The sequence below is a fragment of the Kitasatospora sp. NBC_01287 genome (assembly GCF_026340565.1).
Taxonomy (GTDB): domain Bacteria; phylum Actinomycetota; class Actinomycetes; order Streptomycetales; family Streptomycetaceae; genus Kitasatospora.
The window spans coordinates 56,563-114,233 of the sequence record NZ_JAPEPB010000001.1 but is presented as its reverse complement, the minus strand read 5'-3'; the positions used below and the strand labels follow the sequence as shown (position 1 = coordinate 114,233).

17 protein-coding genes (2 of these 17 only partly in view) are annotated in these 57,671 nt (G+C 75.6%); 14 read left to right on the top strand and 3 right to left on the bottom strand.

Going from position 1 to position 57,671, the window contains the following annotated elements; translation table 11 throughout:
- The 7 genes from OG455_RS00345 to OG455_RS00315 form a co-directional block, all read left to right on the top strand.
- Positions 1 to 2,233, top strand: partial view of a helix-turn-helix transcriptional regulator gene (locus OG455_RS00345; RefSeq protein WP_266288894.1) — the 3' portion only. 779 nt of this gene lie to the left of the window's left edge; only the last 2,233 of its 3,012 coding nucleotides appear in the window; the start codon falls outside the window, past its left edge; it ends in the stop codon at positions 2,231 to 2,233.
- A gap of 340 nt (positions 2,234 to 2,573) precedes the next feature.
- Positions 2,574 to 2,789 (top strand): hypothetical protein, encoded by a 216-nt coding sequence (locus tag OG455_RS00340; RefSeq protein WP_266288892.1) that lies wholly within the window; start codon positions 2,574 to 2,576, stop codon positions 2,787 to 2,789.
- 200 nt (positions 2,790 to 2,989) lie between these two features.
- On the top strand, positions 2,990 to 5,686 hold the full coding sequence (locus OG455_RS00335; RefSeq protein WP_266288890.1) for a lantibiotic dehydratase: 2,697 nt from the start codon (positions 2,990 to 2,992) through the stop codon (positions 5,684 to 5,686).
- Positions 5,683 to 7,548, top strand: coding sequence for a hypothetical protein (locus tag OG455_RS00330; RefSeq protein ID WP_266288888.1), 1,866 nt, complete (start codon positions 5,683 to 5,685; stop codon positions 7,546 to 7,548). The genes OG455_RS00335 and OG455_RS00330 overlap by 4 nt, the downstream gene beginning before the upstream one ends.
- Positions 7,545 to 9,560: a YcaO-like family protein gene (locus OG455_RS00325; protein WP_266288886.1), complete on the top strand. Its 2,016-nt coding sequence runs from the start codon at positions 7,545 to 7,547 to the stop codon at positions 9,558 to 9,560. The genes OG455_RS00330 and OG455_RS00325 overlap by 4 nt, the downstream gene beginning before the upstream one ends.
- 56 nt (positions 9,561 to 9,616) lie before the next feature.
- Positions 9,617 to 11,185 carry a hypothetical protein gene (locus tag OG455_RS00320; protein ID WP_266288884.1) on the top strand — a complete coding sequence of 523 codons (1,569 nt, stop codon included), beginning with the start codon at positions 9,617 to 9,619 and terminating at the stop codon, positions 11,183 to 11,185.
- Complete coding sequence (locus OG455_RS00315) at positions 11,182 to 12,246, top strand: thiopeptide-type bacteriocin biosynthesis protein (protein WP_266288882.1); 1,065 nt, start codon at positions 11,182 to 11,184, stop codon at positions 12,244 to 12,246. Before OG455_RS00320 ends, OG455_RS00315 begins: the two co-directional genes overlap by 4 nt.
- Positions 12,247 to 12,336: 90 nt before the next feature.
- Here the strand turns inward: OG455_RS00315 and OG455_RS00310 are convergent, their stop codons facing one another.
- Together OG455_RS00310 and OG455_RS00305 are read right to left on the bottom strand one after the other, a co-directional pair.
- Positions 12,337 to 13,221 (bottom strand): helix-turn-helix transcriptional regulator, encoded by an 885-nt coding sequence (locus tag OG455_RS00310; RefSeq protein ID WP_266288880.1) that lies wholly within the window; start codon positions 13,219 to 13,221, stop codon positions 12,337 to 12,339.
- 266 nt (positions 13,222 to 13,487) lie between these two features.
- Complete coding sequence (locus tag OG455_RS00305) at positions 13,488 to 15,278, bottom strand: ABC transporter ATP-binding protein (RefSeq protein ID WP_266288878.1); 1,791 nt, start codon at positions 15,276 to 15,278, stop codon at positions 13,488 to 13,490.
- A 582-nt stretch (positions 15,279 to 15,860) separates the two neighbouring features.
- Here OG455_RS00305 and OG455_RS00300 point away from each other — a divergent pair.
- The 3 genes from OG455_RS00300 (at position 15,861) to OG455_RS00290 (ending at position 19,466) form a co-directional block, all read left to right on the top strand.
- On the top strand, positions 15,861 to 17,594 hold the full coding sequence (locus OG455_RS00300; RefSeq protein ID WP_266288876.1) for a chitinase: 1,734 nt from the start codon (positions 15,861 to 15,863) through the stop codon (positions 17,592 to 17,594).
- 248 nt (positions 17,595 to 17,842) lie between these two features.
- Positions 17,843 to 18,859 (top strand): LysR family transcriptional regulator, encoded by a 1,017-nt coding sequence (locus OG455_RS00295; protein ID WP_266288874.1) that lies wholly within the window; start codon positions 17,843 to 17,845, stop codon positions 18,857 to 18,859.
- 166 nt (positions 18,860 to 19,025) lie between these two features.
- Entirely contained in the window at positions 19,026 to 19,466 is a 441-nt protein-coding gene (locus OG455_RS00290; protein WP_266288872.1) for a hypothetical protein, read from the top strand.
- A gap of 345 nt (positions 19,467 to 19,811) precedes the next feature.
- Here the strand turns inward: OG455_RS00290 and OG455_RS00285 are convergent, their stop codons facing one another.
- Positions 19,812 to 20,243, bottom strand: coding sequence for a hypothetical protein (locus tag OG455_RS00285; protein ID WP_266288870.1), 432 nt, complete (start codon positions 20,241 to 20,243; stop codon positions 19,812 to 19,814).
- 632 nt (positions 20,244 to 20,875) lie between these two features.
- On the opposite strand from OG455_RS00285, the gene OG455_RS00280 reads away from it, so the two are divergent.
- The 4 genes from OG455_RS00280 to OG455_RS00265 form a co-directional block, all read left to right on the top strand.
- Entirely contained in the window at positions 20,876 to 22,048 is a 1,173-nt protein-coding gene (locus OG455_RS00280) for a cytochrome P450 (protein WP_266288868.1), read from the top strand.
- A gap of 95 nt (positions 22,049 to 22,143) precedes the next feature.
- Positions 22,144 to 23,490: a serine hydrolase gene (locus OG455_RS00275; protein ID WP_266288866.1), complete on the top strand. Its 1,347-nt coding sequence runs from the start codon at positions 22,144 to 22,146 to the stop codon at positions 23,488 to 23,490.
- 209 nt (positions 23,491 to 23,699) lie between these two features.
- Positions 23,700 to 41,015, top strand: a complete 17,316-nt coding sequence (locus OG455_RS00270) for a non-ribosomal peptide synthetase (RefSeq protein ID WP_266288864.1) — start codon at positions 23,700 to 23,702, stop codon at positions 41,013 to 41,015.
- Positions 41,016 to 41,078: 63 nt separating this feature from the next.
- Positions 41,079 to 57,671 carry the 5' portion of a non-ribosomal peptide synthase/polyketide synthase gene (locus tag OG455_RS00265; protein WP_266288862.1) on the top strand. 3,552 nt of this gene lie beyond the right edge of the window, so the window shows 16,593 of its 20,145 coding nt (coding positions 1-16,593); its start codon is at positions 41,079 to 41,081; its stop codon lies off the right edge, out of view.

Genomic DNA, 57,671 nt, shown 5'->3' with positions numbered 1-57,671 from the left:
CGCCGCCGGCGTGCTGCGCCGCGGGCCGGCGGGCGGCTGGCAGGTCTGCGGCGACCTCGGCATCGACGTGCCGACCACCGTGGTGCACAGCGTGGCTCAGCGCGCCGCCCGACTCAGCCCCGCGGGGCAGACCATGCTGGACACCGCCGCCGTGCTCGGCCGACGGTTCTCGCTGCCGGTGCTCAAGCTGGTCACCGCACTGGACGACCGCGACCTGCTGGTGCACCTGCGGGCCGGCATCGACGCGCAACTGATCTCGCCCGGCGGCCCGGTCGGCGACTGGTACGAGTTCCGGCACGCGCTGACCGCCGAGGCGCTGCTCGCCCAGCTGCTCCCCTCCGAGCGGGCGGCCATCGCCTCCCAGGCCGCCGACGCCGTCGAACGCGCCTACCCGGGCCTGCCCGGCGAGTGGTGCTCCCAGGTCGCGGCGCTGCGGCTGACGGCCGGCGACACCCGGCAGGCCGCCCTGCGCTACGCCGAGGCCGGGCGGGTGGCGCTGGCCGGCGGCGCCGTCAACTCCGCCGTCTCGCTCCTGGAGCGGGCCCGCGAGCTGCTCGCCGACCCCGCCGCGGTCGCGGACCGGACACCGGTGGCCGAGCAGTTGGTCTACACGCTGATCGAGACCGGTCAACTGGACCGGGCGCTCGCACTGATGGAGACACTGCCGCAGGCCGGACCGGGGGTGCTCGACGCGGCCCGCAGCGCGGCGCTGCACGCCCGGTTCGCCTGGGCCGCCGTCACCGCCTCGCGGTTCGACGACGCCGCCGTCCAAGTGCGCTACGTGCGCAGCCTGCTCGGTGGCTCCGACGGTGCCGCGCACGCGCCGGCGGTCGACGTGGTCGAGGCCCACCTGGTGCTCGCCGGTGTGCAGCGGGTCGACACCGACCGGGCGGCCGAGGCGGAACGGCTGGCGCGCCGTGCCGTGGCCGGCGCCGAACCCGCCGGGCTCGCCGAGGTGGCCTGCCAGGCCTGGCAGTTGCTCGCCATCCTGGAGCGCCGGCACGGGTTCGACCGGGCCGACGCCTGCCTGGAGCGCGCCCTCACCCTGGCCACCGAACACGGGCTGACCACCTGGCAGGTGAACATCCTGCTCGGGCTGGGCGCCAATGAGTTCCTGCGCAGCGGCGCCTCCGCCCGGTTGCAGCGCGCCCACGGCGAGGCGCTGCGCCACGGCGCCCTGGTGCTGATGCACACCGCCGAGGCCACCCTGGCCATCCAGGCGGTCCTGCGCGGCGAGTACGGCACCGCCCGCGAACTGACGGACCGCTGCGTCGAGGCCACCGCCCGGCTGCGCAACGCCGACAACCACCAACTCGTCCTGCTCACCCGGGCGGCGCTGGCCGGGCACCAGGGACGGCGGCGCGAGATGGAGCAGGAACTCGCCGAGTTCTACCGGTGGGACGGCGAGCGGTCGCTGCAGATGCCGCTCGTCTTCGGCAGCCGGGCGATCTGCGCGCTGCTGGAGGAGAACCACGAGCAGGCACTCGGTGAGATGGACCGTGCGCTGAGCTGGGAGGAGCGCAACCCCTCGGTCTTCTACCTCAGCGGCCGCTACGGCCTGCGGCCGCTGCTGCGCGCCATGTCGGGGCAGGCGGACGCGGCGGAACACGCGGCGGTGGCAGCCCATTCGGCCACCATGCTGCCGTGGAACCGCCAGTTCGAACGGCTGGCGCACGCGGTGCACGAGGGCCGGGCCGGGCGAACCGCCGCCGCGCTGGAGGCCGTGGCCGAGGCCCGCCGAGCGGGCACCCCGTTCCTGATGGCACGCCACCTCGGGCTGCGGCTGGTGGCCGAGGCGGCCCTGGCGGACGGCTGGGGCGAGCCGGTGGACTGGCTGCGCACGGCCGAGGAGTACTTCCACACCGCCGCCGTCCCCTCGGTCGCCAGCGCCTGCCGCGAGTTGCTGCGGCGGGCAGGCGCCTCCGTCGCGCAGCGCCGCAGCGGAACGGAGGCGATGTCGGCCGAACTGCGGCGCCAGGGACTGACGGTCCGCGAGTACGAGGTCTTCCTCCTGCTGGTGCACCGCCTGGGCAACCAGGAGATCGCCGAGCGGCTGTTCATCTCGCCCCGCACCGTCGAGAAGCACGTGGCCAGCCTGCTCGCCAAGACCGGCCGCCCGAACCGGACCGCGCTGTGCGACCACGCGGCGGAGGTGTTCAGGCTGCTGGAGCGTGCCCCGGGGCCGGAGCACGCCTCAGGCCCGGTCACCGGGAGCGGTTCGGACAGGGCCTGACCGCCCCGGCCGCCCCGCCCGCTTTGGCAACCCGCCTGGCAACCGGCCGCCACCTGCCCACTCACCGTCGCTGCAGCAAGCTGCCAAGGCCCGAGCGCCGGTCGCCCGGCCGGCCGGCGCAGTTTGCTGCCACCCGGGCTCCCTTGCTCCGAGGGGAGCCACGGTCGGAGGATGGCGATCGCCCAGGCTCCTGGCTCACCGTCAACTCGCGGCGATCCCCGGTGTGTTCCACCCACCGAATCGGCCGGGCCGGACCGGCGGACCTCGCGTCAGGTGACGAGCCGGCGGCCTGGAGCACCCCGTATGTCCCGACCGACACCCAAGAAAGGACCGGTGTGCCATGAGCGTGGACTTCGCCGCGTTCGACCTGACCGAACTGGCCGTGCTGGACGCCGCTGACCTGGACGACATGTCCGCGACGCGCTCCCCCTACCCGGCGCGCTTCGCCGGCGCCGACACCGCCGACGACATGGACGACCTGCTCAGCAAGTCGGCCGTGGTCGAGCCCGCCTGCTGTTCCTGCTCCTCGTCCGTGTCCTGCTGCTGCACGGGCTGACCTCTCCGAACCCCGACGCTCACAGGCCTTGAGGCCGGCGTCGCCCCTTGCCCGGCCCAGTGCCGGGCCGGCCCTGCGTGCCCCTGCTCCGGCTCACCGGAGGCGGGGCACCGCGTTCCACCTGGAGTCACCATGAATCGACTTGGACCAGGTCAGGCCAGGCACCCGCACGACACCCCGAGGCCCGGGTGGCGGGCCCGATGACACCCGTCTCGCACCCGCCGGCCGCCGCGCCCGCGTCCGCGCCGCGGCCGGGCTCCGCGGGCGACTCCCCGGGCCCGGCCGGCCTCGCGGACACGGTCATGCTGCGGATCAACCCGCTGGCCGGCCGCCGCCTGGGCAGCCCGGAGCTGACCGCGGCGGTGGGCGCCCTGGTGACGGCCGAGCGGCTGTGCGCCGCGCTCGGCGACGCCGCCCGGGCCGAGCTGTTCGACCTCGCCGCGACGGCCGCCGGCCGGGACCTCCAGCGCATCCTGGAACTGAAGCGGGCGGTCTACAACCAGCGCGCCCCCAGGGCCTCGGCCACCGGCCGCGCCTGGCCGGCCGCGACCGGCGCGTGGCTGGCGGCCCGGCAGCGCGGCGACCTCGCGCGGAGCGTGCTGACCACCGGCTACGAGACCTGCCTGGCCCAGGAGCGGGCCGTCCTGGCCGAGATCATCGGCGCCGAGCCCTTCCAACTGTCACTGGCACTGGGCTCGCCCCAGGTCCTCGCGGCGGTGCGCCGCTACGCGCGCTCCGCCGGCCACCCCTCCAAGCAGGACCGCAAGTCCGAGCGGGGCATCCTGCAGCACCTGGCCCGGGCCATGGTGCGCACCTCGCCGCTCGCCCGGTTCACCGCGGTCGGCTTCGCCTCCTGGGCCGAGCGGGGCACCGCGCTCGACCGCGTCGTCTTCCAGCGCCGCCGGGCGCACTCGTTCGCCTCGGTGGACCGGGCGCTGTTCTCCCCCCTGGCCGAAGGTCTCCTGCCGGCGGGCGGCACGCCGGGAGAAGCCGCCGCAGGCGGCTCCGGGACGGCGGCCACCGTGATGCGGAACCCCTCGATCCGCACCACGCCGGACGCCGTGCGCTTCCGCCACCGCGACGGCGCGCAGATCCGGGTGCTCTCCACTCCGCTCACCGCTCAGCTGCGGATCCTGCTGGACCTCACCGCGCTGGGACCGGTGGCGACCGGGGAGCTGGAGCAGGCGCTGGCCGCTCGTCTCGGGGGCACCCCGCAGGAGGCCGGCCGGATGGTCCGGGCCGCCCGCGACGCCCAGATCCTGCTCCCCGGACCGGTCCTGGACGAGCAGGCGGCCGACCCGCCGGCGCTCGCCCGGGAACTGCTGCGCGAGTGCGCCCCGGACGCGGCCGGGGAACTGGCGCGGGTGTCGTCCTCGCTCGGTCGCCTCCCGACGGCCACGGTGCCGGAGCGGGTGGCCCTGCTGAACCGGCTGGAGTCGGCGCAGCGGCGGTTGAACGCGCTCGGCACCCGACCGGGCCGGCTGCGGGTCAACGAGGACTACGTCCTCGACCCGTTCGAGGTCTCGGCCGCCGGCTACCGGCAGGCTCTCGACGACCTCGCCGGGGCCGTCGAGTTCGCCGCGCTCTTCGACCGCCATCACGAGCTGCGGGCGCTGGCGTGCACCCTGTTCGTGGACCGCTTCGGTTCCGGCGCCGCGGTCCCGCTGGTCGACCACGCCGCCGGCCTGGTGGACGAAGTCCTCCGCCGCGAGGCCCGGTTCGACCGTGAGGCCCGGATCGATCGTGAGGCCCGGACCGACGACCCGGTTGCGGAGTTCGGCCCGGTTGCGGACTTCGGCCCGCGCGACGGTTCGCTGGCGCGGCTGTTCGGGCTGCGCGCGAGGGCCCTGCGCACGGTCGCCGAGCGGATCGCCCGCCACCGGGCCGAGCACCCGGGGGCCGAGGAGCTGGCGCTGGAGCCCGGCCTGCTGGCCGAGTTGGCGTCCGCGCTGCCCGAGCGCTTCCGGCGCTCACCCGCCTCGTACGGGCTGCTGGTCCAGCCGGTCGCCGGCCGACTGGTGCTGAACGGCTGCTACCCCGGCCACGGCGGCCTCGGCACGCGCTTCCTCGGCGCGGACCGCGAGCTGGGCGGCCGGGCGGCCGAGTCGACGGCCCGGCGCGCCGCCGCCTTCTTCTCGGCGGACGGTGCCGAGCCGCGCGAGGACCGCGGCCTGCACGGAGTCAACATCAACCACCGGATCCCGCTGCTGGAACGGACCGTCACCCCTGAGGAGTGGCTCGGGATCCGGCTGGCGCACGACCCGGGGGAGGACGAACTGGTGCTGCTGGACGCGGACGGCGTCCGGGTGCGCCCGGTCTCGCTGGGGATGCGCTGGCCGGACCTGCACCCGGCCCCGCTGCGGCTGGCCACCTGGCTGGCCGACACGAGCCGGGTGATGGTCGAGTCCTTCGGCTGGGAGGCGGCCCCCGCCGCCCCCGCCGCCCCCGCGCTCGCACCGGAGCGCACCGCGGCCACACCCCGCCTGACCACGGGTCAGGTGGTCCTGCAGCGCCGCCGCTGGTACCCCGGGGCCGACTTCCCGGCCGCCCCCGGGCCCGGGGGCCCGGCCGGCCACCTGGTCGACCTCACCGCCTGGCGGGCAGTGCACGGGGTCCCGGAGGAGGTCGTGATCAAGACCGGCTTCGACCCCGTCTCGATCTCCCGCGCCATGGCGGCCGGCGCCCAACCGGCGAACCGGCGCCCGGAGAAGCCGCAGTACGCCGACCTGGCCAGCGCGCTGGCGGTCCGGGTGCTGCCCCGGCTGCTGGAGCGCCGGCCCCCCGGCGGCTACCTGGAAGAGGCCCTGCCCGGGGTCCGCCGGGGGCGCCACGCCGCCGAGTGGGTCATCGAGCTCGACCGCCCCGCCGGGGCCCGATTCCAGCTGAGGACGCCATGAGAGTGAAGCTCCGCCCGGACGCGCACTACGCCCCGGTGCCGCAGGGCGTCTACTGGGCCCGGGGGGACAGGTCGTTCGTCCTGTCCGGCCCGCCCGCGCTCTTCACCGTCGTCGACGACCAGCTCGACGCCCTGCTCGACGGTACGAGCGTGGACGAGATGGTGGCGGCGACCGGGGACGAGCGGGCCCGGCCGGTCCTGGAGCACGTCGTGCGCACGCTGGTCACCCAGGACGTGCTGATCGACCTGGACGCGGTCCAGGGCCCGCTGCCGGACCGGGAGACCGCCAGGGAGCACGCCGGGCTGCTCTCCTACCTGGAGGCGAACTGCGCCGAGCCGTACCGGGCCTTCGCCGCGGTGCGCGCCGCCCGGGTGGCGGTCGCCGGCGGCGGACCCGGGGCCGACGCGGTGCGGCGCGGGCTGGTCGCCAACGGCACGGGTGAGACGACGGAGCTCCACCTTCCCCCCTCCTCGGGCGGCCCCTCCTCGGGCAGCCCCTCCTCGGGCAGCTTGGCACCGGACAGCCTGGTACCGGACAGCCTGGTACCGGACAGCCCGGCACCGTCGTCGGTGGTGGTGCTGATCGACGACTGCGACGCGCCGCTGGACCTGCTCGCCGCCGCCGCGCTCCTCGCGCCGGGCACCGCGGTGCTGCCGGTGGCCGCCGAGCCGGCCCTTGCCCTGGTCGGGCCGGTGTGCACGACTCCCCGGCAGCTCCGGGCCTTCGAGGCCGTCCGGGCGCGCGCCGCCGACTGGCAGCGGACCGGGGCGGAGCCCGCGGCACCCCGTCCGGTCAGCGCGGTCCTGGCGGGTTCCCTCGCCGCCCATGCCGTGCTGGCCCACCTGGCCCACCTGGCCGGCGCCGGGGAGGGCCGGCGCACCGCGTGGGTGGTGCACGGCTCCACGGCGCAGACCAGGGTCGTACCGGTGCCGGACGCCGAACCCGGACCGGCCTGGCGCCCGGTGGACCTCACCGAGGCCCTCGCCACCGCCGAGCGCCGGCGCCCCGAGGAGGCGCGGCCGTTCGAGCTCGACGCCGCACTCACCACCCGGTGGACCGGTCTCCTGCGCTGGGGCCGCGACCTCGACCTCCCGCAACTGCCCGTCAGCCTGGTCACCGCCGAGCCGGTGGCCGGCCCGGGACCGTCGCCCGCCCGCACCGCCGACCGGACCACCGGCACCCCCGCCGCGGCCCCGGGCCCGTCCGTCCTGGGGTGGGGCCGGGACCGCGCCGCCGCGGGCCTGACGGCCGCGCTCGCGGCGCTGCGCCACCACGCCGGCCAGGAGTGGAGGGGGGAGAGCGTCGCCGGCCTGATCCCCGCGGCGGGGCTCACCCAGGCCCACTGGCTGGTGGACGGCCTGCTGCGGCAGGCCGGAGCGAGCGAACTCGCGCGGTCCGCCGGCACCGCGCTGCCCTGGGACGAGGTCGGAAGCATCGCGGTCCGTTCGCAGTGGGGCTTACTGCGGGACTTCTTCGACGTCCCCGCCGAGTTGCGGCTGCGCACGGTGGCGGGGCTGGACTGGCAGCTGGTCAGCGTGACGGACGAGACCACCGGGGAGGTGCTGGCCACCCAGTGGGGGCCGAGCCCGGCCTCGGCCGCGTACGCGGCCCTGCTCGCCGCCACCGCCCGCGCCCAGTTCCGGGCCGCCGGGCGGAGCTCACCGCAAGCCCGCGTCCTGCCACCGGACCCGGTGGGGACCTGGTCGCTGGAGATCGCCGCGGAGCACGAGATCCTCGACTGCCTGCGCCGGCTCCTCGCCCGGGCCCAGGCGCTGGGGCTGCGCCCCCGAGCGCGGCGGCTGGCCCACGACGCGGTCCTCGGCGAGCTGTCGCCGGCCTGCGGTTGGGTGGCGCTCGGATGAGCGCGCACCACCCCGACCGGCGCCGACCGGCGCCGCGGGTGCCGACCGTCCGTTCCGCGCCCCGGATCCTGGCCGGGCCGGGCGCCCCGGCGGACCTGCTGGCCCTGCCGTGGCAGGAGCAGCGGGACGCGCACCTGGTGGCCGTCGCCGCCGGTTGTGACATCCCCTGGGAGCGGCAGGTGCTGGGCATCGCCCGCGCGCGGGGCACGTCCCTGCTGTCCGTGCGCGCGACCCTCACGGAGGTCCTGGTCGGCCCGCTCTGGACGCCTGACGGCGCGTCGGGCTGCGCGGGCTGCGCCCGGATCCGCGATGCCGACCGCCACCTGCCGCGGCTCGCCCACCGCTCGGCCCACCACCCCGCCGCCCCGGCGGCGGACGGCCTCGCAACGGGCGGCCTCGCAACGGGCGGCCTCGCGGCGCCGCGGGCCGGCACCCCGGTCCTGCCGCCCGCCCTCGGGCAACTCCTGGCCGAGCTGCTCCGACATGACCGTCCCCTGCTCGCCCCGGGCGAGCTGCTCTCGCACGCCCCCGACGGCGTCCTACGCCGGCACCGGGTAGCGCCCAGCTTCCGCTGTGCCGTCTGCGGGGGCGGCACCGACCCGCGGGTCGGCCACCCGGGTGAGCCGCCCCGGCCGCGCCGACTCGTCCCCCGCCCCACCGCCCGCGCACTGCCCGACCGGGGTGAGCCTCCGTTCGGGCTGGACCCCGACCGGATGCGCGGCGCGCTCGCCGACCCCCGGTTCGGACCGGTGCTCGGGACGCGGCGGTCGGGCCTGGTCGGCATGGCGATGACCGAGACCCACCTGCTCGGAGCGATGTTCGCGGGCCACGGCCGCGGCTCGACGTACCGGCACGCCGAGGCCGTGGGCTGCCTGGAGGCGTTCGAGCGCAGCGGCGGCCACCCGCACGTCGCGCCGCTCGTCCTCGGCGCCAGCGCCCGCGAGCTGGGCGAGGGCGCGCTGGACCTCGCGGGGCTCGGGCACTACACCGCGCGGCAGTTGGCCTCGCCGCTGAGCCACCTGCGGCCGGTCGACGACGACACCCCGATGGACTGGGTGTGGGGCCATCAGCTGGACGGCGGCCGACCGCTGCTCGTCCCGGCCGAACTCGGCTTCTACCAGTACCGGTACCCGGCCCTCTCCAGCGCGCCCGAGCACGTCAGGAGGACGCACTACTTCCACGAGTCCTCCAGCGGCTGCGCGCTCGGCGGCAGTTACGAGGAGGCCACCCTGCACTCCCTGCTGGAGCTGGCCGAGCGGGACGCCTTCCTGCTCTCCTGGCACCGCCGCCGGCCCCTGCCCCGGATCGCGCCCGGGGAGATCACCGACCGGGAGTGCCTGCTGCTGATCCGGCAGATCGAGGACCAGGGCTACCAGGTGCACCTGCTGGTCGCCACCTCGGATCTCGCGGTCCCGGTGGTCTGGGTCCTGGCGCGGCGCGAGGACGGCCGGATGCCGGCCGCCCTCAGCGCCGCCGGTTCCGGCGCCGACCCGGTCCGGGCCGTCAGAGCCGGTCTGTGGGAGCTGTCCCAGCTGGTCAGCGCGGGAGTGAACTGGGACATCGAGGCGGCCCGCCCGGCCGTGGCCGATCCCTGGCTGGTCGACGACATGTCCGACCACCACAAACGGTACGCGTACCCCGAACTGCTGCCCCGGATCGAGGCCGTGCTGGGCGGGCCGGTGGTGAGCCTGGCCGAGGCGTTCCCCGGCTGGCCCGAGGTCTTCACCAGCGCCGCTCGCGGAGACGTCACGCGCGCACTGCGCTTCGTCGCGGGGCTGTTCCGGCGGGCCGGACTGGAGCGTGTCGTGGTGGTCGACCAGTCCACGCCCGAGCACACCGCGGCCGGGCTGTCCGTCGTCAAGGCCGTGGTTCCAGGCATCCTGCCGATGTGCTTCGGGCAGGCGCAGCAGCGCCTGGCCGGACTTCCCCGGCTGGTCGAGGCGATCGCGGACGCGCGGGGCACGGCGCCGTGCGACGAGGACTTCCCGTTCGACCCCCACCCCTTCCCCTGAGCACCCGCTGAGCACCCGTCAGGCCCATTGAGTACCCGGAGAGGGCAGCGCCACCGATGACGACGACGACCGAGGTCCGGCTCTTCGCCTACCGGCAGGGCCCGTTGCGGGCCGGACTGGCCGAGCAGCCCCAGGTGGACGGCACCGCGCCCACCACAGCCACCCTGCCCCCGACCGCGGCTCGCGGCGCCGGGGGACGGCCGCTCCCGGCCGGCACCCATCGGCTGCTGGCCGGCGCACGGTACCCGCGGCCGCTCACGCCCGGTGCCGTCCAGGCGGTGCCGCCCGGGGACCTGGTGGGCCACCTGCTCCTCGCCGCCGTCGGCCTGCAGCGGCGGGAGCCGTCCAACCGCTTCAACGACCACCGCTCGATCGCCTCGGTGCGCAGCAAGTTCCCCGTGCACGTCTTCGTGCTGGCGCCGGACGGAGCGTGCGCCTACCTGGACCTCTACCGGCACGCGCTGGTCGACCTCCCGGACACCCTCCCGGACGCCCTCCCGGACGCTGTGGCCGCCGACGGCGGGTTCGCGCACCTGCTGCCCGCCGCCGGCGACCTCACCGTGCTCCTCGCCGCCCGCTACACCGACCTGCCCGCCTTGTACGGCCGCCTGCGCTGCGCCCTGAGCCTGCTGGAACTGGGCATCAACCTGCGCGCCCTGCACATCGCCGCGGACCTGCTGGGCGTGCGGGTCCGGCTGCGGTCGGACGGCAGGGACACCGCCGCGGCCGCCCGGCTGCTGGCGGGCAGCGGCCCGGGTGCCTGGTCCCCGCCCCTGGTCGTGACCCTGCAAGGCGTCGGTCCGCTCGCCCCGAGCCGTCCCCTGCCGAGCGCGGCCGCCTCGGACCTGCCGCAGCACGAGGAGGACCGCGCGCTGCTGCGTCAGCAGGCCGGCCACGCCACGGTCCTGGAGGCGGCCGAGGTGACCGCACCGCTCGCCGGGCTGTCCTGTGCCGCGGCCGAACCGGTGCGCGGCGTGCCGGACCTCGCCGCCGCCGACCCCGGCACGGTGCGGCCCACCTGGGCCGAGACCCTATGGAACCGGTCCGCCGGGCGGGCCCCCGCGGTGGTCTCGGGATTCTCCGCCAGGCCCACCGTGCTCGGCGGGGACTGCCTGGCGGACATGCTCGCCTGGATCGGCCGGAGCGCGCCGGGGCCGCTGCTCGCCGAGGTGGGCCGCAAGGTCCGGACCACCGTCGCGCTCCAGCGCCTGGCCGGGCTGCCCACCGGCCGCTACGCGCTGGTGGAGGGGCGGCTCGAATGCGAGCAGGAGGACCCCGGACTGCCGCAGCGGCTCCAGGACGCCTTCGGCTACCCGCTCACGCCCACCACCGACTGCGGGCTGCGCCATGCGACCGCGATGTGGGTGTTCTCCGCCGACCTCGACGCGATCCTGGACGCGTTCGGGCCGGCCGGCTGGTCGCTGCTCCAACTGTGGTGCGGCTGGGCCTCGCACGGGCTGGCCACCGCCGCCGCCGCGCACGGCCTGTTCGCCCGCCCGGCCCGCTCCTTCGACGAGTTCTGGCTGCAGCGGGCCATGGGGCTGCCCCGGGAGGTCTTCCCGGTGTTCACCGTCATCTGCGGCCGCTCCCGGTTCGCCGAGCCGATGCTGGACCTGAGGGCATGACGACGCCCGACGGGCCGAAGCCGCACGGCGCCGGTCGGCGGAGCCCGCGGAGCCCGCAGAGCCCGCAGAGCCCGCAGAGCCCGCAGAGCCCGCAGAGCCCGCAGAGCTGGCGGAGCTGGCACCTGCACCTCGCCACCTTCGCCCCGGTAGCGCTGGACGCCGTGGTCACCGAGGCAGTGGGCCCGCTGGCCGACCGCCTGGGGCTGCTGGAGCCCGATGGGCCGCCGTGGTTCTTCGTGCGCTACTGGCAGGGCGGCCCGCACCTGCGGCTGCGGATGGCCGGGCTGACGCAGGCCGAGAGCGACCGGGTCGAGGCTGTCCTGACCGACCGTCTGCACGCTCTCGACGCCGCCCTGGCGCCCTCGCAGCGGCTGGACCAGCACACTTACGCCCGCGCGGTGCACCGGCTCGCGGCCGCGGGCGAGCGGGGGGTTCCGATGGCGGCCGGAGAGCTGCTCCCGCCGGGCGTCCGAGCGGCCGCCTACGAACCGGAGCACCAGCGCTACGGCGGCCGCCACCTCATCGCGCGCTCCGAGCACCTCTTCCACTGCTCCAGCCGGGTGGCCCTGCGCGCCTGCCTGGCCAGGGCGGGCACCGCTCACGCACTCGCCTCGGGCCTGGAGGCGACCGCCGCCGCCTGCTCGGTCCTCGGCGGTGCCGGGCCGTCCGGCAGCCTGATCCGCTTCCTGAAGGCGCAGCGGGACAGCTGGCTGGAGTGGGCCCGACCCGAGGGCGCCCGGGCCGACAGCTCCGTGGACACCAGCCGGCAGCGTGCCGCCACCGCCCGGGCCCAGGTCGCCGCCCTCGACACGCTCGCCCCCCGACTGCGCGAGGCGATGCGCGGCGGCGACCCGCGCTGGGCGCAGTGGACGGACCCGCTGGGAACCGCGCTGCGCACCTGGACGGCGGAGTTCGGCTTCGCGCGCGCTGCCGGGATCTTCGGTTCGCACGTCCACATGACGGCCAACCGGCTGGGCGTGGGCGCCGGAGGGGATGCCCGGATCGCCGCGCTGCTGCTGGCCCTGCTCGACCCGGCCGCCGCCGAGCCCGGGTCCGACTGACGGGTGCTCGCGGGCCCGGCGCGGCAGGCGTGCCACCCGCGTGCCACCCGCGTGCCACCCGCGCGGTCACGGGCGCGGTCACGGGTGCGGTCACGGGCCTCCCAGGGCCGGGACCGTGCCCAGCACCGCTGCCCTGACCCCGGCCTGGAACCGGCTCGACGCGCCCAACTGGTCGAGGATCTCGGCTATGTGGCGTCGGCAGGTGCGCAGCGAGATACCCAGCCGGCGGGCCACGGCCTCGTCCTTGGCCCCCTCGGCGAGCAACTGGACGATCCGGTGCTTGAGCTCGATCTCCGTTCCGTCCGCTGCTCCGTCCGCTGCTCCGTCCGGGGGTGCCACCGACTCCTGCGATTGCGCCGTCCGGGTCCAAGCGGCCCTGAAGAACTGCGCCAGCTGCCGCACCACGACCGGCTGCGTGACCACGGTGACCTCGACGGCCCCGGGGGAGGGGATCAGTGCCACGGCGTCGTCGATGATGAGGATCTCGTGCAGCTCGACCCAGGTCGTCCTGACGGACCGCCGGCTCTGTCCAGGTGCCGCGCGCTGCCCCCTCGTCGGACGGCTGATCAGTTCCTGCACCGACAGCCGCGGATCCGGCCAGGCCGCCTCCTGTGCCTTCAGGCGGTCCAGGAACGGCGAGTCGGACGAGCGGACGTGCGATATCCGCCGAGCACCGTCGGCCAGTGCATCCAGCACGAGCCGGACCGCCTCGTCGCAGGGCAGCACGGCCGGAGCCGTTGCCGGGCCGTGCTGCTCCTGGCTGTGCTGCTCCTGGCTGTGCTGCTCCGGGCCGTGCTGCTCCAGGCAGTGCGGGCCCCCTCGATCGGTCAGGGATCTCACCTGCGCCTGAGCCTGCGCCAGTTCGGCCTGCCACCTCTCCAACTGCGCGGACAGCTCCGCCAGCAGGTCGGCCGTCTTCGTCAGGGGACATCCGGTCTCGGCGGTGGAACCGCCGTGGTCGATCAGCTGCGGCATGTCGGTCAGATCCACTCGCGAACCGGCCGCGGAGCCGGGGACCCGTCGGCCCCTGTCACGTCCCCGTGCCGAGGTCGACCGCACCGCGGGGATCCGGTGCGGTGAGGGACGACATCCTCGCCAGGCTGGAGAGCAGGAGGAACGGCTGGCACGAGAACTCCTTGACGGTACACCGGCACATGTCTGCGCACGTCGGGAGCGGTGGGTCCGCTGCCTGTGGCCGGTGCGCTGACCCTAGCGCCATGATCCGACGACCCTGCCGCGCGCTACCGGCCCCGGGCCCCGGGCAGCGGCGGGTGGTCCTCCAGGAAGCCGCCCGACTGGTGCTGCCACAGCTTGGCGTAGGCGCCGTCCACGGCGAGCAGCTCCTGGTGGGTGCCCTGTTCGAGGATCCGGCCGCGGTCGAGGACGACCAGCCGGTCCATCCTGGCGACGGTGCTCAGCCGGTGCGCCACCACCAGGGCCGTGCGTCCCTCCATGAGTTGCCAGAGTGCTTCCTGGACCAGGATCTCGCTCTCGGAGTCCAGGGCGCTGGTCGCCTCGTCCAGCAGCAGGATGGGCGCGTCGCGCAGGATCGCGCGGGCGAGGGCGACCCGCTGGCGCTGCCCGCCGGAGAGCTTCACGCCGCGCTCGCCCACCATGGTGTCGAAGCCCTCGGGCAGCGCGTCGGCGAACTCGGTGACGTGGGCCGCCTCGGCCGCGCGGCGGATCTCGGCCTCGGTGGCCTCGGGCCGGGCGAACGCGATGTTCTCGCGCAGGGTGCGGTGGAACATCGCCGGGTCCTGCGGCACGTAGGCGATCTGGCCGCGCAGGTCGACCTGGCGCAGCCTGGTGATGTCCTGACCCCCGATCAGGATCCGTCCGGCGTCGATGTCGGTCATCCGCAGCAGCAGCCGGGTGAGCGTGGTCTTGCCACCGCCGGACCGGCCGACCAGGCCGATCTTCGCCCCGCTGGGCACCACCAGATCGAGGCCCTCGAAGATCGGTTGGGCACCGGCGTGGGCGAAGGTCACCCGCTCGAAGCGGAGGCCGGAGCCCCGCGAGCGCAGCGGTTCCGGCACGACCGGGTCGAGTACGGTCGGCGGCGTCCGCAGCAGCTCGGTGAACTGCGCGGCCTCCGTCATCGAGCTCTCCAGGCGGCGGTAGATCTGGTTGAACTCGAACATGACCCGCGTTGCGCTGCTGTAGTACGTGAAGGCGACGATCACCTCCTCCACGCTGCCTCCGCCGCCGCCGAGCGTGACCGCGAGCAGCAGGCCGAGCGCGTTCGTCAGCACGGACATCGGAGCGACCAGCGTGTCGATGCGCAGGTTGCTGTAGTCCCAGGAGCGAAGTGCCAGCCGGCGTGAGTGCGCGACGCGGGAGCGGTGCTCGGTGGCCTCGCGCTCCTCGGCGGCGAACGCCCGGACGGTGTCCATGTTCATCAGGCTGTCGGCCACGTGGCCCGACACCCGGGCGAACGCCTCCTCGCGCTGGTCGACCAGTTCCTGGCGGCGCCGGATGAGTGGCGTCACGCACGTCGCGGTCACCGCGATCATCGCCAGCAGCCCGACGACGAGCAGCGGTTGGTACTGCCACAGCACCACGGAGCCGAACAGCAGCGGCACCAGGTTGGCCACCACCGAGAACGTCAGCGTGTCCACGAACTCCTCGAAGCGCGAGGCGAAGCTCAGCACCCGCTTGGTCAGCGACCCGGCGAAGTTGTCGTGGAAGAACGCGGAGTCCTTGGCGAACAGCTCGTCCATCCCGATCACGTACAGGCGCTCGATGCCGCGCGCTTCGAGGCGGTTGATGCAGTGCAGGCCGATGCGCCACAGCGTCTCCGCGACCAGCAGGGCACCGGTGAAGGCCAGCACGTAGGGCAGCGTGCTGCCGATGCCCAGCCCTCGGCCGGGGGCGCCCGCATCGGCGGCGATGCGACCGACGAGCTTCGCGACGACCAGCGGCGCGATGTAGGCGATGCCGATGTTGCCCAGCGCGGGCAGCAGCATGGCCGGCAGCGCCACCCGTGGCGACCGGGCGAGCTCGCGCGCGTAGTAGCGAAGTGCGAGGAGCATCGAGGCCCGGCCCGGCGAGCCTTGGTGTGATTCGGACGATTCCATCCCAACCCCGGTTGGTCGTAACGGCGGTGAGCGAGGAGGCCAGGAGCCGTAGTTTCCCGCGAGCGCGGCCGGGGTGTCCAAGCGTTTTCCGCCCGGCCGTCGACCACCCGGAGTGTTCCCCGGCGGTCCGCCGCCGCGCCGCGCCGCGTCGCGTCGGGTGCGAGCCCCGGGGCGCCCCTTGTCCGGGCGGGCCGCTCCCCTTGTAATTGGTCCAGACCTATTGACGAGTATTGCCGCCGCTCCTACGATCCGGTCCGGCACAGCCCCACATGTCCCCACCTCACCCAGAGCCGGGCGCCGCGCCCCCACGCGCAGGTCATGGCCACACCCATGGCTGTCCCATGTCCATGTTCATCTCCATGTCCATGGCGCTCGGCGGGAAGGGAGAACCGCATGTTCCGTCGGAGGTCGCGCTCCACGCGCCCGTCAGGCGATCCGCGCCCGTACCCGGATCCAACCCGCCCCTGCCCGGATCCCGGTCGCCTCGGGAGCGACCAAGCCGGTAGCGAACCACCGCGCGCCCTGCACCGGCAAGGAGTGAGCGCGCGGCACACCGCGTCACCGGACCGGGCGGCCGGCGCCGAGCACGCGTCGCCGCTCCTCAAGCGCTCGCTGGCCGCACTGAGCGCGGCCGCTCTCGTCGCCGCGGCCATCGCCGTGGTCGGATCCGCCGCGGCCGTGGCCGCGACCACCAACCTGGTGGCGAACCCCGGCTTCGAGAACGGGCTATCGAGCTGGACCTGCTCCGCCGGCTCGGGCGCGACGGTCACCGGCCCGGTCCACTCCGGAACCTCCGCACTGATCGCGACGCCGACCGGCCAGGACACCGCGCAGTGCAGCCAGACCGTCAGCGTGCAGCCCAACTCGCAGTACACGCTGAGCGCCTACGTGCAGGGCAGCTACGTCTACCTGGGCGCGACCGGCACCGGGGCCGGCAGCGACCCCTCCACCTGGACACCGGGCAACGCCTCCTACGGCCAGCTCAGCACCGGCTTCACCACCGGAGCGAGCACCACCTCGGTGACCGTCTACCTCCACGGCTGGTACGGGCAGCCCGCGTACTACGCGGACGACGTCTCACTCACCGGCCCCGCCGGCAGCAGCCCCACACCCACCAGCGCGCCGCCCTCGACCGCGCCGCCGAGCAGCGCGCCGCCCACGTCCGCGCCGCCGAGCAGCGCTCCGCCGACCAGCACGCCGCCCACGTCCGCTCCGCCGAGCAGCGCGCCGCCCACGTCCGCGCCGCCGAGCAGCGCTCCGCCGACCAGCACGCCGCCCACGTCCGCGCCGCCGAGCAGCGCGCCGCCCACCGGCACCACCTGCCCCACCAAGCCCAGGCCGTCCGGCAAGGTCCTACAGGGCTACTGGGAGAACTGGGACGGCGCGGCCAACGGCGTCCACCCCGGCATGGGCTGGATCCCCATCACCGACAGCCGGATCGCCGCCAACGGCTACAACGTCATCAACGCCGCCTTCCCGGTGATCCTCTCCGACGGCACCGTCGAATGGCAGGACGGCATGGACACCAACGTCAAGGTCGCCACCCCCGCCCAGATGTGCCAGGCCAAGGCGGCCGGAGCGACGATCCTGATGTCGATCGGCGGGGCCTCCGCAGGCATCGACCTGAGCTCCAGCACCGTCGCCGACCGCTTCGTGGCAACCGTCGTCCCCATCCTCAAGCAGTACAACTTCGACGGCATCGACATCGACATCGAGACCGGCCTGTCCGGAAGCGGCGACATCAACACGCTCTCCGCCTCCCAGGCCAACCTCGAACGCATCATCGACGGCGTGCTCTCCCAGATGCCCGCCGGCTTCGGCCTCACCATGGCCCCCGAGACCGCCTACGTCACCGGCGGAAGCATCACCTACGGCTCGATCTGGGGCGCCTACCTGCCCATCATCAAGAAGTACGCCGACAACGGCCAACTGTGGTGGCTCAACATGCAGTACTACAACGGCAGCATGTACGGCTGCTCCGGCGACTCCTACCAGGCCGGCACCGTCCAGGGCTTCACCACGCAGACCACCTGCCTGAACAACGGCCTGACCATCCAGGGCACCACCATCAAGGTCCCCTACGACAAGCAGGTCCCCGGCCTGCCGGCCCAGCCCGGCGCCGGCGGCGGCTACATGACGCCCAGCCTGGTCAGCCAGTCATGGAACGCCCTCGGCGGTTCGCTCAAGGGGCTCATGACATGGTCGCTCAACTGGGACGGCTCACTGGGCTGGACCTTCGGCGACAACGTCAAGTCCCTCCAGGGCCGCTGACCTCCCGCTGACCCCCGCACACCGCCCGGCCCGGCCTGGAGCCCCCACCCACCGCCCCAGGCCGGGACCCGAACTACACGCCCCGCCCGCACGCCCCGCCCGCACAGACCGCCCGCACACCCCGCCTGCGCACCCCGCCGACCCGGGCCGGTCCGCAGGTCGACCCGTTCGGGCGGTGGCAGCGCCCGCGGTGGGCTCTGCGAGGATGGGCGTTCTGGCCTCGGGCGGCGCGGAAGGGCGGCGGTGCGGTGGAACTCGATCCGAGGAGACTGCTGATCCTCTGCCAGATCGCCGACGCGGGCGGCGTGGCGGGCGCCGCGCGGGCGCTCGGCCACACCCCCTCCGCGGTCTCCCAGCAGCTGAGCAGGCTGGAGCGCGAGGTCGGCGTCCCACTGGTGGACCGCAGCGGCGGGCGGGCCGAACTGACCGCCACCGGGCGCCTGCTGGCAGGTCACGGCGAGCGGATCGGCCGGGCACTGCAGGACGCGGCCCGCGACCTGCGCGCGCTGGGCGGTGTCACCGCGGGCCCGGTCACCATCGGTGTGCCGCCGCCCGCGATCACGTTCTTCGCCACCACGGCCGTGCACCTCCTGGCGCGCACCCATCCCGACCTGACTCCGCGTCTGGTGGAGACCGGCAGGCAGCAGGGGCTGCGGGCGCTGCGCCTGGGTGAACTGGACGTGCTGGTCATCGAGGACGACCGGCAGGAACCCACCGCGCTGCCGACCGGAGTCGAGGCGAGCGTCATGTTCGAGGACGCCTACCGCCTGGTCCTCCCGCACGACTGGCCGGTGCCCCCCGACGCGGGCCGGCTGTCCGCGCGCCCCTGGATCGGTGCTCCGGTCGGATCGCCGCGGCACCTGGCCTTCCAGCGCCTGGCCGCCCAGCACGACATCGTGCCCTCGTCGGAGCACCTGGCCGGCTACCGCTTCGCCGTCTACACCATGCTCGCCGCGCGCCTGGGCGCCGCGATCCTGCCCGCCAACGCCGCCGCCCTGATCGGACCGGGCGCCGGCACCGTCACCAGGCTTCCGGTTCCCGGCAGCTACCTGGTACGCCTGCTGCGTCGCACCGGACCCTGGGGGGCGGCGCCGGCGGTGCGGGCGGCGGCCGAGGCGCTGCAGAGCGCGCTCCTGATGGCGAGCGAGCGGCTGGCGGCGCAGGGCATGACCGAGGGCGACCCGCGCGTGGATCCCCACCTGGTCGACCCCAGCGAGCGGACCGCGTCCGACGACGGGCAGGAGCCATCCGCCACGACCGCGTAGGCGTCGCTGAACGCCGGGGGTCGGCGCCGCCGGCGGCCCGCCGCCGCTCCCGGCGATGACCGGCGCCTCCTGGCCAGCCGGTGGCGCTGACAGGTCGCCCGTACGACCCGCGCTCTGCCGAGGCCCCGGTGCGCGGGGTGGCGGCCGGGCAGGCTAGGTTGCTCGGATGAGTCTCCTTGATGATGTGGCCGAGCGCGACGGCTGGCGGTGCTGGGTGTGCGACGAGGCGGTCGACCCCGACAAGTCGGTGAACGACCCGCGGGGGCCCAGCGTCGACAGCCGGACCGCCGACCGGAAGGCCAAGGTCGCCGAACGGCTCGCGCACCGCGGGTGCAACACGCGCAAGGGCGCGGTCAAGGTGGTCATCGCCTGGCCGGACCGCCTGTACGTGGTCGAACCCGCGCCGCTGATCACCGTTGCCGGGAGGCTGGAGCGCAAGGGGGGCCGCGAGATGGTGGGCCGCTGCCCGACCAGGAAGGACGCCCAGGAGGCGGCGGATTGGCTGGTCGACCGGTTCTCCCGACTGGTACCGGGGCTGCCGGTGACCGCCGACGTCGAGGCGGGCGGCGGCCAGTTCCTCGTCATCCTGGCCACCGGCCGCCGATGACCGGGGATCACCGGCGCACGCTCGCGTCGAGCTGAGCCATCGGCCCACTGGTTCCGCGGCTGACCTTGACGGTAGACCCGTTGGGCGGATTGCGGCGAGGATTCGGCCACAGCGTGTCGCCGCCAGTTGGATGACCGGGCAGGGGCGGGGAGTTGGACGCACGGATTTCCGTTGCCGGTCGGTTCGGCGAGGAGTCGACCTACTACGTGACCCTGTGCTCTGTGGGTGGGAAGTCAACCAGGTCACGACCATGATCGACGACGGGTCGTCGGCTGCCGAGATCGCCGTGCGGGTCGCTGACGTGGCCGGGGCGACCACCGGCGTTCTGCTGCTGTACTTCGTCGGTCACGGCATGCTGTCACCGGCCGGCGGCTTGTCTCTGGTGATGGCTGCCACGCGCCAGGACCGCCCGACGATCACCGGCCTGCCGTGGGCACACTGGCCGAGGCCCTGCGGCTCAGCCCGGCGAAAGCCCGAATCACGATCCTGGACTGCTGCTTCGCGGGCCGAGCCATCGAAGCTCCCGCCACCGAGGGGCAGGCCCTGGCCGACCTCGCGGATGTCCAGGGCGTCTGCACGCTGACCGCCACCACCCGCAACCGCACCGCTCACGTCCCGCCGCCGCACGAGCAGGACGCCCAGCCGACCTCGTTCACCGGGCAGCTTTGTGAGCTCGTGCGCACCGGCATGCCGGGCCGGCGCTGCCCCCCGGGTGGCCTTGGGTCGGCTCGTCGAGGCATCGTCAGGGATGTGCGAATCAGTATTCGGTGTTCGCATGAATGTACGGATTATTCGATCGGGAAATGCTCCAACTCCACTTGGTTTAACGGCTGGTGGCTGGGCAGACGAGGAATGGTGGGCGCGCAGAAGCGTGTTCGAGATGAGAAGCGCCGGAGAGTTCCTCCCCGTTCAACCTCGGGGGGTTGCCATGGAGTGACTCAACGTGAAGACTATGGCGAGTTCGCCCCGGGGGAGCGAATCGGCTTCTGGGTCTGTGCTGCCCAAATCACCTGTGGTGGAGGGGTTCTGCGCAGCCGTTGCGCGGAAGAGGGCGGGAAGAGAGCGGTGAGGGGATTGCGATGTCAGGTTGGTTCACCGCGCGGGGTGGGGCGCGGGGCGGCGGCCGACCGCTGAGGCGCACCAGCCGGCGCCGGGTGTATCAGGCGCCCTCTCCCGCCCGGGCATCAGAACCCCGGTAGCGGCCCCCCGAGCCCGCGCAGTCGGCGTCCGACCGTACCCAGTTGGCGTGCCCGGGGAGAGCTGTGCCCCACCGGGAGCCGCGGTGCGGCCCGATGACGCATGTCCGCCGGGCGCGACCCGGCGCATCCCGTCCAGACCCGGCATGCTCGCGAGCCGTGACTCAAGGAGAAAAGGTGGCCTCCCGTCAGTTAGGCAGCTCGGTATTACTGTTGGAGGAGATATCCAACCGCTGGTCGGCCCTATGTGAGGCCGGGCCGCTGCGGTACGAGGAGAGTCAGGGCCTGTGGCAGGTCCTGGACTACCAGACGGTGGCCACCGTGCTCGCCGATCCGGTGACCTACTCCTCGGACCTCTCCTCCCTCGCCCCCACCCAGGAGGACTTCGAGACCTTCCGGCAGGGCAACTTCGTCGGCATGGACCCCCCGGAGCACCGACAACTCCGCACACTGGTGAGCCAGGCGTTCACCCCGCGGGTCGTGCAGGGGTTGGCGCCGCGGATCGAGGCCTTGTGCGCGCGGCTGCTGGACGCCGTCGCCGACCACGACCGGTTCGACCTGGTCGACGCGCTGGCCTATCCGCTCCCCATCATCGTCATCGCCGAACTGCTCGGCGTTCCGGCCGAGGAGCACCGGCTCTTCCAGGAGTGGGCGAGCGTCCTGTTCAGTGGTGACCAGCTCGGTGAGGCGCCCGACATGGCCGACCTGGCAAGGGCGTTGGAGGCCATCGCCCCCACCGTGCGTGAGATGAACGGGTACATGCTGGAGCACATCCGCACCCGCCGCGCACGTCCGGGGGACGACCTCACCAGCAGGTTGATCGCCGCCGAGGTGGACGGCGTGCGCCTGGAGGACCAGCAGATGGTCGGGTTCGTCGCCCTGCTGCTGGTCGCCGGGCACGTCACCACGACCGCGCTGCTGGGCAATGCCGTGCTGACCTTCGACCGGCACCCGGGCACGGACGCCGAGTTGCGCGCCGACCCGGGCCTGCTTCCGTCGGCCATCGAGGAGGTGCTGCGCTGGCTGCCCCCCTTCGCCGAGTTGGGACGCCGCGTCGCCCGGCCCGTGGTGCTCGGCGGCCACGAACTTCCGGCCGAGTCCATGCTGATCACCCATCTCGGCGCCGCCAACCGGGACCCGGCCCGCTTCCACGCGCCCGATGTCTTCGACCCGACCCGTCGGCCCAATCCTCATCTGACCTTCGGGCACGGCATCCACTTCTGTTTCGGCGCGCCGCTGGCCCGGTTGGAGGCGATGATCGCTCTGCGCATGCTGCAGGAACGGTTCCGCACCCTGGCGGTCTCCTCCTACGAGGACGTCGTGTACCAGAACCCGGCCGTGATCCTCGGCGTGCGCCGACTGCCGGTCGAGGTCGTCAGGTCCTAGGCCTGGCCCGCCCGCTTCCCCCGGTCGGCCCGCGCTCACCCGCGGCCGACTGTCAGCCCTGCACATGAGAGCCAGTCAACGGGAGTCCCCTTCTCATGCTGTACACCACCGCTCCGGCCCGCAGACGCGCGCCGTTCCCGGCGCACCGGGAGCTGCAGCACAGCCTCGACACCCTCGCCCGCCGCCACCGGGTGCCCGGCGCCCAACTGGTGCTGGACACCGGCTCGGAGTTCGCCGCCGTGCACACCGGTACGGCCGACGCCGCCACCGGCGCCCCCTTCACCACGGACACCGCGGTTCCGTTGGGGTCCCTCACCAAGCCCTACACGGCCGCGCTCGTGCTGCTCCTCGTCGACGACGGCGACCTCGACCCGGACGACCCCGTCGCCGAGTACCTCCCCGAACTCCGGGACCTGCCACAGGTGACGGTTCGTCAACTGCTGAGCCACACCGGTGGCCTGCCCACCGGGCCCGACTCCGACGCGGCCGCCCGGACCAGCGCGGCGCACTACCTGTCGTCGGTGTGCACCGCCCGGGACGCGCTCTTCGCGCCCGGGACCGACTTCTCCTACTCCAACGCCGGTTATGTCGCCGCCGGACGGCTGGTGGAGGCGGTGACCGGCATGCCGTGGCGCGAAGCCATGGAGGCCATGCTCCTCGAACCCCTGGGCACCGTGCCGGCGTTCCTCGGACCGGCCGGCGCGATCCGCCCCGTGGCCGCCGGTCACGCCCTCAACACCGCGACGGGCCAGGTCCGTCCGGTCCGGCAGAACCTGGCTCCGCTGGAGGCGCCCGCCGGTGCCCTGCTGGCGAGCGCCGAGGACCTCGCCGCGCTCGGCAGCGCCCTGGTCGGCCGGACCGCGGCCCTGCCGCCGGTGGTCGCCAAGGAGATGCGCCACGCGGAACTCGCCGCCGACCCGGGAGGGCTCGCCGACGGCTGGGGGCTGGGACTGGCCCTGTTCCGGCAGGACGAGAAGCTGTGGTGCGGCCACGACGGCAACGCCCAGGGCACCTCGTGCCACCTGCGGGTCGAACCGGACACCGGCGCGGTGGTCGCCTTCACGGGCAACGCCGGTGCTGCCACGGCGCTCTGGCGGGACCTCGCCGACGACCTGGAGCGGATCGCGGGCGTGCGGGTGCCCACCGTGATCGCGCCCGTGGACGCGGGCCACCCGGTGCCGCTGCCCGACTGCGCGGGCGTCTACCGCAACGGCGGCATCCGGTACCGCGTCGCGCCGGGGCCCGGTGGCTCGCCGGCCCTGTCCGTGGACGGCGACCTGCCGATACCCCTGCTCTGCTACCGCGACCTGTCGTTCGACCTGGTCGACCCGGGGAGCGGTCGCCGCGAGTCCGGCGGGCGGTTCCACCGTGACCCGGTCACCGGCGCGATCGACCGCGTGCAGATATCGGGGCGCACCGCACGCCGCACCGGCCTCGGCTGAGGCCGTCCGCCCCCGGCCCGTCCGCACTCAAGCCCGTCAGCACTCCAGCCGGCCCGTCAGCACCCAAGCCCGTCAGCACCCAAGCCCGTCAGCACCCCGGCCCGGCCCGTCAGCCCCCGCTGCTCGGGCGGGCGTCGGGTGTGCCCGGGTGCCCTCCGCCGCCCCCAACGTTCCCGGCGCCTCCTCCCCACCCGGAAGGACCTCATCCCATGGCCGACCAGCCCGACCATCGTGTCCCCGCGCCCACCTCGCCGCAGGCCGGTGAAGCCGCCGGGGCGCCCGAGTGCGGGGCGTCCCCGACGCGGGAGTGCCGGACGCTCGGTGAGCTGTTCGCCGCCTGGGTGGCCCGCACGCCCGACGCGCCCGCGGTGACCGACGGCCGGCGCACCTGGAGCTACCGGGAACTGGCGGACCGGGTCGACCTGCTGGCCGGGCACCTCGCGCGGCGCGGGGCCGGGCCGGAGCGGACGGTGGCACTGGTCCTGCCGCGCTCGATGGAGCTGATCGCGGCCGAGTTGGCCGTCGCGCGGACGGGCGGTGCCTTCCTGCCGGTGGATCCCGGCTATCCCGCCGAGCGGCGGGCCCTCATGCTCGCCGACGCGGCGCCCGCCGTGACCCTCGACGACCCGGGCTTCGTGCGCGCCGTGCTGGACGCGGCGGACGGGGGCGGGGGCGACCTTCCCCGACCGGCGGTCGGCGCCGACCACATCGCGTACGTGATCTACACCTCGGGCTCCACCGGGACGCCGAAGGGCGTGGCGGTCACCCACCGCGGCATCGGCGGGTTCACCGCGGCCGCCATCGAGCGCTACGCGGTGCGGCCCGGAGACCGCGTGCTGCAGTTCTCCTCGCCCAGCTTCGACGCCTCCGTCCTGGAACTCTTCATCTCCGTGCTGTCCGGGGCCACGCTCGTGGTGCCCCCGGGCGGCCCCTGGCTGGGCGACGAGCTCGCCGCCGTCCTGGACGAGCACCGCGTCACGCACGCCCTGATCCCGCCGGCCGCGCTGGCGACCCTCCCCGCCCCCGCGGCCGGCGCCGGCCGCCATCTGCGCACGCTGATCGTCGGGGCCGAAGCCTGTCCGCCCGCGCTCGTCGATCGCTGGGCACCCGGCCGACGCATGATCAACTCCTATGGCCCGACCGAGGCCACCATCGTCGCCACCTGGACCGGGCCGCTCTCGGCCGGCACCGGGACGCCGACCATCGGCGGCGCGCTGCCGCACACCCGGGTGTACGTCCTGGACGCGGCGATGCGACCGCAACCGGTCGCTACGGACGGCGAGTTGTACATCGGCGGGGAAGCGGTGGCGCGCGGTTACCTGAACCGCGCCGGGCTGACCGCCGCCCGCTTCGTCGCCGACCCGTTCGGAGCGCCGGGCGCCCGGCTCTACCGCACCGGCGACCGGGCCCGCTGGACCGCCGACGGGGAGCTGGAGTTCCTCGGCCGGCTCGACCGGCAGGTGAAGCTGCGCGGCTTCCGGATCGAACCGGGCGAGATCGAGGCGGCCCTGCGGCGGCACACCGCCGTCGGCGAGGCGGTCGTCATGGTCCGCGAGGACGAGCCGGGCCGGGAGCGCCTGGTCGGCTACGTCACCCCCGCCGACCCGGAGCGGGCCCCGGACCCGGCGGAGCTGCGCACCGCCCTGGCCGCCGCGCTGCCGGCCCATCTGGTGCCGTCCACCGTCGTCGTGCTGGCGGCCATGCCGCTCACCCCGCAGAACAAGATCGACCGGCGGGCGCTGCCGGCGCCCGTCCGCCCGACCACCGCCGACCGGGTGGCACCGCGCACCGCGCCCGAGCGCACCCTGGCCGCCATCTGGGCGGAGGTGTTGGGCGCCGACGCGGTCGGGGCGACGGACGACTTCTTCGAGCTGGGCGGTGACTCGATCCTCGCCGCTCGGACCCTGGCCCGGGTCAGGGACGAGCTGGGCGTCCGGCTCACCCTGCGGGACGTCTTCACCGCGCGCTCCATCGCGGCCCTGGCCCCGCTGCTGGGCGAACACCGCGCCGTCGCGCCGCCCGAGCCGATCCCGCCCGCCCCGCGCGGGGTGCCGCTGCCGCTGTCCAACGCCCAGCGACGGCTCTGGTTCCTCGACGACCTCACCGCCGGCGGGACGGAGTACAACACCGGCGTGGCCCTGCGACTGCGCGGCGCACCGGACCCCGAGGCGCTGAGCCGGGCCCTGCGTCGCCTCGTCGCCCGGCACGCCTCGCTGCGCACCACGTTCGACACGGTCGACGGGCAGGGCGTGCAGCGGATCGCGGAGCAGGCCGCGCTGCCGCTGCGCACGGCCGACCTCGGTGAGCTGCCCGCGGCGCGGCGCGCCGAGGCCGCCGAACAGCTGCTGACCGACGAGTTGAGCCGCCGCTACGACCTGACGGAGGGTCCGCTGGCCCGGGCGCTGCTCGTGCGCCTCACCGCCGACGAGCACCTGCTGCTGCTGGGGCAGCACCACATCATCACCGACGGGTGGTCGGTGGGCGTCCTGGTCCGCGAGCTGGCGGCGCTCTACCACGCGGAGGTCTCCGGCGAGCCGGACGCCCTGCCCGCCCCGGCCCTGCAGTACCCCGACTTCGCCGTCTGGGAGCAACGGCGGCAGGCCGCCGACGGCGGGGCCGGGCCCGGTGAGGACACCGACGACGCCGAGGACCTCGGGTACTGGAAGCGGTGCCTGTCCGGGCTGCAGCACCTGCAACTGCCCACCGACCGGCCACGGCCCGCGGTGCGCACCACGTCCGGCGCCGCACACCGCCACCACCTCCCGGCGGATCTGCTGGCCCGGCTGCGACACCTCGCCACCGGACGTGGCACGACGGTGTTCACGCTGTTCGCCGGGGCGTCCGCGCTGCTGTTCTCCCGCTACTCCGGCCAGCGGGACGTGGCGTTCGGCACCGTCACCAACGGGCGGGAGCGCCGCGAGCTGGAGGAGGTGACGGGGTTCTTCGCGAACACCGTCGTGCTGCGCGGTGACGTGGACGAGACGCTCACCGTCGACCGGTTCGTCGAGAGCATGCGCACGACCGTGCTGGACGCCTTCGTTCACGCCGGGGTGCCGTTCGACCGGGTGGTGGAGGAACTGGCTCCGCCCCGGGACCCCAGCCGCACCCCGTTGGTGCAGGTGCTCGTCGTCCAGCAGCCCGCCGGCACCCTGCCGAGCGCCGGCGGCCTGCGGTTCGAGGAGCACCCGCTGCCGCGCCCGGCCGCGCGCTTCGACCTGGTCCTGGAGTTCTCCTCGGACGCCGAGGGCGGCTGCGCGCTGACCGTCGAGTACAACACGGACCTGTTCGACGCGCGGACCGTGGCCCGGATGTCCCGTCACCTGCACCGCCTGCTGGCGGGAATGGCGGACGGCCCGCAGCACCGGCTGGCCGAACTGCCGATGCTCTCGGAGGAGGAGCAGCGCACCCTGATCGACTCCTGGAACCCGCCCGCCCACGGCGGGCGCGCGGTCCCGGACGTCGCCCTGCCCGAGCTGTTCCAGGCGCAGGCGGCCCGCACCCCCGACCGGACCGCCGTGCTCTGCGGCGCGGTGCGACGGGACTACGCGGAGGTCAACCGGCGCGCCAACCGCCTCGCCCGGCTGCTGGTCTCCCGGGGCGCGGGCCCCGAGAAGCTGGTCGCGCTCTGCCTGCCCCGCACCGCCGAACTGCCCTCGGCGCTCTGGGCGGTGCTGAAGTCGGGCGCGGGGTACCTCCCGTTGGACCCGGGCTATCCGGCCGAGCGCATCCGCCTGATGCTGGACGACGCCGAGCCGGTGCTCGTCGTCGCCACCCGGCAGACGGCCGCCGCCCTGCCGGCGGGCTGCGAGCCGCTGATCCTGGAGGACCACCCCGACATCCCGGGTGCCGACGACGGCGACCTGACCGACGCCTGCCTGGCCGACGCCGACCTGACCGACGCCGACCGGCTCCGGCCGCTGGCGCCGGACCACCCCGCCTACGTCATCTACACCTCGGGATCCACCGGCCGCCCCAAGGGCGTGGTGGTCACCCACCGCAGTGTGGTCGCGCTCGCCGCCTGGGCGCGGGAGCAGTTCGGTCCCAGCCGCTTGGACCACGTGATCGCCGCCACCTCGCTCAACTTCGACGTGTCGGTCTTCGAGCTGCTGTGCCCCCTGCTGGCGGGCGGGAGCGTCGAGGTGGTCGCCGACCTGCCCGCGCTCGCCGACGCGCCCGGCCGGCGGCGGGTCGGGCTGGTCAGCGGCGTGCCCTCGGTGATCTCCCGCCTGATCTCCCCGGGCGGGTCCCCGGGCGGGTCCCCGGGCGGGTCCCCGGTCGGATCCCCGGTCGACGCGCGGACCGTCGTGCTGGCCGGTGAGGCCCTCCCGGCCCAGGTGGTGCGCGACCTGCGGGACGCCGTGCCCGGGTGCGAGATCGCCAATGTCTACGGCCCCACCGAGGCCACGGTGTACGCCACCGCCTGGTTCGCGGGCGACCGGCTGCCGGAGCAGGCACCGCCGATCGGCAGGCCGCTGGCGCTCACCCGCGGCTATGTCCTCGACTACGCGCTGCGTCCGCAACCACCGGGCGTGGTAGGTGAGTTGTACCTCGGTGGCGGCGGCCTGGCACGCGGCTACCTGCGGCGCCCGGGTCTGACCGCCGCCCGGTTCGTGGCCGACCCGTACGGCGCGCCGGGGGAGCGGATGTACCGCACCGGGGACCTGGTGCGGTGGAGCGCCGACGGCGAGCTGGAGTACGTCGGCCGGATCGACCAGCAGGTCAAGGTCCGCGGCTTCCGGATCGAACTGGGCGAGGTCGAGGAGGCGCTGCGCACCTGCGAGGGCGTGGCCCAGGCAGCCGCCACCGTCCACGAGGGCGACGGCAACCGGCGCCTGGTCGGCTACGTCGTCCCCGTCCCGGACGGCCGGGTGGAGCCCGAGGCCGTGCGCCGGGCGCTCGGGCTCGCGCTGCCCGACTACCTGGTCCCCTCGGCCGTCCTGGTGCTGCCCGCCCTGCCGCTCAACCCCAACGGCAAGCTCGACCGGAGCCGGCTGCCCGCTCCGGGACCGGCCCTGCCCGCCGTACGCCACGTCGAGCCCCGCACCCCCACCGAGCGGACCTTCGCCGCCATCTGGGCGGACATCCTGCGGGTGGAACGGGTCGGTGCGGACGACAACTTCTTCCAGCTCGGCGGCGACTCGATCCTCAGCATCCAGCTGGTGGCCCGCGCCCGGCAGGAGGGCCTGCCGGTGACCTCCCGGGACGTCTACCAGCACCAGACGGTCGCCGCCCTCGCCCGGTGCGCGGACGTCGCCGACCGGGCGCGGCCGGCCGCCCCCGCCGTGCCGGCCGCCACCGGGGCGAGCCCCCTGACGCCCATCCAGGACTGGTGGTTCGACACGGGGGCCGAGCGCGTCGGCCACTTCGCCCAGGCGCTCTCCGTGCGCCTTCCCGACGACCTGGACCCGGCGGCGCTGGAGGACGCGCTGAACGACCTGGTCGCCCACCACGACGCCCTGCGCTCCGCCTTCCCCACCGCCGACGGCGCGGGCAGCGGCACCGGTGCCGCTGCCGTGCGCTGGCGGATCGACGAGCGGACCGACCGGGTCACCCTGGCCCGCCACAGCGGCCCGGACACCGACACCCCCCACTTCGGTCCCTTCGACCTGCGCCACGGGCCGTTGCTGCGCGCCGTGCTGCACGAGCGCGGGGCCGACCGGCCGCCGGTCCTGCACCTGGCCGTGCACCACCTGGTGACGGACGGCGTCTCCTGGCGGGTGCTGCTGGAGGACCTGGACCGGGCCTACCGCGCCCGCCGCGACGGCGGCGACGGTGGCGACGCGGCGGCGGCGCTGCCGGCCAAGTCCTCGCCGCTGCGACAGTGGGCCCAGCGGCTGCACGCGCACGCCGTCGACGGCGGCTTCGACGACGAGCGCGGCTACTGGGCGCAGGCGGTCCCGGACCGCGCGGACCCGCTCCCGGCCGACCTGGCGGGCGCCGACACCTACGCCTCGGCCCGCTCGGTGACCGTGCGCCTGAGCCCCGCCGACACCGCCGTCCTGCTGCGCACCCTGCCCGAGACCTACCGCACCCAGGTCAACGACGTGCTGCTGAGCGCCCTGGGCCGGGCGCTGTGCGGGTGGAGCGGGCAGGACCGGGTGGTGGTGGACGTCGAGGGGCACGGGCGCGAGGAGCTCTTCACCGACCTCGACATCAGCCGCACCGTCGGCTGGTTCACCACCCGGTACCCCCTCGCCCTCGCCGTGCCGGGGCAGGCGGACTGGGACACCGTCCTCAAGCAGGTCAAGGAGCAACTGCGCGCCGTCCCGCGCCACGGGCTGGGCCACGACGTGCTGCGCCGGCTGGGCCGGATCGGGGCGGCGGCGCCGGGCCCGGTGGCGCAGGTCAGCTTCAACTACCTGGGGCGCATCGCGTTCCCGGACGGACCGGACGGGCTGTACCACGGCACCTTCCGGCCGCTGGAGCTGGACGCCGACCCCCTGGTCGAGCGCCCGCACGCGCTGGAGGTCGTCGGCCATCTGGACGGTGACGCGCTGGAGTTCAGCTGGTTCTACTCCGACCAGCGGCACCGGCAGGACACCGTCCAGGCACTGGCCGAACGCTTCGCCGACGCGCTGGCCGACCTCGCCCGGCACGCCGCCCGGCCGGGCGCCGGCGGCCGCACGCCGTCCGACTTCCCGCTCGCCCGGCTCGACCAGGCCGCCGTGGACCGCGTCGTGGGGGCGGAGCCGGGCGCCGTGGAGGACGTCCTGCCGCTGACGCCGACCCAGGCCGGCATGCTCTTCCACGCCCTCTCCCAGGACGACAGCGCCGCTTACTTCCAGCAGCTCACCTTCGTCCTGGAGGGCGTCCCCGACCCGGAGCGGCTGGCCGCGGCCTGGCAGCGGGTGACCGAGCAGACCGCGGTGCTGCGCGGCCGCGTCCGGTGGCACGAGGTGCCGGAGCCGCTGCTGGTGGTCGAACGCCGCGCCCCCGTGCCGGTCACCCACCTGGACTGGCGCGGCCTGACCGAGGACGAGCGCCGCGAGCGGCTGGCCGACCTGCTGGACCGTGACCGGGCGACCGGCATCGACCTCGCGAAGGCGCCGCTGCAGCGCCTGGTGCTCGCCCGGGTCGGCGACACCGGTGTGCGCGTGGTCTGGTCCTTCCACCACCTGATCCTGGACGGCTGGAGCCTGTTCCAGGTGCTGTCGGACGTCTTCGCCCGCCACGCGGCAACGTCCGAGCCGGCCACCTCGGCGCAGCGCCCGCCCTACCGCGACTACCTGGCCTGGCTGCGCGAGCGCGACTGGGCCCGGGCCGAGGAGCACTGGCGCGGCCGCCTCACCGGCCTGACCGAGGCCACCCCGCTGCCCTGGGACCGGGAGCCGCGCCGCAGCCACCACGCGGAGTCCACCCAGGCGGTGCGGGTGACCGTGCCCGCGGCCACCACCCGGGCCCTGGAAGACTTCGCGAGGACCGCCGGCCTCACCCTGAACACCCTGGTCCAGGGCGCCTGGGCGCTGCTGCTGGGCCGTCAGGCAGGGCGCGACGAGGTGGTGTTCGGCACCACGGTGTCCGGCCGCCCGCCCGAGCTGCCCGGCTCCGAGGCCATCACCGGCCTCTTCATCGCGACACTGCCCACCCGCGCCGCGGTGCCGGCCGACGGCACCCTGGTCGACTGGCTGCGCCAGGTCCAGTGGGACCAGAACGAGGACCGGCGCTTCGACTACGTTCCGCTGACCCGGATGCGGACGTTCACCGGCCTTCCCGAGCGGGCCACCCTGTTCGACAGCATCGTCGTCTTCGAGAACTACCCGGTGGACGACGAGCTCGCCGCCGCCCACGGCCTGCGCCTGAGCGACCTGGACGGTGTCGAGACCACCAACTACCCCTTGAGCCTGGTGGCGTACCCGGGTCCTGAGCTGGCGCTGCGGCTCGCTTACGACCCGGAGCTGTTCGACGCCGCCACGGCCCGGCGGATGGCCGAGCACCTCACCGTCCTGCTGGCAGGCATGCCCGACGGCGCCGGGCGCCCGCCCGTCCGGCTGCCGCTGCTGAGCGCGGAGCGCCGCGCGCAGGTGCTCGACGCGTGGAACGACACCGCCACCGACCTGCCCGAGCGCAGCGTCGCCGACCTGTTCGCCGAACAGGTGCGCCGCACGCCCGACGCCATCGCGCTGGAAGCCGGCGACGAGCGCCTCAGCTACCGGGAGCTCGACGCCCGCGCCGCCGCCCTGGCCGGTCGGCTGGTCGCGCTCGGCGTCCGGGTCGAACGCCCGGTCGGCGTGCTGATGAACCGCTCGGCGTGGCTGATCGTCGCCCAACTGGCCCTGGTCCGCACCGGCGGGGTGTACCTGCCGCTGGACGGCCGGGCGCCGCGCGAGCGGCTGCGCCGGATGCTGGCCGAGGCCGGCGCCGACCTGGTGCTCACCGACGCGGCCTGGGAGCCGGCGGCCCGCGACCTGTGCCCCGGCGCCGGCGTCCTGCGCCCGGACGAGCCGCCGCACGACGCGGCCGCCGATGACTTCGACGACCGACCGGCGGTCCACCCCGACAACGTCCAGTACCTGATGTTCACCTCAGGATCGACCGGCACCCCCAAGGGCGTCGCCGTGCGCCAGCGCGACGTCGCCGCGCTCGCCCTGGACCGCGCCTTCACCGGTCACGACCGGGTGCTCGTGCACTCCCCGCACGCCTTCGACGCCTCCACCTACGAGGTGTGGGTGCCGCTGCTGCGCGGCGGCACGGCCGTGCTGGCCCCGCCGGTGGAGCTGGACGCGGCCGTGGTCCGCCGCGCCGTCACCGAGCAGGGCGTGCGCCACCTCTGGCTGACCGCCGGCCTGTTCCGCCTCCTCGCCCAGGAGGATCCCGGCTGCCTGCGCGGCGCCCGGGAGGTGTGGACCGGTGGCGAGGCGGTGCCGGGCGCGGTGGTCCGCCGGGTCCTTCAGGCCTGCCCCGACCTCACCGTGGTCGACGGCTACGGTCCGACCGAGACCACCACCTTCGCCACCCGCCGGGCCTTCCGCGCCGGTGACCCGCTGCCGGCCACGCTGCCCATCGGACGCCCGCTGGACAACACCCGCGTCTACCTGCTCGACGCCGCACTCCAGCCGCAACCGCCCGGCATCGCGGGCGAGTTGTACATCGCCGGCGCCGGAGTCGCCCGGGGCTACGCCGGCCGGCCCGGCGAGAGCGCCGCCCGCTACCTCGCCGACCCCTTCGGGCCGCCCGGGGGACGGATGTACCGCACCGGCGACACCGCGCGGTGGAGCGACGACGGTGAACTGCACTTCGTGGGCCGGGCGGACGACCAGATCAAGATCCGCGGGTTCCGCATCGAGCCCGCCGAGATCGAGGCGCGGCTGACCGCCCACCCGGACGTCGCCGAGGCGGTCGTGTCGCTGTACCAGGACGGCGGGCGCAAGCGGCTGGCCGCCCACCTGGTACCGGCCGAGGGCGCCGCGGTGCCGTCCGCCACCGCCCTTCGCGGCCACCTGGCGGCCGACCTGCCCGACTACATGCTGCCGGCCGCGTTCGTCACGGTGCCGGAGCTGCCCCTGACGGCCAACGGCAAGGTCGACCGGCGGCGGCTGCCCGCCCCCGACTGGGCGGCGTCCGGCGACAGCGCCTACCGGGCGCCGGTCACCGCGACCGAGCAGGTGCTCGCCGCCATCTGGGCGGAGCTGCTCGGGGTGGAGAGGGTCGGCGTCGACGACAACTTCTTCATGCTGGGCGGCGACTCGATCCTGAGCATCCAGGTCGTCTCCCGTGCCCGGGCCGCGGGGCTCGCGCTGACCCCCCGCGACCTGTTCCGGCGTCCCACCATCGCCGCGCTGGCCGCCACCACCGGCAGCGCCGCCGCCGCCGTCGCCGGCACCGAGCCGGTGAGCGGCGAGGTCGCCCTCGCGCCGATCCAGCACTGGTTCCTCGACCCCCGTCCGCCGCAGGCCGGCTTCTTCAACCAGTCCGTGGTCCTGCGGACCCCCGGCGAGGTCGACCCGGAGGCGCTGCGCCGCGCCCTGACGGCCCTGTGGGCGCACCACGACGCGCTGCGCTCGCGCTTCACCACCGAGCGGGACGGCAGCTGGCGCCAGCACTGCGCCCCGGCGGACGACCCCGCGCCCGAGCTGCTCGAAGTCCACGACCTGGCGGGCCTGGACCCGAGCGCGGCCGAGCAGGCCGAGGCCCTGGCCACGGCGGCCGCGCACGCCGCCTTCCGCCTGGAGAGCGGCCCGCTGCTCACCGCCCGCCTGTTTGCCACCGGCGGCGCCGGGCCCGCCCGGCTGCTGCTGGCCGTCCACCACCTGGTGGTCGACGGCGTCTCCTGGCGGGTGCTGCTGGAGGACCTGGAGACCGCCTACCGGCAGGCGGCGGCCGGTCGGCCGCTGCGCCTGCCCGCCCGCACCACCTCCGTCCAGGAGTGGACGCGCCGGTTGCGCGACCACACCGCGGGCGGCCGGTTCGCCGACCAGTGCGCCCACTGGAGGGCGGTCGCCCGGCACTGCGCGGCGCCGCTGCCGGTGGACGGCGAGGGCGGCAACTCCGCGGCGGACGTACGCGCCGTGACGGTCCGGCTGGACCGCGAGCGCACCGACGAGCTGCTGCGCAAGGTCCCCGGGGTCTACCGGACCCGGATCGACGACGTCCTGCTCACCGCGCTCGGCCGGGTCCTCGCGCGGTGGACCGGGCGGGACACCGTCGCCGTCGGCCTGGAGGGGCACGGCCGCGAGGACCAGCTCTTCGAGGACATCGACCTGTCCCGCACGGTCGGCTGGTTCACCGCCCTCTTCCCCGTCGCCCTCCAGGTCCCGGAGGGCGACTGGGGCACCGCGCTCAAGTCCGTGAAGGAGCAGCTGCGCGCGGTGCCGGACCGGGGCCTGGGCTACGGCGCGCTGCGCTACCTCGCCCGGGACGAACAGCTCACCGGCGCGGCGGCCCCCGGCATCAGCTTCAACTACCTGGGCCGGTTCGACTGGTCCGACGACGGCGCGTCCGACGACGGCGCGGCCCTGGTCCGCGCGGTCCCCGGCGGTCTCGACGGCGCGGAGGCGCCCGGCACGGCGCGCCCGCACCTGCTGGACGTGGTGGCCCGCGTCCAGGCCGACCGCCTGGAGATCAGCTGGTACTACAGCGCCGGTCGCCACCACGAGCGGACCGTCGCCGCGCTGGCGGACGGCATGCTGCGCGCGCTGGAGGGCATCGTCGCCCACTGCGCCGACCCGGACGCCGGCGGCCGCACCCCCGCGGACTTCCCGCTGGCCCGCCTGGACCAGGCGGCCGTGGACCTGGTTGTGGGGGACGGGCGCGCCGTCGCGGACGTCTACCCGCTGACGCCGATGCAGGCGGGCATGCTCTTCCACAGCCTGCTGGACCCGGACGGCCGCACCTACCTCAACCAGGTGCAGCTGGTGCTGTCCGGGGTCACCGACCCGCGGGCCCTGGCCGAGGCCTGGCAGCACACCGCGGACGCCAACCCGGTGCTGCGCACCCGGCTCACCTGGCAGGAGAGCGCCGAGCCGCTCCAGGTCGTCCAGCAGCGGGCCGTCGTGCCGGTGGCCCACCACGACTGGACGCGGTGGGCCACCGACCGGATCGAGCGCGAGACGGCGCGGCTGCTGGCCGAGGACCGGCAGGCCGGCATCGACCTGAGCGCGGCGCCGCTGATGCGGCTCGCCCTGATCCGGCTGTCACCGACCCGGGTGCGGATGGTGTGGACCTTCCACCACGTCCTGCTGGACGGGTGGAGCGCGGCCCAGGTCTTCGACGAGGTGTGCGAACGGTACGCCGCCCTGACCGCCGCCCGCCCGCCGGAGCTGACCGAGCGGGCTCCGTTCGGCGACTACCTGCGCTGGCTGGCCGGGCAGGACCCCGCCCGGGCCGAGCGGCACTGGCGCGAGGCCCTGGCCGGATTCCCGGCTCCCACCGCACTGCCCCAGGACCGGCGGCCCGCCGAGGCCCACCGCGCCGCCTCGTCCGCGTCGGTGCGGGTGAGCCTCGACACCGACCTGTCGCCGCGGCTGCGCGAGACGGCGCAGCAGGCGGGACTGACCGTCAACACCGTCCTACAGGGTGCCTGGGCGCTGCTGCTCTCGCGCTGCGGCAGTGGCGACGACGTGGTGTTCGGCACGATCGTCTCCGGTCGGCCCGCCGAACTCCCGGGTGTGACCTCGATGGTGGGCCTGTTCATCAACACGCTGCCGACCCGGGTGCGGATCGAGGGCCGGCGCCCCCTGCGGGAGTGGCTGCGCGCCCTGCAGGCCGCCCAGTCGGAGGACCGGCGCCACGGCTTCGTCTCGCTGGCGCAGGTGCAGACCTGGAGCGAGGTGCCCGGGGGGACCAGCCTGTTCGACAGCATCGTGGTCTTCGAGAACTACCCGTTCGACGAGGAGGCGGTGGGCCGGCACGGCCTGGCCGTCGAGGCCGAACGCGACGTGGAGCCCACCAACTACCCGCTCTGCGTGGTGGTGGTGCCCGGTGAGGCGCTGTCGGTCAGCCTTGAGTACGACCCGGCCGCCTTCGACGCGGCGACGGTCGAGGGGCTCGGGAGGAGCCTGGCGACGTTGCTGGCGGCCATCGCGGCCGACCTCGAACGCCCGCTGGCCGAGCTGCCGCTGCCGGCCCCACTGCCGGCCCCACTGCCGGCCCCGCTGCCGGACCAGCCGCGGGGACGCGCGGCTGTCGAACGGCCTGCCGCGGCGGTGGCCCCGGCACCGGAGCGCACCCTGCCCGAGCCGGTGCGGGCCGCCCCGGCGACGGCCGGCGACCGCCCCTGGCGCACCGACGCGGAGAGGCTGCTCGCCGCGATCTGGTCCGAGGTCCTCGGCGTGCCCGACGTGAGCCCGGACGACAACTACTTCGCGCTCGGCGGCGACTCGATCCTGGGGATCCAGATCGTCTCCGCCGCCCGCCGGGCAGGGCTCGCGCTGACCCCCCGGCACCTGTTCTCCCACCAGACGCCGGCCGAACTCGCCCTGGCCGCCGAGGAGGCACCGGTCACGGCGGTCGTCGCCGAGCAGGGCGCGGTGGTGGGCGAGGTTCCGCTCACCCCCGTCCAGCACTGGATGTTCGACACCCTGGGCGGCGACGCCCGCTTCACCCAGGGGGTCTCCTTCCAGCTCGCGGCGGACGCCGACGAGACCCTGCTGCGCGCGGCCCTGACCGCCGTCCTGGCGCACCACGACGCGCTGAGCCTGCGGTTCGAGGCGGTCGGCCCCGGACAGTGGCGCCAGTACGGCGCCGCCCCCGGCGGCGCGCCGGGCAGCCTGCGCGTGCACGAGCTGCCCGGCGGCGAACCGGCCGCGCTCCAGGCGGCGCTGCGCGAGGTGGCCGACGACCTGGCAAACGGCTTCGACCTGGCCGACGGGCCGCTGCTGCGCGCCGCCCTGTGCCGCTCCGTCGGCGAGGCGCACCCGGTCCTGCTGCTCGCCGCCCACCACCTGGTGGTGGACGCGGTCTCCTGGCGGCTGATCCTGGAGGACCTGGAGAGCGCCTACCGCGCCCTGGTCGAGGGCAAGGCGCCCGACCTCGGGGCCAAGAGCACCTCGTTCCGGGCCTGGGCGCGGCGGCTCGCCGCGCACACCGCGGCCGGCGGCTTCGACGACGAACTCGCCCACTGGCAGCACCTCGACCGCACGGCCGGCGCGACCCCGCTGCCGACCGACGGCGATGGTGCCAACACGGCCGCCGTCGAGGAGACGCTGACGGTCGGCCTGGACGCCGAGGAGACCCGCCGGCTGCTCCAGGACGTGCCGGAGGTCTACCGCACCCGGGTGAACGACGTCCTGCTCTGCGCCCTGGGCCGCGTGCTGGCCCGCTGGACCGGGCGGGACCGGGTGGCGGTGACCTTGGAGGGCCACGGCCGCGAGGAGCTGTTCGACGACGTCGACCTCGCCCGGACCGTGGGCTGGTTCACCACGGTGTACCCCGTCGCCCTCCAGGTGCCCCGGGACGCGGACACCGGCGCCGCGCTGAAGGCGGTCAAGGAGAGCCTGCGCGCCGTGCCGCGCGGCGGCATCGGCTACGGCGCGCTGCGCCACCTGCGGCCCGCGGACGGCCCGCCGCTGCCGGACCTGCCGCGGATCGGCTTCAACTACCTGGGCCGGCAGGACCAGCACCACGCGCCGGGCGGCCTGCTGCACGCGCCGTTCGGCCCGCTCACCGGCGGCATGGACCGCTCGGCCGAGCGACCGCACCTCCTCGACGTCCTCGGGCAGGTGAGCGAGGGGCGGCTGGGCTTCACCTGGTCGTACTCCCGCGAGGTGCACCGGCGCGAGACCGTCGCCCGGTTGGCGGCCGAGCTGGCGGACGAACTGCGGGCGATCATCCGCCACTGCGCCGAGCCCGGCGCGGGCGGCCGCACGCCCTCCGACTTCCCGCTCGCGCCGCTGGACCAGGCGGCCGTCGACCGGCTGGCCGGCACCGGGCGGGAGGTGGTGGAGATCTACCCGCTCACGCCCACCCAGACCGGCATGGTCGTGCACGGCCTGGACGAGGCGGGAAACGGCCTCTACCTGGAGCAGCTCACCTTCGTGCTGGACGGTGCCCGCGACCCGCGACTGCTGGCCGCCGCCTGGCAGCACGTGGTCGACCGCACACCCGTGCTGCGCACCGCCGTGGTGCTGCACGACGTGCCCGTGCCCCTGCAGGTGGTGCACCGGGACGTGACGCCGCCGGTCACCGAACACGACTGGAGCGCCCTGTCGGGGCGCCAGCGCGAGGCGGAGCTGGAGCTGTTCCTCACCGAGCAGCGGGGCCGCCCGCTGGACCTGGGCCGGGCCCCGCTGCTGCGGCTCGACCTGATCCGGCTCGGCCCGGAGGCGGTGCGCGTGGTGTGGACCTTCCACCACGTCCTGCTGGACGGGTGGAGCGTCTTCCAGGTCCTGTCGGACGTGCTGGCCGCCCACGGGGCGCTCGCCCGCGGCGAGCGGCCGAGCCTGCCCGAGCGCCGGCCCTTCGCCGACTACGCCGGCTGGCTGGCCGCCCGGGACACCGGCCGGGCGGCGGAGCACTGGCGGGGCGCGCTGGCGGACCTGGCCGCGCCCACCGCGCTGCCCTACGACCGCAGGCCCGGCCAGGACGGCACGGCCTACTCCGGGGTCTGGCTGTCGCAGCGGCTCGGCGAGGAGGGGACGAGGCGGCTCCAGGAGTTCGCCCGTCGCCACCGCCTCACCCTGAACACCCTGGTCCAGGGTGCCTGGGCGCTGCTGCTGTCGCGCTGGAGCGGCGAGTCGCGGGTCTGCTTCGGCACCACCGTCTCCGGCCGGCCGGCGGACCTGGCAGGCGCCGACACCATCATCGGCCTCTTCATCACCACCCTGCCCGCCTGCGTCACCGTCGACGGCGGCGCGAGCTGCGCCGGCTGGCTGAGCGCGGTGCAGGAGGCCCGGGCCGAGGACCGCCGGTTCGACCACCTGCCGCTCACCGAGATCCACGGCCTGAGCGAACTCCCGCCCGGCACCGCGATGTTCGACAGTCTGATCGTCTTCGAGAACTACCCGGTGGGCGATGCGACGGCCGGCGCGCACGGCCTGCTGATCCGCGATCTGGAGGCCAGGGAGGCCACCAACTACCCGCTCACCGTGGTCGTCTCACCCGGTGACCGGCTCAGTGTGGAACTCGGCTACGACCCGCGGTACTTCGACCCCGGCACGGCCGGCTCGCTGGCCGGCCAGCTGCTGCACACGCTGTCCGCGCTGGCCGCCTCGGACGGCACCCTGCGGCTGGACGACGTGGACGTGCTGCCGGCCGGGGAACGGGAGCGAGTGCTGCGCGGGCCCGCGCGCCCGCCGCTCGACCCGGCGCCCTGGGCCACGTTGCCCGCCCTGGTGGAGGCCGCCGTGGACCGCCGGCCGAACGCACCGGCACTGGGCGCCCCCGGCCTGGTGCTGTCCTTCGCCGAGGTCGAGGAGCGGGCCAACCGGCTGGCACACCGGCTCATCGCGCGCGGCGCGGGCCCAGGTGGGCTCGTCGCGCTGCTGCTGCCGCGCTCGGCGGAGATGGTGCTGGCCCAGCTGGCGGTGGCGAAGACGGGCGCCGCGTTCCTGCCGGTCGACCCCTCCTATCCGGACGAGCGGGTCGAGCTGATGCTGCGTGACGCGGCTCCCGCGCTGACCCTCGACGCCAAGGAGGTCGCCGGCCTGCTGGCGGCGTCGCCGGACGGCGCGGCCGGCCACCGGCCCACCGACATCGACCGCAGCCGCCCGCTGGACCTGGACGACCCGGCCTACGTGATCTACACCTCAGGCTCCACCGGCACCCCGAAGGGCGTCGTCCTCACCCACCGCGGGCTCGCGGCGTTCGCCGCGGCCGAGGCCGAGCACTACCAGGTAGCCCCGGGTGACCGGGTGCTGGCCTTCGCCACCCCCAGCTTCGACGCCTCCGTGCTCGAACTGTGCATGTCCCTGCCGCACGGTGCCCGGCTGGTGGTGCCCGCTCCCGGTCCGCTGCTCGGCGCCCAACTGGCCGAGGTGCTGCGGGAGGAGGGGATCACCCACACCCTGCTGCCCCCGGCCGCCCTCGCCACCCTGCCGCCCGAGGCACCCGGCACGCTGCCCGCCCTGAAGACGCTGGTGGTCGGCGCCGACGCGTGCAGCGCCGACCTGGTCGCCCGGTGGGCCCCGCACCACCGCATGGTCAACTCCTACGGGCCCACCGAGGCCACCGTCGTCGCCACCTGGTCCGCGCCGCTGGAGGCGGACGGCGCCGCGCCGCCCATCGGCCGCCCGCTGCCCGCCACCGGGGCCTACGTCCTGGACGCGCGGCTGCGGCCGGTCGCCGACGGCGTACCGGGCGAACTGTGGCTGAGCGGACCGGCCCTGGCCCGCGGCTACCTGGGCCGCCCGGGGCTGACCGCGGCGCGGTTCACGGCCGACCCGTTCGGGCCGCCCGGCACCCGCATGTACCGCACCGGCGACCGGGTGCGCCGCGACCGCCGAGGAGAGCTGCACTACCTGGGCCGCACCGACCACCAGCTCAAGCTGCGCGGCCACCGCATCGAGGCGGGCGAGGTCGAGGCGGTCCTGGTGCGCCACCCGTCCGTCCTGGACGCCGTGGTGAGCGTGCGGGAGGACGAGCCGGGGCAGCCGCGCCTGGTCGCCCACCTGCTCGCGGCCCCCGGCGGCGAACCGCCGGCCGGTACCGAGCTGCGCGCGCTGGTCGCCCGCTCCCTGCCGGGCCACATGGTCCCCTCGGCGTTCGCGGTCCTCGACGCCTTCCCGCTCACCGGGAGCGGCAAGACCGACCGGGCGGCCCTGCCCGTGCCCGCACCGGTCGAGTGGGAGCCGGCCGGCCGGGTGGCGCCCCGCACGCCCACCGAGGAGGCGGTCGCGGCCATCTGGGAGGAGGTCCTCCAGGCGGCCGTGGGCGCGGTGGGCGCCGAGGACGACTTCTTCCTGCTCGGCGGCGACTCGATGCGCGCCCTGCTCATCGCCTCCCGCGCCAACGAGGCCTTCGGCGTCACGCTCACCCCCCGCGACGTCCTGGTCTCCCGCACCGTGGCCGCCCTGGCGGAACTGGTGGAGGAGCAGGTGTTGAGCGAGCTCGAAGACGCCCTGTACGGCGGCCCCGACGACGTCGAACGATGACGAACGACGTCGAACGATGACGAACGACGACGAACGATGACGAACGGTGAGGACCCGACGACCATGACGCCTTCGAAGCGAGACCGCGCCGCCGCCCTGCCCGCGGACCTGCGGGAAGCGCTGCGCCGCCGGCTGGCCGGACAGGCCGGCGGCGAGGGGGCCGGCGCGGGGCGGACCGTCCCGCGCGCCGACCGCGGCCGCCCGCTGCCCCTTTCCTTCGTCCAGCAGCGCCTGTGGTTCCTGGACCGGCTGCGGCCCGGCGACCACCGCTACAACAGCGCCCTCGCGGTGCGCTTCACCGGGCCGCTGGAGCGCGAGGCGCTCGCTCGGGCACTGGCCACGGTGGTGGCACGCCACGAGGCGCTGCGGACCACCTTCGAGGAGACCGACGGCCAACTGGCGCAGACCGTGCGCCCGGCCGGGCCGGTGCCGCTGCCGGTCCGCGAGCTGACCCCGCCGACCACCCTCGACGCGGCCCTGCTGGCGGAGTACTCCCGCCCCTTCGACCTGCGCCAGGGGCCACCGCTGCGGGCCCTGCTGGTGCGCGAGTCGGACACCGCGCACGTCCTGCTGCTGACCGCGCACCACATCGTCACCGACGGCTGGTCGATGGGCGTGGTCCTGGACGAGCTGTGCGCCGCCTACGCCGCCCTGGTCCGGGGCGCCGCCCCGGAGCTGGCGCCGGTGGCCACGCAGTACCCGGACTTCGCGGTGTGGCAGCGCGAGCAGCTCTCCGGCGCCCGGCTGGAGAATCACCTCGCCTACTGGAAGGGCCAGTTGGCGGGTGCGGTGGCGCCCGAGCTGCCGCTGGACCGGCCGCGGCGCGGTGAGGAGGCCGGCGCGGGCGCGATCCACACCTTCAGCGTCCCCGCGCCGCTGACGGCCCGGCTGCGCGAGCTGGCGACCGAGCAGCACAGCACGCTCTACACCGCCCTGGTCGCCGCCACCCAGGCGCTGCTGGCCCGCTGGTCCGGCCAGGACGACATCACCGTGGGCTCCCTGACCTCCGGACGCTCCCGCACCGACCTGGAACGGGCCGTCGGCTGCTTCGTCAACACGGTGGTGCTGCGCACCCCGGTGGAGCGGTCCTGGTCCTTCCGCGATCTGCTGAGGGCCGCCACCACCACCGTCAACGACTCCTTCGTGCACGGTGACACGCCCTTCGAGCGCCTCGTGGAGGCGGTGGGCGCCCCGCGCGAGGCGGGGCGCAACCCGCTCTTCGACGTGATGGTCCTGCTGCACCCCGCGCCGCCCGCGGCCGCCGCTCCCCAGGGGCTGGACGTCTCCCTGGTCGACGTGCCCCGGCAGGCGGCCACCTTCGACCTGAGCGTGGAGTTCGTGCCGGACGGGGAGGGACTGACCGGCCTGCTGGAGTACCGCGGCGACCTGTTCGAGGAGTCCACCGCGCGACGGATGGCCGACCAGCTGCTGCGGCTGCTGGAGGGCGCCGCCGCCGGACCGGACCGGCCGCTGGGCACCCTGCCGCTGCTCTCCGCCCAGGAGATCCGCCGGGTGACGCGGGAGTGGAACGGCGCCGTCCTGACCGTCGACGACGCCACGTACCCGGAACTCCTGCAACGCCGGGCCGCCCTGACGCCGGACGCGCTCGCCCTGGTCGCCGGCGAGGAGCGGTTGGACCACGCGACGCTCAACACCCGGGCCAACCGGCTCGCCCACCACCTGATATCCCTCGGCGCCGGCCCCGAGCGGCTGGTCGCGCTGCTGCTGCCGCGCACGGCCGACATGATCGTGGCGATCCTCGCCGTCTGGAAGTCCGGCGCCGGCTACCTGCCGATCGACCCCGCGCTGCCCGCCGAGCGCGTCCGTTACCTGCTGGACGACGCCCGGCCGGCGCTGGTCCTCGACGAGGACGCGCTGCGCGCCGTGCCGGCCGGCGGCCGGGACACCGACCCCGACGACGGCGACCGGCTCGCCCCGCTGCGCCCGGCGAACACCGCGTACGTCATCTACACCTCGGGCTCCACCGGCCGCCCCAAGGGCGTCGTGGTGACGCACCGCGCGGCGGCGCACCTGCTGGCCGCCCACCGGGCCGGCTTCGTCGCCGACGCGGGCGGCGGCCCGCTGAGGGTGGCGCTCACCGCGTCGTTCTCCTTCGACACCTCGTTGGAGGGCGTGCTGCTGATGGCCGACGGCCACCCGCTGCACCTGGTGGACGAGGCGACCCGGATGGACCCGGCGGCCCTGGTCGAGTACGTGGTCCGGCACCGTGTCGACTTCCTCGACGTGACCCCCTCCTACCTCGGGCAGCTGCTGCCCGCCGGGCTGCTCACCGATCCGCGGCACCGCCCGCGGGTGCTGATGCTCGGCGGCGAGGCGGTCGGCGCCGCCCTCTGGCGCGAGCTGGCCGCCCATCCCGAGGTGGCCGCCTACAACTTCTACGGCCCGACCGAGTGCACGGTCGACGCGCTGGCCTGCCGGATCGCGGCCGGTGACCGGCCGCTGGTGGGCCGGCCGCTGCCGAACGTGCGGGCCTACGTGCTGGACGACCGGCGCCGGCCGGTGCCGGTCGGCGTCGGCGGCGAGCTGTACCTGGCGGGCGAGCAGCTCGCCCGCGGCTACGCCGACCGCCCGGGGCTGACCGCCGCGCGCTTCACGGCCGACCCGTTCGGGCCGCCCGGCGCCCGCATGTACCGCACGGGGGACCTGGCCCGCTGGACCGCCGACGGGCGCCTGGACTACCTCGGGCGCGCCGACGACCAGGTCAAGGTGCGCGGCCACCGCATCGAACCGGGCGAGGTCGAGGCGGCGCTGCTGGAGCTGCCCGCGCTCGGCGCGGCCGCGGTCGTCGCCGTCCCCGACGCGCACGGCCACGCCCGGCTGGCGGCCTACGTGGTACCCGCCACCGGTTGCGCCGCGCCGCCCGCCGCCGACCTGCGCGCGGCGCTGCGGCAGGTGCTGCCCGACCACCTGGTGCCGTCCTCCTTCACCGCGCTCGACGCGCTCCCGCTCACCACCAGCGGCAAGCTCGACCGCCGCGCCCTGCCCGCCCCCGACCTCGAAGTGGACCGGCGGCAGCGGGAGTTCGTCGCCCCGCGGACCCCGGAGGAGGAGCTGCTGGCCGGCGTCTGGGCCCAGGTGCTCGGCGTCGCCGAGGTGGGCGTCACGGACAACTTCTTCGAGCTGGGCGGCGACTCGATCCTGAGCATCCAGGCCGTCTCCCGGGCCCGCGCCGCGGGCCTGCGGCTCAGCTCCAGCGACGTCTTCCGCCACCAGACCGTCGCCGACCTCGCCGCCGCGGCCGCCGCGGCCGCCCACCGGCCCACCGCCCCGGCGACCGAGCGGCGACCGAGCGGCGACGGACCCGCGCCGCTGACCCCGGTGCAGGAGTGGTTCTTCGCCACGCACGGCCCGCTGCGCCACTTCAGCATGTCGATGCTGCTGGACCTGCCGCGCGACCTGGACGAACGGGCGCTGGAGCTGGCACTCGAAGCGGTGGTGGCCGCGCACCCGGCGCTGCGCACCCGGTTCACCCGCACCGGCGACACCTGGCACCAGCACCCGGGGGCCGGCCCGGCCACCGGGCTGCTGACCCGTCACGACCCGGGCACCGCTGCCGCCCTGGCGGCCGACGAGGCCCGCGCGGCCCTCGACCCGGCCACCGGCGCGCTGCTGCGCGCGGCCCTGCTGCGGCCCGCCGGCGACGCCCGGCCCCAGCTCTTCGTGACGGCCCACCACCTGGCCGTGGACAGCGTCTCCTGGCGGGTGCTGCTCGCCGACCTCGCCCGCGCCTACCGCCAGGCGGCCGCCGGCGAGCCGGCCCGAGTCGACCCGGAGCACACCCCGTTCACCGACTGGGCGCGCCACTTCGCCGAGCGCGTGCGGGCCGGGGAGCTCGACCAGGACCTGCCGTACTGGACGGGCGAGGCCTCGGCCGCGCCCGCCGCGCTGCCCGTCGACCACCCCGGCACCCCGCTGGCCGGCTCCGTCCGCACCGTCCGGAGCAGGGTGGACCGCGCCACCACCGAGGCACTGCTGCGCCGCGTTCCCGCGGTCTACCGCACCCAGGTCAACGACGTGCTGCTCAGCGCGCTGGGCCGGGTGCTCGCCGATTGGACGGGCGCCGAGCGGGTGGCCGTCGCCCTGGAGGGGCACGGCCGCGAGGACCTCGGCGGGCCGGCCGGCCACGACCTCGACCTCTCCCGCACGGTCGGCTGGTTCACCACCCAGTACCCCGTCACACTCGCCCCGGCAGGACCGGCCGGCGCCCCGGACTGGGCCGCCACCCTGAAGGCGGTCAAGGAACGGCTGCGGGCCGTCCCCCGGCGCGGCCTGAGCTACGAGGCACTGGCCCGACTGGGCTCGCCCGACCCGGCCGCCGGGGCCCTGCGGGAGGTGGCGCTGCCCCAGGTGTCCTTCAACTACCACGGGCAGTGGGCGGCGGCCGAGGGCGGGGACTTCGCCCCGGCCGGCGAGGCGCCGGGCCCGGACCTCGCCCCCGGTGAGCCGCTGGACCACCTGCTCGACGTCTCCGCCGTGGTGGCCGACGGCGAGCTGGAGATCACCTGGCACTACAGCGACCAGGTGCACGAGGCGGCCACCGTCCAGCGCCTGGCGGCGGCGATGACCGCCGCGCTGGCCGCCATCGCCGAGCACTGTGCCCGTCCCGAGGCCGGCGGCCGCACCCCGTCCGACTTCCCGCTCGCCCGGCTGGACCAGGCCGGCGTGGACCGGCTGGTCGGCGACGGGCGGGCGGTGGAGGACCTGCTGCCGCTCACCCCGCTCCAGGAGGGCATGCTCTTCCACCGCCTGGTCGGCGGGCCCGACGACGTCTACGTCGACCAGGCCGCGCTGCTCCTGGACGGCGTCGGCGACCCCGACGCCTTCGCCGCCGCCTGGCAGCGGGTGGCCGACCGCACGCCCGCCCTGCGGACCTCGGTGGTCTGGGAGGGCGTCCCCGTCCCGCTCCAGGTGGTGCACCGCTCCGCCCGGATACCGGTGACCCGGCTGGACCTGCGCGCGGCGGACCCGCGGGAGCGCGCCCAGCGGGTGGCCGCCGCGCGCGAGGAGGACCTCGCGCGGGGCGTGGACATCGCCGCGGCGCCGCTGATGCGGCTCACCCTGGTCCGGCTGCCCGACGCGCGCCTGCACCTGCTGTGGACCTCCCACCACCTGATCCTGGACGGCTGGAGCCTGGCCCAGGTGCTCACCGACGTGTTCGAGGAGTACGCGGCGCTCACCACCGGCGCCCAGCCGCGACCCGCCGCGCGCCGGCCCTTCGGCGAGTACGTGCGCTGGCTGACCGAGCAGGACGGCGAGGCCGCGCGCGCCCACTGGCGGGGCGTCCTGGACGGTTTCGCCACCCCGACCCCGCTGCCGGTCGACCGGGTCCGGCGCGGGGTCCACCAGGCCCGCTCGGCGGGCGTGCACCCGGCCGGGCTGTCACAGGAGGTGTCGCGGCGGCTGGCCCGCACCGCCCGGCGGGCCGGGCTGACCCTGGGCACCGTGGTCCAGGGCGCCTGGGCGCTGCTGCTGTCCCGCTACAGCGCCGAGCGGGACGTGCTGTTCGGGACCACCGTCTCCGGCCGCCCCGACGACCTGCCCGGCGTCGAGTCGATGATCGGGATGTTCATCAACACCCTGCCCACCCGGGTCACGGTGGACGGCGGGCGCACCGCCGCGGCCTGGCTCCGCGACCTCCAGGAGGCGCAGGCCGAGGCCCGGCGCTTCGCCGCGGTCTCGCTGGCCGAGCTGACCGGCATGAGCGAGGTGCCCTCCGGCAGCCCGCTCTTCGACAGCATGGTCGCCTTCGAGAACTACCCCTTCGACGAGGCCCGCGCGGCGGGCTCCGGCGTGCGGCTGGCCGACGTCACCTCCCGCGACGCCACCAACTACCCGCTGGTGCTGCGGGCCCACCAGGGGGAGCGGTTCGGCTTCGACCTCGCCTACGACCCCGAGCTGTTCGACGCCGAGACCGCTCGCACCCTGGCCGACCGGCTCTGCCTGCTGCTCACCGAGCTGGCCGACGACCTGGACCGCCCGCTGCGCGCCCTGGCCTGGACCACCGCCGAAGAACGGCGGCGGATGCTGGTCGACTGGAACGGCGCCGCGCAGGGCCGGCCCGACCGGACCCTGGTGGACCTCTTCGAGGCGCAGGCCGCCCGCACCCCGCACGCCGAGGCCGTCAGCTTCGGTGAGGACCGGCTCGACTACGCCACGCTGGACGCGCGGGCCAACCGGCTCGCCCACCGGCTGGCCGAACTCCAGGCCTCGCCCGAGCGGTTCGTGGCCCTCGCGCTGCCCCGCTCCCTCGACCTGGTCGTGGCGGTCCTCGCCGTCCTCAAGACCGGCGCGGCCTACCTGCCGCTCGACCCGGCGCTGCCGCCCGAGCGCGTGGCCCAACTGCTGCGGGACGTCGAGCCGGTGGCGCTGGTGACCCTCACCGAGGACGCCGCCGCGCCGACGCACACCGGCGTGCCCGTGCTCCCACTGGGCGACGCCGAGGTGCGCGCCGACCTCGCCCGGCGCCCGGCCACCGGGCTCGCCCCGGCCCACCGCCCCCTGCCCGGGAGCCCCGCCTACGCCATCTTCACGTCGGGATCCACCGGCCGCCCCAAGGGAGTCGTGGTCCCTCACGCCAACGTGGTGAGGCTCTTCGACCGTACCGAGCAGTGGTTCGGCTTCGGCGCCGAGGACGTCTGGACGCTCTTCCACTCCTACACCTTCGACTTCTCGGTGTGGGAGCTGTGGGGCCCGCTGCTGCACGGCGGCCGGCTCGTCGTGGTGCCCGAGGACACCGCCCGCTCCCCGGAGGACTTCCTGCGCCTGCTGGCGGACGAGCAGGTCACCGTCCTCAACCAGACCCCCTCCGCCTTCTACCCGCTGGTCCGCGCCGACGCCGAACACCCGGAGCTGGGAAGCAGGTTGGCGCTGCGCACGGTGGTCTTCGGCGGCGAGGCGCTGGACGCGGCGCGGCTGGCCGACTGGTACGACCGCCATCCGGACACCGCGCCGCACCTGGTCAACATGTACGGCATCACCGAGACGACCGTGCACGTCACCTACGCCCCGCTGGACCGCGCCACGGCCCGCGCCGGCGGGCCGGCGCCGATCGGCACCGGCATCCCCGACCTGCGGGTCTACGTGCTGGACGCCGACCTGGCGCCGGTACCCCCCGGTGCGGTGGGCGAGTTGTTCGTCGCGGGGGAGGGCCTGGCCCGCGGCTACCTGAACCGGCCGGGCCTGACCGCCACCCGCTTCGTCGCCGACCCGTTCGGGCGTCCCGGTGCCCGGATGTACCGCACCGGTGACCGGGCCCGCCGGCGGGCCGACGCCACCCTGGAGTACCTGGGCCGCGTCGACCAGCAGGTGAAGATCCGCGGCTACCGGATCGAGCCCGGCGAGATCGAGGCCGCCCTGCACGCCCACCCGGGTGTGGGCGCCGCCACCGTGGGCGTGTACGAGGACACCGCCGGCACCCGCCGCCTGGTGGCCCATGTCGTCGCCGGCACCGGCGGCGGTGACCGCGCCACGGCCCCGCCGTCAGCCGCCGAGCTGCGCGCGCACCTGGAGCGGCTGCTGCCGCCCTACATGGTGCCCGCCGCCTACGTCCCGATGGCGGCCCTGCCGCTCACCGCCAACGGCAAGCTCGACCGGCGGGCGCTGCCGGCGCCGGGCCCCGACGGCTTCGCCGCCGGCCGTGACCGCACGGCGCCCCGCACCCACGCCGAACGGCTGGTCGCCGCGGCCTGGGCGGACGTGCTGGACACCGACGAGGTCGGCGTCGACGACGACTTCTTCGCCCTCGGCGGCGACTCCATCCTCGCCATCCGGGTCACCTCCCGGCTGCGCGCGGCGTTCGGCACGGACGTCTCGCCCCGACTGCTGTTCAGCCACGCCACACTCGCCGACCTGGCCGCCGTCCTCGGCGAGCCGGCCGGTGCGGGCGGCGCACCGGCCGACGCGATCCCCGCCGCGGCCCCGGACACCGAGCTGCCGCTCTCCTACGCCCAGCAGCGGCTGTGGTTCCTCGACCGCTTCGAGCCGGGTGGCACCGAGTACAGCACCATGTCCGTGCTGCGCCTGCGCGGAGCGCTCGACGAGGGCGCCCTGCGCACCGCCCTGGACGCCCTGGTGGCCCGGCACGAGGCGCTGCGGACCACGTTCGCCGAGCAGGACGGACGCGCCCGGCAGGTCGTGCGCCCGCCGCGGCCGGTCGAGCTGCCGGTGGACGATCTCATCGGGGAGCCGGCGGCGGTCCTCGACGCGCTGCTGGAACGCGTCGCCGCCGCCCCGTTCGACCTGGCCGCCGGGCCGCTGCTGCGGGCCCGGCTGGTGCGCTCGGCCCAGGACGAGCACGTGCTCGTGCTGGCCGTGCACCACATCGCCACCGACGGCTGGTCGGTGGCCGTCCTCGGCCGGGACCTGGGCGAGCTGTACGCGGCCGCCCATGAGCGGCGCCGCCCCGAGCTGCCCGAGCTGCCCGTGCGGTACGGCGACTACGCCGTCTGGCAGCGCGCCCGCACCGACCGCGCCGAGGCGGACCTCGCCCACTGGCGCCAGGCGCTGGACGGCATGGAGCCGCTGGACCTGCCCACCGACCGGCCGCGCCCCGCCGTGCGCACCCGCGACGGGGCCCTGGTGACCTTCACCCTGCCCGCCGCGCTGACCGGACGGCTGCGCGAGCGGGGCCGGGAGGCCGACGCCACCCTCTACATGACCCTGCTGACGGCGTGCCAGTTGCTGCTCGCCCGCTGGGCCGGCCAGCAGGACGTCGCCGTGGGCACCGTCACCTCGGGCCGCGAGCGGCCCGAACTCCACGACGTGGTGGGCATGTTCGTCAACACCCTGGTGCTGCGCGCCGAGGTGCGCCCGGAGCTGTCGTTCCACCAGCTGCTGGCGCGCTCGCGCGACACCGTCCTGGCGGCCTTCGCCCACCAGGAGGTACCGTTCGAGCGGCTGGTCGACGCCCTCCAGCCGGAGCGCGACACCAGCCGCACGCCGCTGTTCCAGGTGATGGTGGCCCTGCACAACCTGGGCACCGAGGCGCCCCGGATGCCCGGCCTTCAGGTGGCACCGGTGGCGCCGCCGATCCGTAGCGCCACCTTCGACCTCGCCTTCGACTTCGTCGAGCGCGACGGCGGCCTGACCGGCTACCTGGAGTACAGCACCGGCCTGTTCGACGAGGCCACCGCCGAGCGCCTGGCCGGCCGGCTGCGGATCCTGCTGGAGGCCGTCGCCGAGGACCCGGGCAGCGCCGTCGCCGCCCTGCCGCTGATGACCGCCGCCGAGCGCCGGCAGGTGCTGCGGATGGGGCAGGGCGAGCCGCTGCCCGTGGCGGACACCACCTTCCCCGCGCTGTTCGAGGCGCAGGCCGCCCGCACCCCGCACGCCACCGCCCTGGTCGCCACCGACGCCACCCTCGACTTCGCCGCCCTCAACGAGCGGGCCAACCGGCTCGCCCACCACCTCGTCTCCCAGGGAGCCGGCCCGGAGCAGGTGGTCGCGCTGCGGCTGCCGCGCACCTCGGAGATGCTGGTCGCGCTGCTCGCGGTGCTCAAGTCGGGTGCCGCGCTGCTCTGCCTGGATCCCGAACTCCCCGAGGAGCGGGCCGCCTTCCTGCTCGCCGACGCCCGTCCGCGGACGCTGCTGACGGAGCGGGAGCTGCGCGAGGTGCCGTGGGACCGGCTGCCCGCCCACGACCCCACCGACGCCGACCGCGTCCGCCCGCTGCTGCCGCAGCACACCGCGTACGTCATCTACACCTCCGGCTCCACCGGCCGCCCCAAGGGCGTCGCGGTGGAGCACCGCCAGCTGGTCAACCTCTGCCAGGACCACCGCGCGGGTATTCTCACGCCGCACCTCACGGACGGGCGCCGGCTGCGGATGGCGCTCAGCGCCTCGTTCTCCTTCGACACCAGCTGGGAGGGCCCGCTGCTGCTGGCGTTCGGCCAGGAGCTGCACCTCATCGACGAGGACGTCCGGCTCGACCCGGAGGCGTTCTGCGCCCGGATCGCCGAACGGCGCCTGGACGTGGTCAACGTCACCCCCTCCTACCTGCGCGAACTCACCGCCGCCGGGCTGTTCGCAGCCGGCCGTCACCACCCGGGCCTGCTGCTGGTCGGCGGCGAGGCGATCTCGCCGGCCGCCTGGCAGGAGCTGTGCGCGGCGCAGCGCGATCTCGGCGTCACGACCTACAACGTCTACGGGCCCACCGAGTGCACCGTCGACGCCCTCTACGGCCGCTGCGCGGACAGCCCCGAGCGCCCGGTCGTCGGCCGTCCGGGCCGCAACCTGCGGGCCTACGTGCTCGACGACGCCCTACGGCCGGTGCCGCCCGGCACGGCGGGGGAGCTGTTCCTGGCCGGAGCGCAGGTGGCCCGCGGCTACCTGAACCGGCCGGGCCTGACCGCCACCCGCTTCCTGCCCGACCCGTTCGGGCCTCCCGGTACCCGGATGTACCGCACCGGCGACCGGGCCCGCTGGGACGCGGACGGACTGCTGGAGTTCCTGGGCCGGGTCGACGAGCAGGTCAAGATCCGGGGGTTCCGGGTCGAGCCCGGCGAGGTGGAGGCCGCCCTGCTGGAGCACCCGGACGTCGCCGAGGCGGTGGTCACCGCCCGCGAGCACGCCGGCCGCCTGATGCTGGTCGGCCACCTGGTGCCCGCCGGGGACAGGGTCCCACCCGCCGAGGAGCTGCGGGTCCGGCTGCGGCGGACGCTGCCCGACCACATGGTGCCCGCCGCGTTCGTTGCGCTGGAGCGGATCCCGCGCACCTCCAGCGGCAAGACCGACCGCCGCGCGCTGCCCGCCCCGCCCGCCCAGCCCGACAGCGGCACCGCGTTCGTGGCGCCGCGGCCCGGGGCCGAGCAGCGACTGGCAGCGATCTGGGCCGAGGTGCTGGGAGTGGCCACGGTGGGCGCGCACGACAACTTCTTCGCGCTCGGCGGCGACTCCATCCTCAGCATCCAGATCGTCTCCCGGGCCCGGGCCGCCGGGCTCGCGCTCACCACCAAGGACGTCTTCCGGCACCAGAGCGTCGCCGAACTCGCCCTGGTCGTCGGCGAGGTGGCCGCGCGCCCGGTGCCCGGCGACGACACCGCACCCGGCGAAGCACCGCTCACCCCGATCCAGCACTGGTACCTCGACGGCCGCGGCCCGCGCGACCCGCTGCGCTTCACCATGACCCAGCGGCTGGAACTGGCCCCCGGCACGGACCAGTCGGCCCTGGGACAGGCCGCCGCGGCCCTGGTGCGCTGCCACGCGGCCCTGCGCACCCGGCTGCGCCACACCGGCACCGGCTGGCGCCAGGAGGTGCTCGCCGAGGCGCCGCAGGGCGTCCTCACCCGGCACCAGGTGGCCGACCTCGACCCCGCGGCCGTGGAGGCGGCGGTGCAGGACGCCACGCTCCGCGCCCAGGCCGAACTGGACCCGACCGAGGGCCGGATGGTCCGCGTGCTCCTCTTCGACCGCGGCGCCCGGCAGCCGGGCCAACTCGTCGTCACCGTCCACCACCTGGCCGTGGACGGCGTCTCCTGGCGCATCCTGCTGGCCGACATCGAGGCGGCGTACCGAACGGCGCTGACCGGCAAGCTGGTCGAGCTTCCCCCGGCGGGCACCTCCTACGGCCGCTGGGCCACCCGGCTGGAGCAGCACACCCGCTCCGGCGCGCTGGACGCCGACCGCGAGTACTGGGCGCGGACCGCCACGGCCCGGGCCGACCTGCCCGCCGGCCGGCCCGGGCCCAACACCCACGGCACCGCCGCCACCGTCACCGTGACGCTGGACGCGCAGACGACCGACGCCCTGCTGCGCCAGGTCCCCGAGGCCTACCGCACCCAGGTCAACGACGTGCTGCTCAGCGCGCTGGGCCGCACCCTGTCCCGCTGGTGCGGTCGCGAGAGCGTACTGGTCGGCGTGGAGGGGCACGGCCGGGAGGACCTCTTCGAGGACCTGGACCTGTCCCGGACGGTGGGCTGGTTCACCGCCGAGTTCCCGCTCGCCCTGAGCGTGGCCCCCGACGCCGGGTGGCACGAGACCCTGCGCTCGGTCAAGGAGCAGCTGCGCGCGGTGCCGCTGCGCGGGCTGAGCCACGGCGCGCTGCGCCACCTGCTGCCGGGGAGCCGGTCGGCGGACGCGCCGGCCCCGCAGGTCGGCTTCAACTACCACGGCCGGTGGGATGCCGAGAGCACCGGCGCGGACGGGCTGTACCGCGACTCGCTGCCCCCGGTCGGCCGTGACACCGACCCGGACGAAGCCCGCCCCTACCTGCTGGACATCACGGGGGTGGTCCAGCACGGACGCCTCGAACTGGGCTGGACCTACCCGCCGGACGTCTACGACGAGGCCGACGTGCGCCGGCTGGCCGAGGAGATGGCTGCCGCGCTGCGCGAGATCGTGGCGCACTGCGCCCGCCCCGGGGCCGGAGGCCGCACCCCGTCCGACTTCCCGCTCGCCGGCCTGACCCAGGACCAGCTGGACCGGCTCGTCGGTGACGGGCGGCAGGTCGCGGACGTGCTGCCGCTGACACCGCTGCAGTCCGGGATGCTCTTCCACGGTCTGGTCGACACCGAAGGCGCCTACTTCGACCGGATCGCGGTGCGGCTGGCCGGGGTGGCCGACCCGCGCGCCTTCGCCGAGGCCTGGCAGCTGCTGGCCGATCGCACGCCGGCGCTGCGCACCGGCGTGCACTGGCGGGGCCTGCCGCATCCCGTCCAACTGGTGCTCCACCACGCCGAGTTGCCAGTCACCCTGCTGGACTGGCGGCAGCTGCCGGCCCAGCGGCGGGCGGCGGAGACCGAGCGGTTGCTCGCCGCGGACCGCGCCGCGGGCATGGACCTCACCACCGCGCCGCTCACCCGCCTCACGCTGGCCGCGCTGCCGGGCGAGGAGGTGCTGCTGCTCTGGTCCACCCACCACCTGATCCTGGACGGCTGGAGCAGCGGGCAACTGCTGAGCGAGGTCTGCGAGCAGTACGCCGCGCTGACCGGCGGCGACCCGCGGCGGCTGTGGCCGCCACGGCGTCCGTTCGCGGACTTCCTGCACTGGCTGGCCGAGCAGGACGGGCAGGCGGCCGAGGAGCACTGGGCCGAGGCGCTTGCCGGCTTCAGCGCGCGCAATGTGCTGCCGTTCGACCGCGTGCCCGGCCAGGCGCACCGCGCCCGCTCCGCCGCGACCGTCCACCACGAGCTGGACCAGGCCATCTCCCGGCGGCTGCGGGAGCGGGCCGCCCGCGCCGGACTGACCGTCAACACCGTGATCGAGGGGGCCTGGGCGCTGCTGCTGGCGCGCTACAGCGGCAGCGACGACGTGGTCTTCGGCACCACCGTCTCCGGCCGGCCGGCGGAGCTGCCCGGCGTCGAGTCGATGATCGGCATGTTCATCAACACCGTGCCCACCCGGGTCCGGATACCCGCCACCGGCGGCGTGCTGCCCTGGCTGCGGGAGCTCCAGGAGCGGCAGAGCGACGGGCGCCCGTTCGACCACCTGGCGCTGACCCGCATCCAGGCGCTGAGCGAGGTGCCGGCCGGCGAGGCGCTGTTCGACAGCATGGTGGTGTTCGAGAACTACCCCGTCGACGAGTCCCTCGCGGCCAGGACCGGCGTGCGGGTGGCGGAGGTACGCGCCGACGACGCCACCACCTTCCCCTGGTGCCTGCGCGCCTACCTGGCCGAGCGGCTCGGCTTCGACCTGGCCTACGACCCCGCGCTCTTCGACCGCCCCACCGTGGAGCGCGCGGCCCAGCGCCTGGCCGTCCTGCTCACCGGCCTCGCCGACGGCGTGGACGGCGTCGACGGCGAGGTGGGCGATCTGGAGCTGCTGACCCCGGCCGACCGGGAACTGCTGGCGGCGTGGCACACCCCTGCCCGCCGAGTGGCGCCGCGCAGCCCGGTGGCGCTCTTCGCCGAGCAGGCCCGCCGCACACCCGAGGCGGTCGCGCTGCGGCACGGTGAGAACGAGCTGACCTACCGCCGGCTGGCGCGGTGGTCGGACCGCCTGGCCGCCCGGCTGCTGGCCCAGGGCCTGGCGATCGAGGACCGGGTGGCGCTGGCGATGGACCGCTCGGTGGAACTCGTCGTCGCCCAGCTGGCCGTCCTCAAGGCGGGCGGCGCCTACGTGCCGGTGGACGCCCGGGCGCCCGAGGAGCGCCGCCGCGCGCTGCTCGCCCGGGCCGGCGCCACCTTCGAGCTCACCGTCGCCCAGGTCGCCGCCGCCCGCACCGAGGCGGCCGAGCGGCCCGCCGTGCCCGCGCCGGCCGTGCCCGCGCCGTCGGCCGACCCCGACCGGCTGGCGTACGTGATGTTCACCTCCGGCTCCACCGGCGAGCCCAAGGCGGTGGCGGTCCGCCACCGGGACGTGGCCTCGCTGGCCACCGACAGCCGCTTCGCCGACGGAGGGTGCGAGCAGGTGCTGCTGCACTCCCCGGTCGCCTTCGACGCCGCCACCTTCGAGGTGTGGGCACCGCTGCTCAACGGCGGCCAGGTGGTCGTCGCCCCCGACGGACCGGTGGACGCGGCGCTGCTGCGGCGGCTGGCGGCCGAGGGGCTGACGGCGCTGTGGCTCACCGCCGGGCTCTTCCGGTTGCTGGCCCAGGACGCGCCGGACTGCTTCGCGGGCCTGCGCCGGCTGTGGACCGGTGGCGACGTGGTGCCCGCCGCCGCCGTGCGCCGGGTCCTCGCCGCCTGCCCCGGCCTGAGCGTGGTGGACGGCTACGGACCCACCGAGACCACCACCTTCGCGACCTCCTTCGCCCTCGCGGACCCGGCGGCGGTGCCCGACACCGTGCCCGTCGGCCACCCTCTGGACGACAAGCGCGTGTACGTCCTGGACCGCCGGTTGCGGCCCGTGCCGCCCGGCTGCGTGGGCGAGCTGTTCGTGGCCGGTGAGGGCGTGGCGCGCGGCTACCTGGGCCGGCCGGGCGAGACCGCGGCGCGCTTCCTCGCCGACCCGTTCGGCGCGCCGGGGACGGGGGCGCCCCCGGCCGAGGGCGGGGGGAGGATGTACCGCACCGGCGACCTGGCCAGGCGGCGGCCGGACGGCGCCGTGGAGTTCCTGGGCCGCACGGACGACCAGCTGAAGATCCGCGGCTTCCGGGTCGAGCCCGGCGAGGTGGCGGCCGCGCTGGCCGCGCACCCGGGGGTCACCGACGTCGCCGTCCTCGCCCGCGAGGACCGGCCCGGCGCCAGGCGGTTGGTGGCGTACGTGGTCGGCCCGGCCGGCACGGACCTGGCGGACCTGGGGGCCTTCGCCGCCCGCTGCCTGCCCGACTACCTCGTCCCCAGCGCCTTCGTCCCGCTCGCCGCCCTCCCGCTGAGCCGCAACGGCAAGGTCGACCGCGCCGCGCTGCCGGCGCCGGACGCCGACCGCGGCGCCGGGCCGCGCGAGCGCCTCGCGCCGCGCACCGAGGCCGAACGCCGCACGGCGGAGGTCTTCGGGGAGGTGCTGGGCACGGCGCCGCCCGGTGTGGCGGACGGCTTCTTCGAGTTGGGCGGGGACTCCATCCTCAGCATCCGGCTCGCCGCCCGGCTGGCCGAGGCGTTCGGCACCGACCTGACGCCCCGCGCGGTGTTCACCCACCCCACGCCGGCCGCTCTGGCCCGGCTGCTCACCGAGGAGCAGCACCGCTCCGCCGGGCTCCCGGCCATCGTCGCGGTCGCCCGCGAGACGGCGCCGCCGATGTCCTACGCCCAGCAACGCCTCTGGTTCCTGGACGAGTTCGCGCCCGGCGGCGCCGAGTACGTCACCGCGCTCGCGCTGCGCCTGCGTGGCGCGCTGGACCTCGGCGCCCTCGGCGCGGCCCTGAACGCCCTGGTGGCCCGCCACGAGTCGCTGCGCACCACCTTCGAGAGCGTCGACGGGCGTGGCGTCCAACTCGTCCACCGGCCCTCGCCGGTGCCGCTGCCGCTGCACGACCTGTCCGGCCTGCCCGGCCTGCACGACCTGCACGACCTGTCCGGCCTGTCCGACCTTCCCGAGCGGGAGCAGCGCTCGGCACTGCGCCGGCTGCTCGCCGAGGAACGCGGCCGGCCCTTCGACCTGCGCCGGGGACCGCTGCTGCGCGTCGCCCTGGTCCGGCTGGCCGACGGCGACCACGTGCTGGCCCTCACCCTGCACCACATCATCACCGACGGCTGGTCGACCTCCGTCCTGCTCACCGACCTGGCCCACCTCTACCGGGCCGAACTGGGCTCCGCCGAAGCCCCGTTGCCGGCACTGCCGGTGCAGTACGCCGACTACGCGCACTGGCAGCGCTCGGCCGGCGCGGCCGGCACCGAGGACCAGCTCGCCTACTGGAAGCAGCAGTTGGCGGGCACCGAGCCGCTCCAGCTGCCCACCGACCGGCCCCGGCCCGCGGTGCGCACCAGCAACGGAGCCACCGCCCGCCTGGAGGTGCCCGCCCCCACCGTCCGCCGCCTGGCCCGGGTCGGCCGGGAGCAGGGCGCCACCCTGTTCGCCACGCTGGTCGCCGCCGCCCAGGCCTATCTCGCCCGGCTCAGCGGGGACGCGGACATCGCCGTCGGCACCGTCACCTCCGGCCGCGACCGGGCCGAGACGCAGAACCTCGTCGGGTTCTTCGTCAACACCCTGGTGCTGCGCTCCCGGGTCGAGGCGGGGCAGCCCTTCACCGAGTTCCTCGGCGGCGTCCGGCGTACGGTGCTGGACGCCTTCGAGCACCAGGAGGTGCCGTTCGAGCGGGTG

What these genes read in the sequence shown, in the direction of transcription:
- OG455_RS00340 (WP_266288892.1), top strand. Translation starts at nt 2,574, where the DNA reads ATGAGCGTGGACTTCGCCGCGTTCGACCTGACCGAACTGGCCGTGCTG.
- OG455_RS00335 (WP_266288890.1), top strand. Translation starts at nt 2,990, where the DNA reads ATGACACCCGTCTCGCACCCGCCGGCCGCCGCGCCCGCGTCCGCGCCG.
- OG455_RS00330 (WP_266288888.1), top strand. Translation starts at nt 5,683, where the DNA reads ATGAGAGTGAAGCTCCGCCCGGACGCGCACTACGCCCCGGTGCCGCAG.
- OG455_RS00325 (WP_266288886.1), top strand. Translation starts at nt 7,545, where the DNA reads ATGAGCGCGCACCACCCCGACCGGCGCCGACCGGCGCCGCGGGTGCCG.
- OG455_RS00320 (WP_266288884.1), top strand. Translation starts at nt 9,617, where the DNA reads ATGACGACGACGACCGAGGTCCGGCTCTTCGCCTACCGGCAGGGCCCG.
- OG455_RS00315 (WP_266288882.1), top strand. Translation starts at nt 11,182, where the DNA reads ATGACGACGCCCGACGGGCCGAAGCCGCACGGCGCCGGTCGGCGGAGC.
- OG455_RS00310 (WP_266288880.1), bottom strand. Translation starts at nt 13,221, where the DNA reads ATGCCGCAGCTGATCGACCACGGCGGTTCCACCGCCGAGACCGGATGT.
- OG455_RS00305 (WP_266288878.1), bottom strand. Translation starts at nt 15,278, where the DNA reads ATGCTCCTCGCACTTCGCTACTACGCGCGCGAGCTCGCCCGGTCGCCA.
- OG455_RS00290 (WP_266288872.1), top strand. Translation starts at nt 19,026, where the DNA reads ATGAGTCTCCTTGATGATGTGGCCGAGCGCGACGGCTGGCGGTGCTGG.
- OG455_RS00285 (WP_266288870.1), bottom strand. Translation starts at nt 20,243, where the DNA reads ATGCGAACACCGAATACTGATTCGCACATCCCTGACGATGCCTCGACG.
- OG455_RS00275 (WP_266288866.1), top strand. Translation starts at nt 22,144, where the DNA reads ATGCTGTACACCACCGCTCCGGCCCGCAGACGCGCGCCGTTCCCGGCG.
- OG455_RS00270 (WP_266288864.1), top strand. Translation starts at nt 23,700, where the DNA reads ATGGCCGACCAGCCCGACCATCGTGTCCCCGCGCCCACCTCGCCGCAG.